The organism is Flintibacter porci, assembly GCF_041925195.1.
GTDB lineage: Bacteria > Bacillota > Clostridia > Oscillospirales > Oscillospiraceae > Lawsonibacter > Lawsonibacter porci.
This window is the reverse complement of record NZ_JBHEVB010000001.1, coordinates 171425-228332: the sequence shown is the minus strand read 5'-3', so window position 1 is coordinate 228332 and position 56908 is coordinate 171425. Positions and strand designations below refer to the sequence as shown.

General features: G+C 61.3%; 55 protein-coding genes (2 of these 55 cut by a window edge). 31 read left to right on the top strand and 24 right to left on the bottom strand.

Going from position 1 to position 56908, the window contains the following annotated elements:
- The 8 genes in view from recJ to ACEVJL_RS01020 are tightly spaced (at most 44 nt apart) and all read left to right on the top strand, a layout consistent with a single transcriptional unit that may run on beyond the window.
- Positions 1 to 1417: the 3' portion of a single-stranded-DNA-specific exonuclease RecJ gene (gene recJ, locus ACEVJL_RS01055; RefSeq protein ID WP_302668425.1), read on the top strand. Its footprint begins 647 nt before the window's first position; 1417 of the gene's 2064 nt are visible here — the last part of the coding sequence; the start codon falls outside the window, past its left edge; it ends in the stop codon at positions 1415 to 1417.
- Between the two features lie 44 nt (positions 1418 to 1461).
- Positions 1462 to 3699 carry a RelA/SpoT family protein gene (locus tag ACEVJL_RS01050; protein ID WP_374736612.1) on the top strand — a complete coding sequence of 746 codons (2238 nt, stop codon included), beginning with the start codon at positions 1462 to 1464 and terminating at the stop codon, positions 3697 to 3699.
- Between the two features lie 17 nt (positions 3700 to 3716).
- Positions 3717 to 3932: a hypothetical protein gene (locus ACEVJL_RS01045; protein ID WP_008981195.1), complete on the top strand. Its 216-nt coding sequence runs from the start codon at positions 3717 to 3719 to the stop codon at positions 3930 to 3932.
- A gap of 42 nt (positions 3933 to 3974) precedes the next feature.
- Positions 3975 to 4418 (top strand): D-aminoacyl-tRNA deacylase, encoded by a 444-nt coding sequence (gene dtd / locus ACEVJL_RS01040; RefSeq protein WP_008981196.1) that lies wholly within the window; start codon positions 3975 to 3977, stop codon positions 4416 to 4418.
- A 13-nt stretch (positions 4419 to 4431) separates the two neighbouring features.
- Positions 4432 to 5049: an MBL fold metallo-hydrolase gene (locus tag ACEVJL_RS01035; protein WP_110442181.1), complete on the top strand. Its 618-nt coding sequence runs from the start codon at positions 4432 to 4434 to the stop codon at positions 5047 to 5049.
- On the top strand, positions 5046 to 6554 hold the full coding sequence (gene hemZ / locus ACEVJL_RS01030) for a coproporphyrinogen dehydrogenase HemZ (RefSeq protein ID WP_374736611.1): 1509 nt from the start codon (positions 5046 to 5048) through the stop codon (positions 6552 to 6554). The genes ACEVJL_RS01035 and hemZ overlap by 4 nt, the downstream gene beginning before the upstream one ends.
- Before the next feature lie 16 nt (positions 6555 to 6570).
- Positions 6571 to 7506, top strand: a complete 936-nt coding sequence (locus ACEVJL_RS01025; RefSeq protein WP_374736610.1) for a uridine kinase family protein — start codon at positions 6571 to 6573, stop codon at positions 7504 to 7506.
- Positions 7507 to 7544: 38 nt separating this feature from the next.
- Complete coding sequence (locus ACEVJL_RS01020) at positions 7545 to 9416, top strand: glycoside hydrolase family 13 protein (protein ID WP_374736609.1); 1872 nt, start codon at positions 7545 to 7547, stop codon at positions 9414 to 9416.
- A gap of 33 nt (positions 9417 to 9449) precedes the next feature.
- Here the strand turns inward: ACEVJL_RS01020 and ACEVJL_RS01015 are convergent, their stop codons facing one another.
- Both ACEVJL_RS01015 and lexA read right to left on the bottom strand, forming a co-directional pair.
- A complete protein-coding gene (locus ACEVJL_RS01015; protein ID WP_374736608.1) occupies positions 9450 to 10247 on the bottom strand; it encodes a YlmH family RNA-binding protein in 798 nt (265 codons plus the stop codon).
- 1 nt (position 10248) lies between these two features.
- Complete coding sequence (gene lexA, locus ACEVJL_RS01010; RefSeq protein WP_235397741.1) at positions 10249 to 10866, bottom strand: transcriptional repressor LexA; 618 nt, start codon at positions 10864 to 10866, stop codon at positions 10249 to 10251.
- A gap of 235 nt (positions 10867 to 11101) precedes the next feature.
- Here lexA and ACEVJL_RS01005 point away from each other — a divergent pair, with 235 nt between their 5' ends.
- From ACEVJL_RS01005 to ACEVJL_RS00995, 3 genes are read left to right on the top strand one after another with little or no spacing between them, the layout of a single operon-like run.
- A complete protein-coding gene (locus ACEVJL_RS01005) occupies positions 11102 to 11560 on the top strand; it encodes a MarR family winged helix-turn-helix transcriptional regulator (RefSeq protein WP_374736607.1) in 459 nt (152 codons plus the stop codon).
- Between the two features lie 31 nt (positions 11561 to 11591).
- A complete protein-coding gene (locus ACEVJL_RS01000; protein ID WP_374736606.1) occupies positions 11592 to 13331 on the top strand; it encodes an ABC transporter ATP-binding protein in 1740 nt (579 codons plus the stop codon).
- On the top strand, positions 13331 to 15487 hold the full coding sequence (locus tag ACEVJL_RS00995; protein WP_374736605.1) for an ABC transporter ATP-binding protein: 2157 nt from the start codon (positions 13331 to 13333) through the stop codon (positions 15485 to 15487). Before ACEVJL_RS01000 ends, ACEVJL_RS00995 begins: the two co-directional genes overlap by 1 nt.
- A 287-nt stretch (positions 15488 to 15774) precedes the next feature.
- Here ACEVJL_RS00995 and ACEVJL_RS00990 read toward each other — a convergent pair whose 3' ends face one another.
- Positions 15775 to 16335, bottom strand: a complete 561-nt coding sequence (locus tag ACEVJL_RS00990; protein ID WP_374736604.1) for a manganese efflux pump MntP — start codon at positions 16333 to 16335, stop codon at positions 15775 to 15777.
- Between the two features lie 215 nt (positions 16336 to 16550).
- The gene (locus tag ACEVJL_RS00985) at positions 16551 to 16907 is read right to left on the bottom strand and encodes a cyclic-di-AMP receptor (protein WP_374736603.1); all 357 of its coding nucleotides are present in this window, start codon (positions 16905 to 16907) and stop codon (positions 16551 to 16553) included.
- Positions 16908 to 17147: 240 nt separating this feature from the next.
- On the opposite strand from ACEVJL_RS00985, the gene ACEVJL_RS00980 reads away from it, so the two are divergent.
- The 3 genes from ACEVJL_RS00980 (at position 17148) to ACEVJL_RS00970 (ending at position 19054) form a co-directional block, all read left to right on the top strand.
- Positions 17148 to 17636 (top strand): RNA polymerase sigma factor, encoded by a 489-nt coding sequence (locus tag ACEVJL_RS00980; RefSeq protein WP_374736602.1) that lies wholly within the window; start codon positions 17148 to 17150, stop codon positions 17634 to 17636.
- Positions 17637 to 17644: 8 nt separating this feature from the next.
- A complete protein-coding gene (locus tag ACEVJL_RS00975; RefSeq protein ID WP_374736601.1) occupies positions 17645 to 18496 on the top strand; it encodes a DUF3298 domain-containing protein in 852 nt (283 codons plus the stop codon).
- Between the two features lie 123 nt (positions 18497 to 18619).
- Positions 18620 to 19054, top strand: a complete 435-nt coding sequence (locus tag ACEVJL_RS00970) for a MarR family winged helix-turn-helix transcriptional regulator (RefSeq protein WP_020989801.1) — start codon at positions 18620 to 18622, stop codon at positions 19052 to 19054.
- A 39-nt stretch (positions 19055 to 19093) separates the two neighbouring features.
- On the opposite strand, the gene ACEVJL_RS00965 is transcribed toward ACEVJL_RS00970, so the two are convergent.
- From ACEVJL_RS00965 to ACEVJL_RS00935, 7 genes are all read right to left on the bottom strand, one after another.
- On the bottom strand, positions 19094 to 19297 hold the full coding sequence (locus tag ACEVJL_RS00965; RefSeq protein ID WP_374736600.1) for a hypothetical protein: 204 nt from the start codon (positions 19295 to 19297) through the stop codon (positions 19094 to 19096).
- Between the two features lie 47 nt (positions 19298 to 19344).
- Positions 19345 to 20064, bottom strand: a complete 720-nt coding sequence (locus ACEVJL_RS00960; RefSeq protein WP_374736599.1) for a hypothetical protein — start codon at positions 20062 to 20064, stop codon at positions 19345 to 19347.
- Positions 20065 to 20070: 6 nt separating this feature from the next.
- Entirely contained in the window at positions 20071 to 20661 is a 591-nt protein-coding gene (locus ACEVJL_RS00955) for a hypothetical protein (RefSeq protein WP_374736598.1), read from the bottom strand.
- A gap of 15 nt (positions 20662 to 20676) precedes the next feature.
- A complete protein-coding gene (locus ACEVJL_RS00950; RefSeq protein WP_151076432.1) occupies positions 20677 to 21564 on the bottom strand; it encodes an ABC transporter ATP-binding protein in 888 nt (295 codons plus the stop codon).
- Positions 21561 to 21941: a GntR family transcriptional regulator gene (locus ACEVJL_RS00945; protein WP_374736597.1), complete on the bottom strand. Its 381-nt coding sequence runs from the start codon at positions 21939 to 21941 to the stop codon at positions 21561 to 21563. The genes ACEVJL_RS00950 and ACEVJL_RS00945 overlap by 4 nt, the downstream gene beginning before the upstream one ends.
- 391 nt (positions 21942 to 22332) lie before the next feature.
- Positions 22333 to 22794 carry a methylated-DNA--[protein]-cysteine S-methyltransferase gene (locus ACEVJL_RS00940; protein ID WP_374736596.1) on the bottom strand — a complete coding sequence of 154 codons (462 nt, stop codon included), beginning with the start codon at positions 22792 to 22794 and terminating at the stop codon, positions 22333 to 22335.
- Complete coding sequence (locus tag ACEVJL_RS00935; protein WP_374736595.1) at positions 22794 to 23879, bottom strand: DUF3048 domain-containing protein; 1086 nt, start codon at positions 23877 to 23879, stop codon at positions 22794 to 22796. The genes ACEVJL_RS00940 and ACEVJL_RS00935 overlap by 1 nt, the downstream gene beginning before the upstream one ends.
- Positions 23880 to 24048: 169 nt before the next feature.
- Between ACEVJL_RS00935 and ACEVJL_RS00930 the strand changes: the two genes are divergently transcribed.
- Genes ACEVJL_RS00930 through ACEVJL_RS00915 form a run of 4 tightly spaced genes read left to right on the top strand, consistent with a single transcriptional unit; the run spans position 24049 to position 28219 of the window.
- The gene (locus ACEVJL_RS00930; RefSeq protein ID WP_425475189.1) at positions 24049 to 25023 is read left to right on the top strand and encodes an ABC transporter ATP-binding protein; all 975 of its coding nucleotides are present in this window, start codon (positions 24049 to 24051) and stop codon (positions 25021 to 25023) included.
- Positions 25020 to 25724: an ABC transporter permease gene (locus tag ACEVJL_RS00925; RefSeq protein ID WP_040649676.1), complete on the top strand. Its 705-nt coding sequence runs from the start codon at positions 25020 to 25022 to the stop codon at positions 25722 to 25724. The genes ACEVJL_RS00930 and ACEVJL_RS00925 overlap by 4 nt, the downstream gene beginning before the upstream one ends.
- A gap of 15 nt (positions 25725 to 25739) precedes the next feature.
- The gene (locus ACEVJL_RS00920; RefSeq protein WP_374736594.1) at positions 25740 to 27122 is read left to right on the top strand and encodes a DUF7088 domain-containing protein; all 1383 of its coding nucleotides are present in this window, start codon (positions 25740 to 25742) and stop codon (positions 27120 to 27122) included.
- Positions 27119 to 28219: a DUF4340 domain-containing protein gene (locus ACEVJL_RS00915; RefSeq protein ID WP_374736593.1), complete on the top strand. Its 1101-nt coding sequence runs from the start codon at positions 27119 to 27121 to the stop codon at positions 28217 to 28219. The genes ACEVJL_RS00920 and ACEVJL_RS00915 overlap by 4 nt, the downstream gene beginning before the upstream one ends.
- A 56-nt stretch (positions 28220 to 28275) precedes the next feature.
- Here the strand turns inward: ACEVJL_RS00915 and ftsH are convergent, their stop codons facing one another.
- The 6 genes from ftsH to ACEVJL_RS00885 form a co-directional block, all read right to left on the bottom strand.
- The gene (ftsH, locus tag ACEVJL_RS00910; RefSeq protein WP_374736592.1) at positions 28276 to 30156 is read right to left on the bottom strand and encodes an ATP-dependent zinc metalloprotease FtsH; all 1881 of its coding nucleotides are present in this window, start codon (positions 30154 to 30156) and stop codon (positions 28276 to 28278) included.
- A 94-nt stretch (positions 30157 to 30250) separates the two neighbouring features.
- A complete protein-coding gene (gene hpt / locus ACEVJL_RS00905; RefSeq protein WP_008981222.1) occupies positions 30251 to 30793 on the bottom strand; it encodes a hypoxanthine phosphoribosyltransferase in 543 nt (180 codons plus the stop codon).
- Positions 30794 to 30863: 70 nt separating this feature from the next.
- Complete coding sequence (gene tilS / locus ACEVJL_RS00900; protein WP_374736591.1) at positions 30864 to 32264, bottom strand: tRNA lysidine(34) synthetase TilS; 1401 nt, start codon at positions 32262 to 32264, stop codon at positions 30864 to 30866.
- A gap of 39 nt (positions 32265 to 32303) precedes the next feature.
- Positions 32304 to 33656, bottom strand: coding sequence for a replicative DNA helicase (gene dnaB, locus ACEVJL_RS00895; protein ID WP_008981224.1), 1353 nt, complete (start codon positions 33654 to 33656; stop codon positions 32304 to 32306).
- A gap of 61 nt (positions 33657 to 33717) precedes the next feature.
- Positions 33718 to 34164, bottom strand: a complete 447-nt coding sequence (rplI, locus tag ACEVJL_RS00890; RefSeq protein ID WP_008981225.1) for a 50S ribosomal protein L9 — start codon at positions 34162 to 34164, stop codon at positions 33718 to 33720.
- A gap of 75 nt (positions 34165 to 34239) precedes the next feature.
- A complete protein-coding gene (locus tag ACEVJL_RS00885; protein WP_235397713.1) occupies positions 34240 to 36222 on the bottom strand; it encodes a DHH family phosphoesterase in 1983 nt (660 codons plus the stop codon).
- 299 nt (positions 36223 to 36521) lie between these two features.
- On the opposite strand from ACEVJL_RS00885, the gene ACEVJL_RS00880 reads away from it, so the two are divergent.
- The 7 genes from ACEVJL_RS00880 (at position 36522) to murI (ending at position 43917) form a co-directional block, all read left to right on the top strand.
- Positions 36522 to 37589 (top strand): branched-chain amino acid aminotransferase, encoded by a 1068-nt coding sequence (locus tag ACEVJL_RS00880; protein WP_302668411.1) that lies wholly within the window; start codon positions 36522 to 36524, stop codon positions 37587 to 37589.
- A gap of 143 nt (positions 37590 to 37732) precedes the next feature.
- Complete coding sequence (locus tag ACEVJL_RS00875; protein WP_008981229.1) at positions 37733 to 38269, top strand: NUDIX domain-containing protein; 537 nt, start codon at positions 37733 to 37735, stop codon at positions 38267 to 38269.
- Between the two features lie 14 nt (positions 38270 to 38283).
- Positions 38284 to 38997: a response regulator gene (locus ACEVJL_RS00870; protein ID WP_302668410.1), complete on the top strand. Its 714-nt coding sequence runs from the start codon at positions 38284 to 38286 to the stop codon at positions 38995 to 38997.
- 41 nt (positions 38998 to 39038) lie between these two features.
- Positions 39039 to 40808, top strand: a complete 1770-nt coding sequence (locus tag ACEVJL_RS00865; protein WP_151076426.1) for an ATP-binding protein — start codon at positions 39039 to 39041, stop codon at positions 40806 to 40808.
- Positions 40801 to 42108, top strand: coding sequence for a hypothetical protein (locus tag ACEVJL_RS00860; protein WP_374736590.1), 1308 nt, complete (start codon positions 40801 to 40803; stop codon positions 42106 to 42108). The genes ACEVJL_RS00865 and ACEVJL_RS00860 overlap by 8 nt, the downstream gene beginning before the upstream one ends.
- Positions 42109 to 42112: 4 nt before the next feature.
- Positions 42113 to 42979 (top strand): two-component system regulatory protein YycI, encoded by an 867-nt coding sequence (locus tag ACEVJL_RS00855; protein WP_374736589.1) that lies wholly within the window; start codon positions 42113 to 42115, stop codon positions 42977 to 42979.
- Between the two features lie 101 nt (positions 42980 to 43080).
- Positions 43081 to 43917, top strand: coding sequence for a glutamate racemase (gene murI, locus ACEVJL_RS00850; protein WP_374736588.1), 837 nt, complete (start codon positions 43081 to 43083; stop codon positions 43915 to 43917).
- An 829-nt stretch (positions 43918 to 44746) separates the two neighbouring features.
- On the opposite strand, the gene groL is transcribed toward murI, so the two are convergent.
- From groL to ACEVJL_RS00825, 5 genes are all read right to left on the bottom strand, one after another.
- Positions 44747 to 46375 (bottom strand): chaperonin GroEL, encoded by a 1629-nt coding sequence (groL, locus tag ACEVJL_RS00845; RefSeq protein WP_235397702.1) that lies wholly within the window; start codon positions 46373 to 46375, stop codon positions 44747 to 44749.
- 207 nt (positions 46376 to 46582) lie between these two features.
- On the bottom strand, positions 46583 to 46867 hold the full coding sequence (locus ACEVJL_RS00840; protein ID WP_008981236.1) for a co-chaperone GroES: 285 nt from the start codon (positions 46865 to 46867) through the stop codon (positions 46583 to 46585).
- A 190-nt stretch (positions 46868 to 47057) separates the two neighbouring features.
- A complete protein-coding gene (locus ACEVJL_RS00835) occupies positions 47058 to 48245 on the bottom strand; it encodes an MFS transporter (RefSeq protein WP_374736587.1) in 1188 nt (395 codons plus the stop codon).
- Between the two features lie 17 nt (positions 48246 to 48262).
- The gene (locus tag ACEVJL_RS00830; RefSeq protein ID WP_302668404.1) at positions 48263 to 49174 is read right to left on the bottom strand and encodes a diacylglycerol/lipid kinase family protein; all 912 of its coding nucleotides are present in this window, start codon (positions 49172 to 49174) and stop codon (positions 48263 to 48265) included.
- A 34-nt stretch (positions 49175 to 49208) separates the two neighbouring features.
- The gene (locus ACEVJL_RS00825) at positions 49209 to 50330 is read right to left on the bottom strand and encodes a THUMP domain-containing class I SAM-dependent RNA methyltransferase (protein ID WP_235397695.1); all 1122 of its coding nucleotides are present in this window, start codon (positions 50328 to 50330) and stop codon (positions 49209 to 49211) included.
- A 251-nt stretch (positions 50331 to 50581) separates the two neighbouring features.
- Between ACEVJL_RS00825 and ACEVJL_RS00820 the strand changes: the two genes are divergently transcribed.
- From ACEVJL_RS00820 to ACEVJL_RS00810, 3 genes are all read left to right on the top strand, one after another.
- Positions 50582 to 51031 (top strand): NfeD family protein, encoded by a 450-nt coding sequence (locus tag ACEVJL_RS00820; protein ID WP_302668403.1) that lies wholly within the window; start codon positions 50582 to 50584, stop codon positions 51029 to 51031.
- Positions 51032 to 51055: 24 nt separating this feature from the next.
- Positions 51056 to 52009, top strand: a complete 954-nt coding sequence (locus ACEVJL_RS00815) for an SPFH domain-containing protein (RefSeq protein WP_020989806.1) — start codon at positions 51056 to 51058, stop codon at positions 52007 to 52009.
- 139 nt (positions 52010 to 52148) lie between these two features.
- Complete coding sequence (locus ACEVJL_RS00810) at positions 52149 to 52865, top strand: polysaccharide deacetylase family protein (RefSeq protein ID WP_374736586.1); 717 nt, start codon at positions 52149 to 52151, stop codon at positions 52863 to 52865.
- 39 nt (positions 52866 to 52904) lie between these two features.
- Here the strand turns inward: ACEVJL_RS00810 and ucpA are convergent, their stop codons facing one another.
- On the bottom strand, positions 52905 to 53684 hold the full coding sequence (gene ucpA / locus ACEVJL_RS00805; protein WP_110441899.1) for an SDR family oxidoreductase UcpA: 780 nt from the start codon (positions 53682 to 53684) through the stop codon (positions 52905 to 52907).
- Positions 53685 to 53741: 57 nt separating this feature from the next.
- Entirely contained in the window at positions 53742 to 54680 is a 939-nt protein-coding gene (locus ACEVJL_RS00800) for a LysR family transcriptional regulator (protein WP_008981244.1), read from the bottom strand.
- Positions 54681 to 54985: 305 nt separating this feature from the next.
- Here ACEVJL_RS00800 and ACEVJL_RS00795 point away from each other — a divergent pair, with 305 nt between their 5' ends.
- From ACEVJL_RS00795 to ACEVJL_RS00785, 3 genes are all read left to right on the top strand, one after another.
- Positions 54986 to 55924, top strand: a complete 939-nt coding sequence (locus ACEVJL_RS00795) for a D-2-hydroxyacid dehydrogenase (RefSeq protein ID WP_151076418.1) — start codon at positions 54986 to 54988, stop codon at positions 55922 to 55924.
- Between the two features lie 180 nt (positions 55925 to 56104).
- Positions 56105 to 56566, top strand: coding sequence for an RNA polymerase sigma factor (locus ACEVJL_RS00790; protein WP_374736585.1), 462 nt, complete (start codon positions 56105 to 56107; stop codon positions 56564 to 56566).
- Between the two features lies 1 nt (position 56567).
- Positions 56568 to 56908 carry the beginning of a DUF3298 and DUF4163 domain-containing protein gene (locus ACEVJL_RS00785; protein WP_374736584.1) on the top strand. The gene runs 532 nt beyond the window's last position, so only the first 341 of its 873 coding nucleotides appear in the window; its start codon is at positions 56568 to 56570; its stop codon lies off the right edge, out of view.

Genomic DNA, 56908 nt, shown 5'->3' with positions numbered 1-56908 from the left:
GTTTGAAGACTACGCCGATCTGGCCGCCGTAGGTACGGTGGCCGACGTGATGCCCATGACGGGGGAGAACCGTACCATTGTTCAGACCGGACTGGCCGCTCTGGCCCACCCCAAGCGGCTGGGCCTGGCCCAGCTCATCCAGGAGGCGGGACTGGGGGATCGGCCCCTCACCTCGGTGTCCATCGGCTATACCCTGGCCCCCCGCATCAACGCCGCCGGACGCATGGGCAAGGCGGCTCTGGCCGGGGAACTGCTGCTGACCCACTCCCCCCAGCGGGCTCAGGAGCTGGCCCAGGAGCTGTGCCAGCTCAACCGGGAGCGGCAGAATATTGAGGGAGAGATTTTTCAGGAGTGCATCCAGCGCCTGGACCACCAGCCTCAGCAGGGGGCCATTGTCCTGGCTGACCCGGAGTGGCATCAGGGGGTGGTGGGCATTGTGGCCTCCCGCTTGAGCGAGAAGTATACCTGCCCAACCTTCATGATCTGTCTGGACCAGGGGATGGGCAAGGGCTCCTGCCGCTCCTGGGGCGGGATCAACCTATTTGAGCTGCTCATGACCTGCGGCGACCTGCTGGAGAGCTTCGGCGGCCACGCTTTGGCGGCGGGCTTTATGGTGCGGGAGGAGAATATCCCCGCCCTGGCCCAGCGGCTCCGGCAGGGAGTGCTGGAGCAGCAGGCGGGGCAGGAGCCCCCTTCCGTGCTGGAGACCGACGGCATCGTCCAGCCTCAGCAGCTGGATGTGGCCTCGGTGGAGGCGCTGGACGCCCTGGAGCCCTGCGGGACCGGAAATCCCCGCCCGGTGCTGGTCATTACCGGCGCCCATGTCCAGTCCGCCGTCCAGGTGGGCCGCGGCCGGCACTTGAAGCTGCGGCTGGAGGCCCGGGGGAGCGTGCTGGACGCCATCTTCTTCTCCGCCGACGCCGCCCAGCTGGGCGTGACTCCCGGTTGCCGGGTGGACGTGGCATTTTATCCCCAGATCAATGAATTTCGCGGCGTGCGCTCGGTGCAGCTGCAGGTGGTGGATCTCCACCCTGCCCTCACCCGGGCGCAGATGGAGCGCTGCATTTACGATAAATACCGCCGGGGCGAGCTGCTTTCCCCCGACGAGGCCCAGTCCCTGCTGCCCGACCGGGCGGAGTTTGTCTGTCTGTGGCGCTATCTGGAGCACCAGAGCGGCCCGGGCGACTGCCTGGAGGACACCCTGGCCCGCATGACCCGCAGCGTGGCCCACTCCAGCGGCCGGCGGGAGCGGCCCAACCACACCCGCATCTGCCTGGAGGTGATGCAGGAGCGGGGACTGATCTCGCTGAAGGTCCAGTCGGGCCGAGTGCACATCACCCTGCACCGGCTGGAGCATAAAGTGGACCTGGAGGCTTCGGAGATCCTGCGGCGGCTGCGTGCCGCTTTGCAGGAGTAAAACCGCGGCCTGCCCCTGTTACTTTCGATTGTCGAGGTGATTCGATGGACCCCATTTTGGAACGCTATCAGGCGCTGGAAGATAAAGTCAGCGCATATACTCCGAATCTGGATACTCAGCGGCTGTTTGCCGCCTTTACCTATGCCGACGCCGAGCACCACGGCCAGCTACGCAAGAGCGGCGAGCCCTATATCATCCACCCCCTGGCCGTGGCCGATATTGTGGCCGACCTGGGGCTGGATGTGGACAGCGTCATCGCGGCCCTGCTCCACGACTGCATCGAGGATACCAACGCTACCCACGACGAGATCGCCAAAAAGTTCGGCGCGCCGGTGGCCGCGCTGGTGGAGGGCGTCACCAAGCTGACCCGGGTGCAGTATGTCTCCAAGGAAGAGGAGCAGATGGAGAACCTGCGCAAGATGCTCATGGCCATGGCCCAGGACATCCGGGTGATCCTCATCAAGATCTGCGACCGCCTTCACAACATGCGCACCATGGAGTACCAGTCTCCCAAGAAGCAGCGGGAGAAGAGCCTGGAGACCATGGAGATTTACGCCCCCCTGGCCCACCGCTTAGGTATGCAGAAGCTCAAATGGGAGCTGGAGGACCTGTCCCTTCGTTACCTGGACCCGGTGGGGTACAAGGAGATCGAGGAGGAGATGGCCAAGCGCTCGGCTGCCCACGAGGAGTTTCTGGCCTCCATCCAGCTGCGCATCCAGCAGCGGCTGGAGCAGGAGGGCATCCGCTGCAAGGTGTACGGCCGGGTGAAACACACCTACTCCATCTACCGCAAGATGTTTGCCCAGAACAAGACCCTGGACGAGATCTTCGATCTGTACGCTTTCCGGGTCATCGTGGACGACATCCCCGAGTGTTATAACGTGCTGGGCTGTATCCACGACATGTTCAAGCCGGTGCTGGGCCGCTTTAAGGACTACATCGGCACCCCCAAGCCCAACATGTACCAGTCCCTGCACACCACCGTCATCGGCCGGGGGGGCATCCCCTTTGAGGTGCAGATCCGCACCTGGCAGATGCACCAGACCGCTGAATACGGTATCGCCGCCCACTGGAAGTATAAGCAGGGCATGGCCAACAAGAAGCTGGGCTCTGAGCAGGACTTTGAGTGGGTGCGCAAGCTGCTGGAGAGCCAGCAGGACACCGACGCGGAGGAGTTTGTCCGCACCCTGAAGGTGGATATGTTCGCCGACGAGGTGTTCGTCTTCACCCCCAACGGCGACGTGAAGAGCCTGCCCGCCGGAGCCACCCCCATCGACTTTGCCTACAACATTCACTCCGCCGTGGGCAACGGCATGGTGGGCGCCAAGGTCAACGGCCGTATGGTGCCCTACGACACCCCACTGAAAAACGGCGACATCGTGGAGGTCATCACCTCCAAGAACGCCAAGGGTCCCAGCCGGGACTGGCTGAAGATCGCCAAGAGCAACGAGGCCCGCAACAAGATCCGCCAGTGGTTCAAGCGGGAGCGCCGGGAGGAGAACATCGCCACCGGCCGCGCCCTCTTTGAGGCGGAGCTCAAGCATATGAAGATCCCCATGACGGCCATCACCGCCGAGGACGTGCTGCCCCACATCCTGCACAAGGTGCGCTTCGGCACGCTGGATGAGCTGTATGCCTCCATTGGCTACGGCGGCACCACAGCGGTGAAGAGCGTGGCCCGCATCAAGGACGAGCTAGCCCGCCTGGGCCGTCTCCAGGCGGAAAAGGCGGCGGCTGCCGCCAAGACCACCGCTGAGAGCGTCATCGTCCCCGGTTCCACCGCCCAGACGCCCACTTCCGGCCAGGTCAAGCCCAAGCACTCCGACTCGGGCATCATCGTGGAGGGACTGGGTAACTGCCTGGTGAAGTTTGCCAAGTGCTGTACCCCCGTCCCCGGCGACCCGGTCATCGGCTTTATCACCCGGGGTTACGGTGTTTCTGTTCACCGCTCCGACTGCCCCAACGCCGCCCCGGAAAAGCGCAAGCCCGAGGAGGCCGACCGCTGGGTGAAGGTGTCCTGGGTGGAGAGCAGCCTGCCCAACTACAAGACCGCCCTGGAGCTGTCCTCCAAGGACCGGGACGGCCTGACCCTGGATGTGGCCATGGCCCTGTCGGCGGCCAAGGTGAAGGTAAACGCCCTCACCGCCCGGTCTCTGCCTGACGGCCACGCCAGCATCAATATCGTGGTGGAGGTCAAGGACAAAGAGGAATTGGCCACCGTCATCAACAAACTCAACAACATCCAGGGCGTGTATCATGTGGCCAGAGCGTCTGGCAAATGATGAGTTAGGAGGGTGTCATGGTGCTTGAGATTTTAGGCGTTTTGTTTGTCTGGAGCTGGCCTATTTGGTCGTTTGTATTTGTTTTCAGCCTGATTTCGGCCATCAAAAAGGCAGTCCAAGCGCCGGACGACATAGAGAAAAACCCCGCCCTGTGGCCCGGTGTGTGGGCTTCGGTATCTCTGAGTGTGATTTTGGGCGGAATGGTTTCTCTGATCATCCTGGCAACCAGATAAAATAGATAGAATATAGAATTCAGTTAAACGGAGTCGAATGTTATGCGAGCTGTTGTTACCCGGGTGTCCTCCGCCTCCGTCACCATTGACGGAACCGTGCGGGGCGCCATTGATCAGGGCTATCTGGTCCTGCTGGGGGTCGGTCCCCAGGATAATGAGGCCGTTTGCGATAAGCTGGCCGAGAAGATCTGCAATCTGCGGGTCTTTGAGGACGAAAACGGCAAAATGAACTTGAATCTGGAACAGGTGGGCGGGTCCTTGCTGGTCATCAGCCAGTTTACCCTCTACGCCGACACCAAGAGCCGCCGCCCCGGCTTTACCGGGGCCGCCAAGCCCGACGTGGCCATCCCCCTCTATGAGCGTTTTCTGGACCAGTGCCGCCAGAAGGGCTTCCGGGTGGAGCACGGGGAGTTTGGTGCGGATATGAAGGTGGCTTCGGTGAACGACGGCCCCGTCACCATTCTCTTCGATACGGAACAGGGATAAGGAGGAACGACCCATGAAGGTATCTGTCATGCAGGTGGGCCCCATCGGCACCAACTGCTATTTTCTCCAGGATGAGGAGAGCGGCCTGATGGCCATCATCGATCCCGGCGACGACTGGGAGCGCATCCTCCACCAGGTAAAGAAGGCGGAGGGCGAGGTGAAGTACATCCTCCTCACCCACGGCCACTACGACCACACCACCGCCGTGCCCGACCTGGTGAAGGCTCTGCCCGGCGTGCAGGTCTACATCCACCAGGCGGACGCCAATGGGGCGGGCTCCCAGCTCTTCCCCCTGGCCGCCCAGGTGAAGGACCTCAACAACTACGACGAGGGAGACACCCTCTCCCTGGGTTCTCTCACCATTGAGGTGCTCCATACCCCCGGCCACTCCAAGGGCTCCGTTACCCTGAAGGTAGGGGACGTGCTCTTTACCGGCGACACCCTGTTCTGCGGCTCCTGCGGCCGCACCGACCTGCGGGGGGGCAGCTACGAGGAGATCATGGCCTCCCTCAAGCGGCTGGGCGAGCTGGAGGGGGACTTCCACGTCTGTCCCGGCCACGACCGCACCTCCACCCTGGAGCGGGAGCGGAAGTATAATCCCTTCCTGCTGGAGGCCATGGGCGCGCGATGAAGCTGTATTGGAACCGGGGCGACTACGACTGGCAGCCGGAGCGGTATAAGTACTCGGTGGAGCAGATGATGCTCACCCTCTTCCCCGGAGAGCGGCCCGAGTACCCCGAAGAGCCCGCCGGAGCAGGGGAGGACTGGGCCCGTTTTGCCGTCACACCGGGAGAAAAGTGGGTCACCGTCATTGCCCAGGTGGCGCGGGAAGGGCGGCAGGCCCAGGGACGCGCCCGTTTCCCCAGGGAGAAACTGGACGAGCCCGCCGAAAAGGTGTATCATACTGTCCAGCACGGACTGAAGATGGCGTTTTACCGCGCGGGAGTGACCCTGCTGGGGCAGGAGCCCCCCTGGGGCGCCCTCACCGGGGTGCGCCCGGTGAAACTGCCCACCCGGGCGATGCTGGCGGGCGCCACACCCAGGCAGGCCCAGCGGGAGCTGGAGCGGGACTTCCGGGTCTCTCCGGTACGGGCCTCTCTGGCGGTAGACTGCGCCAAGGCCAGCCTGGCGGTGGACCGGGAGGTGCGGGATGACCAGGTGTCGGTGTACATCGGCGTCCCCTTCTGTCCCACCCGGTGCGCCTACTGTTCCTTTGTCTCCGCCGATGTGGGCCGCACCTTAAAGCTGGTGGAGCCCTATCTGGAGGGCGTTTTGCGGGAGATCGCCGTCACCGGCGAGAGCCTGCGCCGGGCGGGCAAGACCGTCCACTCCCTGTATGTGGGGGGAGGAACCCCCACCACCCTGTCCGCTTCCCAGCTCTCCCAGCTGCTGGAGGCCGTTCACCGAGACCTGCCGGTGGAGCACTGCGTAGAATATACCGTGGAGGCCGGCCGCCCCGACACCATCGACCGGGAGAAGCTGCTGGCTCTCCGGGAGGCGGGCATCGGCCGCATCTCCATCAATCCCCAGACCCTGGAGGATCCGGTGCTCCAGGCCATCGGCCGCCGCCACAGCGCCCAGGATATCCTGGACGCCTACGCCTTGGCCCGGGAGGTGGGCTTTGATTCCATCAACATGGACCTCATCGCCGGGCTGCCCCGGGACAGCTTCGAGGGCTTCTGCCGCTCTCTCAATGGAGTGCTGGCCCTGGAGCCGGAGAACATCACCGTCCATACCCTGGCCCTGAAAAAAGGCTCCCGGCTCATGGAGCAGGGCGGCGCCCTGCCCAGCGGCGAGGAGACCGCCCGCATGCTGGACTACTCCCTGGAGCGTCTGAGCGGCAAGGGCTATCTCCCCTACTACCTGTACCGTCAAAAGTATATGTCCGGCTCCCTGGAGAACGTGGGCTGGTGCCTGAGCGGCCAGGAGAGCGTATACAATATCGTCATGATGGAGGAGCTGCAGACGGTGGTCTCCATCGGAGGAGGCGGCGTCACCAAGCTGGTGGACCGCGCCGCCGGTACCATTGTCCGTCAGCCCAACCCCAAATATCCCCACGACTATCTGGCCGCCCTGGACCGGGTCCTGGCCCAGAAGGAGGAACTGGCGGCCTGTTTCCTTCCTACTCATAACTGAAAGGAGCGTTCCCACCATGGCTTACCAGCTGCAGGAAATCAACCGCCGGATCCAGAGCGATGTGAAGGAATTTTTAGCCGAGTGCGACGAGAATTACAGCCAGCGGGTCTCGCTGGCGGCGGATAAGATCCTGTCCAACATCGAGCGCAGCCCCATTGTGCTGCTCTCCGGCCCTTCCGGCTCGGGCAAGACCACCACCGCCATGAAGATCGCGGAGGAGCTGCAGCGGCGGGGAGTCAACACCCACGCCGTGGCGATGGATAACTACTTTACCACCATCAACCCCCGCACCGCGCCCCGCACCCCCGAGGGGGACATCGACTATGAATCCCCCCAGTGCCTGGACATGGAGCTGCTCTCCCGCCACTTTACCGCCCTGTCCAACGGGGAGGAGATCATGATCCCCAAGTATGAGTTCGTCCGCCAGATGCGCAACGACAGCCGGGGCACGCCCCTGAAGCTGGGCAAAAATGAGATCGCCATCTTCGAGGGCATCCACGCCCTCAACGACCAGATCGCCGGACGCCATCCCCAGGCCACCAAGCTGTACATTTCCGCCCGCTCCAATGTGAACGAGGGATCTGTGCTGCGCTTTAAGGGTACCTGGATGCGCCTGACCCGCCGGGCGGTGCGTGATTACAACTTCCGGGGCACCGATGTGGAGGATACCCTGGACATGTGGGCCAATGTGCGCCGGGGCGAGAAGCTGTATATCTCCCCCTTTAAAAACAAGGCGGACATCATCTTCGACTCCTCTCTGCCCTACGAGGTGTCGGTGATGAAGAATTATGCGCTGCCTCTGCTGCGGGCCGTGCCGGAGGAGAACGACCGCCGCAGTGAGCTGCTGGAGCTCATTGACGCCTTCCGCTACTTCCAGCCCATCGACCCCGAGCTGGTGGCCAAAGACTCCCTGCTGCGGGAGTTTATCGGCGGAGGGAGCTACTCCTACTAAGCATTTTCCCTATCCCAAGTTTGTTTGGAGGTCCAAATATGCCAGACCGTTCCGTATACAATTCCAGAGATCCCCGCTGCAAAACCCCGTACGGCGCCGTTCCCTCGGGCACCAAGGTGCAGCTCACCCTGCGCCCCCTGCGCGCGGAAGGGTTTTCACGGGCGACCATGTCCGCCCGCTTTGAGTTCCGGGACGACGCCACCGTCACCTTGAATATGCCCTGGTCGGGGCTAGACGGAGCCCGGGATCTGTTTACCTGTACCCTGGACACCGGGGACTATGTGGGACTGGTCTGGTACTCCTTTGGTCTGGAGCGGCTGGACGGAAAGGGGCGGAAGATGTTCGGTCCCTACCAGCTCACCGTCTACGACGGGGGAGAGGTGGTGCCCGAGTGGTTTGGCGAGGGGACGACCTACCAGATCTTCCCCGACCGCTTCCGCCGCACCCGGGTGCCCGATCCCCAGGGGATGGTGGGAGGACGGTGGGTCCACACCGCCTGGCAGGAGGAGCCGGAGTTCCGCCCGGACAAAAACGGAGAGATCCGCAACCGGGACTTTTTCGGCGGCGACCTGAAGGGCGTCATGGAGAAGCTGGACTATCTCCGGGGCCTGGGGGTGGAGACCCTGTACTTCTGCCCCATCTTCGAGGCGGCGGAGAACCACCGCTACGGTACTGCCGATTACAGCAGCATTGACCCCATGCTGGGTACCGAGGAGGACTTTACCCAGCTGTGCCAGATGGCCCACCAGCGGGGCATGCGGGTGATGCTGGACGGCGTGTTCAACCACACCGGCTATGTCAGCCGCTACTTTAACGGTGACGGCTTCTATCCCACCCCCGGAGCCTGCCAGAGTGAGGATTCCCCCTACCGCTCCTGGTTTAATTTTATTCACTGGCCGGACCAGTATGAGAGCTGGTGGGGCATCTATTCCCTTCCCGCAGTGAACGAGCACGACCCCTCCTACCGGGAGTTTATCTTCGGCGGGAAAGACAGCGTGGTGCGCCGGTGGCTGCGGGCGGGCGCGGACGGCTGGCGGCTGGACGTGGCCGACGAGCTGCCCGACGACTTTGTCCGGGGCATCCACGAGGCCGCCCGGGCGGAGAAGCCCGACGCGGTGATCATCGGCGAGGTGTGGGAGGACGGCTCCACCAAGGTGGCCTACGGCGTGCGCCGGCGGCACATCATGGGCCGGCACTGCGACGGCCTGATGAACTACCCCTTCCGCAACGCGGTGCTGTCCTATTTAAAGGGCGGCGACGCGGCGGACTTTGTCAACGCCATGGAGACGCTGCGGGAAAACTACCCCCGCTTTGCCTACTACTCCGCCATGAACTCTCTGGGCACCCACGACACGGCCCGCATCCTCACCCTGCTGGGGGCAGAGGAGGGCTGTGAGCACCAGAGCAAGGAGTGGCGCTCCAACTACCGTCTGGGACCTGACCAGCGCCGCCGGGCCAAGGAGCTGCTGAAGCTGGGCGCGGCCCTGATGTTTGCCTTCCCCGGCTCCCCCACCGTGTACTACGGCGACGAGGCGGGCATGGAGGGCTTTGAGGACCCCTTCAACCGCCGCACCTTCCCCTGGGGAAGGGAGGACTCGGAGCTGATGGGCTGGTTCTCCCGCCTGGGCCACATGCGCAAGCAGAGCCCTGCCCTGCGCCAGGGAGATATCCACTACCGGGTGGGCAAGGGGCCGGTGCTGGCCTTCACCCGCACCCAGGGAGAGGAGACCATCCTGGCCGCCTTCAACACCGGTAGCGAGGAGGCCACCCTGCGCCTGCGGGAACACGAGGGCGTGCAGCTGCTGCTGGGCTCCGCCCGGTTCCACATCGGCCCCGAGGGACATCTGCTCACCTTGCAGCCCCGTACCGGCAGCCTGCTGCAGATCGTACCCATGGAGGAAGAAGAATAAAAAAATCCTGCTGTCTTAGACAGCAGGATTTTTTTATATATATCGCTCTAAAATCAGCATGATCCGGCCCTTTTTGGACTGGCCCAGCACTTCTTTGACCACGCACTTGCCCAGTCCCCGGCAGGAGAGCACGTCCCCCTGCTCTACGGTGCGGTCGCTTTTCATACACTCCCGGTGGTTTACCGATACCCGCCCGGCGCTCACCAGCTGAGCAGCCTTGGAACGGGAGGTGGAAAACCCGGAAGCCAGCACCGCGTCCAGCCGCAGGGCGGCCACCGTGTCCCGGATGGTCTTCACCTGGGGCGGCTTGGGGGTGAGCTCCGAGAGGGAAATCTCCCGCAGCTTGGCCTTCCACCGCCCGGCGGACTCCCACTGGCTCAAAAGGATGGGTAGGGCGTCCCGCAGGGCCAGGACCTGGCAGCGGTTTCCCTCCACCAAGATGTCCCCCAACTTCTCCCGGGTGATGCCAAGGCCCATGAGGGAGCCCAGAATGTCCCGGTGGGACAGCTCTGCCCCGTTGGGAAAGGTGGCCTCCAAAGCGGCCAGAGGTCCCTCCGGGTCGGCGATGGCGTCCTCTTCCTCCTGCCAGTCGGGGAGAAAGAGACACACGGTGCGCTCAGCATCGGGGTAGCCGCCGAAAAACACGTGCCGGGGGTGCCCCCAGGCGGAAAGTAAATCGGTCACGGACGCCCGCTCTCCCGGGGAGAGAAAGGGAGTATGGGCGGGGATGCCCCGGTTTTGGGACAGCTCCAGCTTGTCCAGTACCCGGGAGAGAAGTACCCGCTCCTCGCCGCTGCGGGCGCAGCGGTCCAACAGTTCGGTCTTGTTCATCTCAGTAGCGCCGCACCACCGCTACTACCTGGCCCAGGATCTGGGCCTTGGTGCCGTCGATGGGCTGATAGTCGTCGTTGGCCGGCATGAGCCACACCTTGCCGTCCCGGCGGCGCAGGGTTTTCACCGTAGCCTCGTCCTCGAAGAGGGCCACCACGATCTGGCCCGACTGGGCCTCGCTCTGCCGGTGGACCACCACCAGGTCGCCGGGGAGAATGCCCGCCCCCAGCATGGACTCGCCCCGCACCCGCAGGGCAAAGTGCTCACCGGACAGACCCTCGGTATCAAAGGTGAGGTAGTCCTCGATGCACTCCTCGGCCAGGATGGGGGAGCCGGCGGCCACGTTGCCCACCACGGGGATCTGGTTGGCGTGGGGATCGGTCTCCTCCGCCACCGGGCGGGGGGACACGCCGGGCAGGGAGATGGCCCGGGTCTTGCCCTCGGCCTTGACGATGACCCCCGCCTCCTCCAGCCCCTTGAGGTGGAAGTGGACCGTGGAGGGGGACTTGAGGCCCACAGCGGCGCCGATCTCCCGCACCGAGGGGGGATAGCCGTGCTCTGCCGTGAAATCCAAGATATAATCGTAAATTTTTTGCTGTTTCGGGGTCAGCGTTTTCATAGCCAAGCTCCTTCCCGGACACACTGGGCGGCGTGGTTTTATTTTGCAAATATTGTACCATATCCCCCTTTGGAAGTCAAACGGATGTTCCAAATAAATGCAATTTGCGGCATTTGTGAACAAATTTTGAATCTGCCTGCTCCCGCTTTGACATTTTCGTCCTCAGTGCTAAAATGTTCAACATGTTAATGATTAAGCTGTTAACGAAAAACGTCGAAGGAAGGGAGGAAACTGCGTGGCAAACCTTGGCATTGATCTGGGGGTGCTGGAGCATAAACTGCACCAGGCCCACCGCAATGCGGTGCAGGCGGAGCTGAATGCTGCCGGCTTGCAGGAGGTAGGTCACCCGCTGCTGTTGTGCATTTTGCGCAGTGCGGGAGACCGCTGCCCGGACGGACAGGTCCAGGCCCAGCGGGAGCTGTCCACTCTGCTGGATATTTCTCCCGCGTCGGTAGCCACCTCGCTGAAATCCCTGGAGAAAAAGGGATATATCCACCGGGAACCTGAGCCCGGCGACGCCCGGCGCAACCGGGTGAAGCTGACTGACAAGGGCCAGAAAGCGGTGGATGACTGCTTTGCCTGCCTGCAGCGGGTGAACCGGCGGATGTACGCCGGCTTTACCACCCAGGAGCAGACCCAGCTGCACGGCTTTTATCTCCGTGCACTGGAGAACCTGCGTCTGGACCAACCATGACCCCTTGTAGGGAAAGAAAGGAAGATCGGACTTGCTTCAACTGTTTTTGACCCACCTCCAGGGCTACAAGCGGCAGGCCGTCAAGGCCCCCATCCTGATCGTTCTGGAGGTCATCTGCGAGCTGCTGCTCCCCCTGGTGATGTCGGAGATCGTGGACACCGCCATCCCCACCGGCGATGTGGGCTACATCTTTAAAATGGGCCTGGTGATGCTGGCTCTGGCGGGTGTAGCCATGTTCTGCGGTGTATTTGCCTCCAAATATGCCGCCTTTGCCAGCCAGGGGTTCGGTGCAAACCTGCGCCAGTGCCTCTTTGACAAGGTGCAGGAGTTCTCCTTTGCCGACATCGACCGCTTCTCCTCCGCCTCCCTCATCACCCGTATGACCAACGACGTCAACGCCATGACCATGATGCTGGCCATGGGCCTTCGGATGCTGGTGCGTGCCCCGGTGATGCTGGTGGCCGCTTTGTGTATCAGCTTTACCCTCAACGCCAAGCTGGCGCTGGTACTGGTGGTGGTCATCCCTCTGATGCTTATTGCGGTGGGTGGACTGATGTTTATCTGTACCCGCCTGTTTGAGACCATGCAGAAGAAGATCGACAACCTGAACAACACCCTCCAGGAGAACCTGGTGGCCATCCGGGTGGTCAAGATCTTCGTGCGGGCCGACTACGAGCGGAAAAAATTCAAAAAGTCCAACGATGAGCTGATGGACGCCGCCCTGGCCGTTGGCCTGCGCATCATCGCTATCCTGCCCATCATGATGCTGGCCATGAACGGCGCCACCGTAGCGGTGCTGTACTTCGGCGGCCGGATGGTTATGAACGCCACCTTTGATCTGGGCCAGCTGCAGGCCTTCATCAACTACATCGTCCAGATCCTCATGAGCGTGATGATGGTGGCCATGTCCCTGCTGCAGCTCTCCCGTGCCCAGGCCTGTGCCCACCGTATTAACGAGGTTTTGAGCACTGAGCCCTCCGTGGAGGATAAGCCCGAGGCCGAAAAGCAGGTCCTGCCCGCCCCCAAGGGCGAGGTGGAGTTCCGGGATGTGTCCTTCAAGTATGTGGCCACCGGCACCGGCGACGATGTGCTCTCCCACATCAGCTTTGACGTAAAGCCCGGCCAGTTTGTGGCCATCGTGGGCGGCACCGGCACCGGAAAGTCCTCTCTCGTGAACCTCATTCCCCGCTTCTACGACGTCACAGGCGGCGCGGTGCTGCTGGACGGTGTGGACGTGCGGGACTACCCCCTGGAGGAGCTGCGCAGCCGCATCGGCATGGTGCTCCAGACCAACGTGCTGTTCACCGGCACCATTCGGGAGAACCTGAAGTGGGGCAAGGAGGACGCCACCGAGGAGGAGATCATCCAGGCGGCCAAGGACGCCCAGGCCTACGACTTCATCATGGCGCTGCCCGACGGCTTTGACACCATGCTCACCCAGGGCGGCACCAACGTCTCCGGCGGCCAGAAGCAGCGGCTGTGCATCGCCCGGGCCATGCTCCGCAAGCCCGTGGTGCTCATCCTGGACGACTCTACCTCCGCCGTGGACTCCGCCACCGAGGCGGCCATCCGGGAGTCCTTCGCCAAGAACCTGAAGGACACCACCGTCATCATCATTGCCCAGCGGATCTCCTCGGTGCAGTACGCCGACGAGATCCTCATCCTGGAGGATGACCACATCGCCGCCCACGGCACCCATGACGAGCTGCTCAAGAGCAGCCCCATTTATCAGGAAATCTATCAATCTCAGCAGGAAGGGGTGGGTGAATAATGCCGGGACCCAATCATGCCCCCAAAGGGGGATATCAGAAGCCCAAGAACATGGGCAAAACCATTGGCCGTCTGCTGGGTTACCTCACCCGCAGCAAGCTGCCCCTGCTGGCGGTGGTGGGCTGCCTGTTGGTGTCGGTATGCACCAACCTGGGCGGCTCCTATATGATGCGGGGCATCATCAACGATTTTATCTGGTCGGGCTGTACCGACTTTGCCGGACTGGCCCAGTCCATCGCGGTGCTGGTGGGGATTTACCTGCTTGGCGGCTTGGCCACCTATGGCCAGGCCGCAGTCATGGTTCGTCTGGCCCAGCGGGGCGTCAACCGCCTGCGTAAGGACCTGTTTGATAAGCTCCAGGATCTGCCCCTGAGCTACTTTGACCAGCACCCCCACGGCGAGCTCATGAGCCGTTTCACCAACGACGCGGATAACGTACAGCTGGCCCTGGAGCAGAGTGTCGTCTCCCTGTGCTCCAGCTGCCTGATGTTTGTGGGCCTGGTGTGCCTGATGCTTTTCATCAACTGGAAGCTGTTTATCGTTACCGCTTTGCTGCTGGTGCTGACCATCCAGCTCTTTAAGAAGCTGGGCGGCCGCAGCCGCAAGTTCTATCAGCAGCAGCAGGCGGCTCTGGGCGATGTGAACGGCAACATCCAGGAGATGATCGAGGGCCTGAAGGTGGTCAAGGCCTTTACCCGCGAGGAGAAGGCCAAGGAGGAGTTTAAAAAGCTCAACGAGACCTACCGGGACGCGGCCCAGAAGGCCAACTACTACTCCACCATGATCATGCCTGTCTCGGGCAACCTCATGAATATCAGCTACGCCCTCACCGCTGCCTTCGGCGGACTGCTGTCCGTCCTCCAGGGATTTGACCTGGGCGGCCTGGTGGTCTACCTCAACTACTCCAAGCAGGTGGGCCAACCCCTCAACCAGATCTCCCAGCAGATGACCACCCTCCTGTCCGCCCTGGCGGGCGCCGAGCGGATCTTTGAGGTCATGGATACCCAGCCCGAGGTGGATCAGGGCTCTGTCACCCTGGTGGGTGCCGAGAAGGACGCCAACGGCACCCTGCGGGAGTACACCGGCTCCGGCCGGCCCCACACCTGGGCCTGGAAGACCCCCCGCAATGCAGGAATGTCTCTGGTGCCTGTGCTCATCGGCCCGGGGGACACCCCCATTGAACTGGGTCAGGCGGTGCGGGAGCAGAAGGGCCTGCGGCTGCTGGCTCCCCACCAGGATTCCACCGATGGGATCTGGGTGCGGGTGGAGCCTGACGGCACGCTGACCCCCATCACCGACCCTGCGGCCCTGGCCAATCACGGCTGGGCCTGGAAGTATCCCGACCGAGAGGGCAAAAACACCCTGCACATCATCCGCGGCACCGTGCGCAATGTACCCGGGGAGGACTTCTATCTCACCGAGCTCAAGGGCGCGGTCCGCTTCAACCACGTGGACTTCTCCTATGTCCCCGGCAAGCGGATTTTGAAGGACGTGTCGGTGTACGCCAACCCCGGCCAGAAGATCGCCTTTGTAGGCTCCACCGGCGCGGGCAAGACCACCATCACCAACCTCATCAACCGCTTCTACGAGATCGAGGGCGGTCTCATCACCTACGACGGCATCGACGTCAAGTCCATCCGCAAGGACGACCTGCGCCGCTCTCTGGGTGCGGTGCTCCAGGATACCCACCTGTTTACGGGTACTATCATGGATAATATCCGCTATGGCCGCCTGGACGCCACCGACGAGGAGTGCATCGCCGCCGCCAAGAGCGCAAACGCCCACTCCTTCATCCGCCGTCTGCCCGACGGCTACAACACCATGGTCACTGGCGACGGCGCCAACCTGAGCCAGGGCCAGCGGCAACTGCTTGCCATTGCCCGGGCCGCCGTGGCCGATCCCCCGGTGATGATCCTGGACGAGGCCACCTCCTCCATCGATACCCGCACCGAGCGGCATATCGAGCAGGGCATGGACGCCCTGATGGAGGGCCGCACCGTCTTTGTTATCGCCCACCGCCTGTCCACCGTGCGCAACTCCAACTGCATCGTAGTCATCGAGCACGGCGAGATTCAGGAGAAGGGCGACCACCAGCAGCTGCTGGACCAGAAGGGCCGCTACTACCAGCTGTATACCGGCCAGTTCCAGCTGAGTTAAAATTCGAAGAAATGGTGAAACCATTTCTTCGAGAAAGATGCACACCAGGCGGGCCTCGATTCCTTACGGAAAAGTCGGCCCACCTGGTGTGAGAGGAGTTCTTTCCGATGCACATCCCCCAGGGGACCCTCTCTTGCCCTTTCAGGGCAATTCACCTTGTGTCGCCGGAAAGAACAGGATTTCATTTTATTCCGCCGCCCGCGGGCGGCGGAACTCCTTGCAGGAGGGCTTTTAAGAAGCCGACAGAAGAAAGTAAAAAAGACCGCCGAGAGGCGGTCTTTTTTTGCTTACATCAGTCCCAGGTGCTCCACCAGGATTTTGCAGCCCATAAGGATCAGCACCAGTCCTCCGGCCAGTTCGGCCCGGGACTTGCCCCGCTCGCCCACAATGCCGCCCGCCTTCACGCCGATGGCGGAGAGGACAAAGGTGGTCACGCCGATGAGGGTGATGGCCCAGAGAATGTCCACCTGGAGAAAGGCAAAGGTGATGCCCACGGTGAGGGCGTCGATGCTGGTGGCCACTGCCAGGGGCAGCATGGCCTTGGGGGCAAAGGAGGCCCCCACCTCTTCCTCCTCCTGGCTGCGGGACTCCCGCACCATGTTCAGACCAATGAGGCCCAGCAGCAGGAAGGCGATCCAGTGGTCCACGCTGGAGATAAAGCTCTGGAACCGGGACCCCAGCAGCCAGCCCAGGAAGGGCATCAGGGCCTGAAAGCCGCCAAACCAGATTCCGGCGGTGAGGGCGTGGCCCAGACGTACCCGCCCGGCCGACAGACCCTTGCACACCGACACGGCGAAGGCGTCCATGGACAGGCCCACTGCAATGACAAAAAGCTCCCAAATGCTCATAATAACTCCTCCCCGCCGGCAAAAAAACGAGACCTATCCGTTCTCACGGATAAGTCTCGTCATGTAAAACAAAGCCAGAGGTACTGAAACCCCAGTATGTTGACCTTGCTACGCGGGAAACCCGCGCCGACTACTCCCTTATGTGTAGGGGGATGGTACCATGGTTTTGGGGGATTAGTCAAGACAAACTGTGTCGAAGCGGGAAATTCTTCTCCTTAGAATTTTTCCAGCTTCTCCAGATCCATGACAAATACGGTCACACCGCCCAGCTCCACATTGACGGGCACGGAGGGCATGGCGGCGGCATACTGGCTGCCGGTGGGCATGGCCACGTTGGAGTAGATGGTCTGCTTGCGCTTGCCGGCGCACTGCTTCAAAATCTCCAGGGCGCGGTCCAGCTGATCGGCGGGCACGCCCAGCATGATGGTGATGTTCTTTTTCTTCCAGAAACCGCCGGTAGAGCTGAGCATGGTGACAAAGAAGCCATTTTTATTCAGCTGGCTGACGGTAGCGTCGTAATCGTCCTCCTGGACCACGGCCATAATAAGCTTGCTGTGGGTGTTCGTATCCATCACTAGGACCTCGCTCTCGTGAAGATGTAACCGCCCTGAGGTAGATTCACAGGCGGCGGGATGGTATCCTTACACCATATGATACAACATCCGCCGGGAAAAGAAAAGCGGGAATTGCCGCACAGCTGCCCCGGCGAAAAAATGATTCCATTTTGTAACCTTTTTGCCCGCCGGACCATCTTAAAGGATGATCAGCTGATTCATCAAACCAAACCCAAGGAAAGGAGCCCACCCCCGCCTATGGTCACCCAGTTCATTGACAAAGAAATCTTCTGCGCCCATATTCTGGAGCATGAGAGCGCCATGTACCGTGCCGCCCGGTCCATCCTGAACAACCCGGAGGACGTGGAGGACGCGGTGCAGGAGGCCATCTGCGCCGCCTTTGCCCACCGGGGAGACCTGCGGGACCCACAGCGCTTCAAGCCGTGGCTGCTGCGGATCGTAGTCAACACCTGCTATGAGCTCTACCGCAAGCAGAAGAAGGTCATCGACCTGGGCCAGGTGGAGGGCGTGCTGGAGGCCCCCAACGCCGACCCCACCGAGGCCATCTCCCTGTGGCAGGCGGTGCTGGCGCTGCCGGAGTCGCTGCGCACGGCGGTCACCTTGTTTTATTACGAGGACTGCACCGTGGCTCAGATCGCCCAGATCCTGAATATCTCTCAGGGGGCGGTGAAGCTGCGGCTCAACCGGGGGCGGGCGCGTCTGCGGACGATTTTGAACGAGGATTGAGGTACATTATGGATCATTTTGACGAGCAACTGAAACAGCGGGCCCTCCAGGAACCCTTCCAGACACCCCCGTCCTACCGGCGCAGGGTGGAGGAGACCTGTGCCGCCCTGGAGGAGGACTCCCCCGTCCAGCCCCGGTCGCACGGGCGGCGGAGGGGAACGTGGCGGGCGTGGTCGGCCGCGGCGGTGGTGACTCTGCTTGTGGCCCTGCCCAACGTGTCCGGCTCGGCGGCCAAGGCCATGGAGCAGGTGCCGGTACTGGGCAGTCTGGTACGGGTGGTCACTCTGCGCAACTACTTTTATGACGACGGCCACAGCAGCGCCGATGTATCTGTTCCCCAGGTGGACGGAGCGGGCCAGGCCGGGGACGATGTGAATCAGGCGGTGCAGGAGAATATCTATCAGCTGCTGGATGAGTTTTATGCCGACGTGGACCAGATCGCCCAGGGGGGCGGCTACCAGGGGCTGAGTGTGTCCTACAGCGTGGTTACCGACACTGAGCACTGGTTTACCCTGCGGGTAAACGCAGTGCGCACCCAGGGCAGCAGCGATGAGATGCTGCGCTATTACCACATTAATAAGGATACCAATCAGGTGGTCACCCTATCCAGCCTGTTCCCTGAGGGCAGCGACTATGTGACGATGCTGTCCCAGCAGGTAAAGAGCTGGCTGGAGGGTCGGGAGGATGCCTTCTTCTACCAGGAATTTACCTCCATTGACCCCGAGCAGAGCTTTTATTGGGGCGAGGACGGCTCTCTGGTGCTGGTCTTTGACGAGGGCAGCGTGCTGCCCGCCTCCTCTGGGAATCCGGAGGTGACCATCCCCGCCCAGGTGGTGCAGCAGCTGATGGAAGGGACGTAACAAGGGGGAAGATACAGGGCGCAGGGGATGGGATATAGCTGGCGTTAATTTTCCGGCGCCGCCTTGACAAGCGGGGGAGGGACTGTTATAGTCGAATTACCCCGCCAAAGGAGGTTTTGTTCGATGGCCTGGGATTTTTTTGCCCATACCCGCACCCTGGAGCTGCTGTACCATAAAATGCAGGCTCCCGTGCTGGAAGAATATCATCTCACCCAAATCGAGCTGGATGTGCTGCTCTTTCTCTCCCACCACCCTCAGCAGGACACCGCCAAGGATATTGTAGAAATTCGCCGCCTGACGAAATCCCACGTCTCCGCCGCGGTGGAAGGACTGGTTCAGCGGCAGTATCTCCAGCGGCTGCGCCGCCCGGACAATAAAAAGCTCATTCATCTGGTGCTGCTGCCCGACGCCATGCCCGCGGTCCAGGCGGGTCAGGCCCGGCAGAGAGAGTTTTTCCAGACCCTCAAGAAGGGCTTTGAGCCCCAGGAGGTCCAGGTGCTCAACGCCATGCTCAAGCGCATGGGGGACAACGCCAAAGAGGCCTATGCACAACTATAAAAATCCGGCCCGTCTCTCCGTTGAGACGGGCCGGATTTTTTATGATTCCGATTTGTCCGAACTGATGGAACGGGTCTGAGTCCCAAAGTAAAAGGCAATGACCACGGAAAAAATGGTCAAAAAGCTCTGTACGTCCACCTGGCCGGTGGCCGTCATGTGGCCGAACACGCCGGTGAGCATCAGGGTGACCAGGCTTTTCACGTCCAGCAGCTGAGACAGGAGCCTGCGAACAAAGGCGCCCATGGGAATCCCTCCTTCCCGTCCATCCTATGCCGGGAGCGGGGGAGTGGTTATTCCGGCACCGGGGCGCGCAGCAGATACCACACCGCCCATCCAAAGGCCAGCACCAGGGCCGCGCCGCTGCCAATGCCCAGCAGGGTCAGGTCGGGCAGCCGGTCCAGGTAGGAATACAGAATCTGAGGGACAAAGCACACCGACATCCACAGCGCCCACAGCGCCCACATGCCCTTTTTGCCGAAGCGGTGGAGAATAGTGCCGCACAGCACCCCCGCGGCCATGGTGGCCAGAGGGATGACAAACCAGCCCCACAGGGGCATGACGAAGAGCTCCACAAACAGGGCGTTGGGAGAGATATTGTCCAAAGCCACCCATCCATCCCTGCCGTAATAGACGCCGTTGCAGCCGGTGATGGCCTGCCACAGAGAGGGAGCAAGCGACAGCTCCATCCAGGCCAGCAGGGCGGACAGAGCCATACAGAACAGGGCCACTATCGCTGCCATCCCCAAGGACAGAGCCAGGGAGCGGCGGCGGGTGCACCCAAAGCGCACCAGGACGGAGAACTGGAGCATAGAGTAGCTCAGACTGTAAATGAGGATGAGAAAGGCGCTGACAATGGGCAGGATCATGCCGGAGAGCATCAGGGAGGTGCCGTCAAAGAAGAAGGCCAGCACCACCGCTGTGACAATATGGGCCACCAGGAAGAAGCCTGCCAGCACGCCGGCGCACAGGGCAAAGTCATCCCAGGAGCTGCGCAGTAATTTGAAATACATTCCCATTCACCTCACAACATACCGGCGGATGGACCGCCACAGGAGAAGTTCGCCCAGAATCAGAATGGCCAGCAAAACAACCACGGCAATGGGCAGAAACAGGGGGGTAAAGCCCAGGTCAAAGAAACCCATTCCCGCCAAGCCAAGCACCACCACTCCGGCGATAGCCACCAGAATGGCCAGACAGAAAAGGGGATAGAGGGGGCCGTACTGGCCGGAGACCAGCAGCAGGAGGTGGAGGCGTTGATTGGGGACCCAGTTGCCCATTTGAGGGATGAGGGGCATCAGCAGGGTCAGTCCCCAGCCGATGAGAGCGTAGACCACCAGGATCAGCTGCATGCCCTGAAAGTAGGTGCGCCGGGTCCCGCCCATGGCAATGGCCAGGTTCAGGGTGGCGGTGGTCAGAGACACGCTGTACATAAAGAGAAACAGCAAAATGACCAGGGGCATGAAGTAGAAGTAGGTGGCGAAGATGCCCTCTTTCCCCTGGGGAGTTCCGGAAACCACTGCCAGTACTACCACAACAGCCTCAAATGCCGCCATGGCGGATATATTGGGCCAGAGAAAGGGCCAGAAGTATTGCAGACACTTTTTCATGGGAGCATCCCCTCCTTATCCCTCGTCTCCGTGGCCGCACAGAGCTACAAACACATTTTGCAGGTTCATGGGGGCGATATCCACATCGAACTGCGCCGCCTGGGCCAGCTGGGCCGCGCCGCCCCGCACGCCGCAGCTCTTGTGGCGGCCGGTCTCCCGGGTGGTGAGCACCTCCAGGCCCTGGCAGGCCCGGTCCACCTCCTCCTGGTGGCCGGAGATGTAGCGGAACTCATTGACCAGCTCGTCGGTCTCGGCGTTCTCAATGATCTTCCCCTCGTCCAGGATGATGACCCGCTCAAAGACGGAGGCGGCCTCCTCGATGATGTGGGTGGAGACAATAAAGGTGCGGTTTGTCTTGGCGTAGTCCTCCAGGAGAAGCTGGTAGAACCGCTCCCGCATCACCACATCCAGCCCGGCCACCGGTTCGTCCAGAATGGTGATGTCCGCTCCGCTGGCCAGAGCCAGCAGGATGGTGACCATGGACATCTGCCCCTTGGACAGCTGGGAAATTTTCTTCTTGGGGTTGAGCTTGAACTCCTGGAGCAGCCGCTGGGCGTACTCCTGGTCCCAGTTGGGGTAGAAGATGGAGGCGGTATTCAGGTAATACTTGATCTTCAGGTTGTTGGGGCCGGTAAACAGGGTGGGCTGGAGCTCCCGGGAGAAGCAGATGTGGTTGAGCGCGTCCTGGTTTTCCCACACGGACTTGCCGTTGTAGGTCACCTCGCCGCTGTCCATGGTGTTCTGGGCGGTGAGGATGGACAGCAGGGTGGTTTTGCCCGCTCCGTTGCGGCCGATAAGGCCGTAGATCTTGCCCGGCTGGATGTCCAGATCCAGGTCCTGGAGCACCTGGTTGTCGCCATAGGACTTGCACACGCCCTTGGCAGATAAAACGCCAGTATTCATGGTTGTTCTCCTTCCCCGATGGCCTTGCGCACCATCGCCAGCAGCTCCTCCCCGGTGAGACCCAGGGAGCGTCCTTCGTCGATCATGGGCTGGATATAGCCCTGGCAGAATGCCGCTTTTCGTTTTTTCCGCACTTTTTCCACGCCTCCCGGAGATACAAACATGCCGATCCCCCGGCGCTTATACAAAATTCCGTCGGCCACCAGCAGGTTGATGCCCTTGGCAGCGGTGGCGGGATTGATGTTGTAGCAGCGGGAGAGCTCGTTGGTGGAGGGGACCTGCTCCTCCTCCCGGTACACCCCGCGGAGGATGTCGTCCTCCAGCAGTTGGGCAATTTGCAGATAGATCAGGGTCTGGTCGCCCAGCGCGCCCCGCATGAGATCGCCTCCTTCAGATTTCGAAAAAGTGTCAAAGCCACTTTTTCGAGAGAGATTGCACGAAAGATTTGCCTCGATTTCTTATGAAATTGTCGGAAAATCTTTCGCGAGAAGTGTCATTTCCGACGCACATGTCGCCGGAAATGACGGGATTTCATTTTATTCCGCCGCCATCTCCGCGCTAAGAGCCGCCGCTTTGCGGCGGTTGCGCTCCGAAACGCGCCTGCGGGCGCAGTCCGGGCGGCGGAACTCCTTGCAGGAGGGCTTTTCATAAGCACTCCTTGTTCGTTGGTTCATTACTTGTGTAATTAACCATATCACCAACATGGCATCCTGTCAATAGAAAAACCCCGGCAGAAGAAATTTTTTCTCCCGCCGGGCTGTGTGGTATTTAGAAGTGGTGTCCCTCCAGAGTCAGGAGGGCCTTTTTCAGCTCCAGTCCGCCGCCGTAGCCGGTGAGGGAGCCGTCGGCTCCCACCACCCGGTGGCAGGGGATGAAGATGGGGATGGGGTTATTGTGGTTGGCCATGCCCACCGCCCGGAACCCGCGGGGGCAGTCCACCGCCAGGGCGATGTCCCGGTAGGAGCGGATCTCCCCCCAGGGGATGGCCTCCAGAGCCTGCCACACCCGGCGCTGAAAGGGGGTGCCCTGGGGGTTCAAAGGCAGGTCAAAGGTTTTCCGCTGGCCGCCCAGGTATTCCAACAGCTGCCGCTCCCCTTCCAGCAGCAGGGGAGTAGGGTGGGAGGCCAGCCGGGGCGTGGGGTAGGAGGGGAGGTACAGGTGGGTAATAAAGTCTCCCTCGCTGGCCAGAGCCATGAGGCCCAGAGGAGTGGAAAATTGATAAAAGTCCATCAGGCTACCTCCACAGGGGTGGATTTACCCACCAGATTCACGTAGCTTTTGCCCACGCCCAGTTTGAGAGGCTGGCCGTCGGCGGTGTAGTAGGTGAGGGGGCTGGAGTTCTTCTCCTTGGACCAGGTGATTTCCTGCACCGTGCCGTCGCAGAAGAACAGACCCTCGCCGGTGCCGGTGGTGCGGATGGCCTGCCGCCCCGCGTCATCCCCCTCCAGATTGGATACGCTGGTGCGCAGCACCAGTACATTCTTTACCCCTACCTGCTCCCCGGTGTTGCCGTCCACATAGGGCTGTCCGTATTCCGACACCAGGTAGAGGCCGCTGTCGGGGTTGTAAGTAAATACCCCGGTCTTATAAGTAGAGAAGGTGATGGTCACACTCTGAGCGCTGTCCCCCTGGGCCTTCTGGCCCTCCTCTAGGAAGGTCTGGGGGTAGGTGTAGCCGTCCTTGTGCTCCAGGCGCAGCCAGGAGTAGGAGGGGAGCAGCTCCTGGATGGTCTCCCCCGAGGTGAGCACGCTGTGCTCCAGTCCCATGTTTTTCCGCCGCTGCTGGTCCCGCCAGAACAGGGTGCCCTCGTAGGGGCCGTTGACGCAGTCGAAGGCGGCCACACCCCAGTTATCAATGGCGGTGTAGGCTCCGGGACTGCCTCCCGCGTGGAGGAAGATGGCGTCATGGCCCAGGGCCAGGGAGACGTAGTAGTCCCGGGCGGAGCGCACCGAGCCGATGTCTCCCACGCCCTCTACCGACTGAAACACCCCCAGCATCCGGGTGATGCCCCCCTCGGCCAGAGCCTCATAGATGATGTCCGCCTGGGACACCCCCAGCTGGGGCAGAGCCTTTTTCAGGTTGTTGAGCATGATGGCCACCGGCCGGTTTTGGCTGATGTCCTGCTCGCAGCCCTCCCCGGTGAGGGGATTGACATAGGGGAGAACGGGCTCCGGGTCGGGCTCCACTGGAGCCAGCACCGACGTGTCGGGGGGCTCCGAGGAGGAGGCGGGAGGCGCCTGCTTGGGACCGCAGGCGGTCAGGGTGAACACAAGCGCGCCGCTTACCAGAAGGGAGAACATTCGTTTGCTGCACATAGGACATTCCTCCTTTGCGTCCATTATACCTTGCTGTCCTTTGGGGCACAAGCCACATTCTTCCTGTTTTCCCAGGTGCTTTCACAAAATGTTTACCACTCTTTCAGGAAAGTTTCAGGTCTATGGGGTAACATGGTTGCGATTCAACAACAGCAAGGAGGTCTGTGTTTTGATCGAAGTGCGTGATCTGGTCAAACAGTACGGAAATCGCCTGGCGGTGGATCACCTCAGCTTTACCGTGCCGGACGGCCAGATTTTTGGCTTTCTGGGGCCAAACGGCGCGGGCAAATCCACTACCATGAACCTGATGACCGGCTATCTGGGTCCCACCTCCGGGGAGATCCTGGTGGATGGGTTCAGTGTGACCAAGGAGCCGGAGAAGGCCAAGCGGTGTATCGGCTATCTGCCCGAGCTGCCCCCCCTCTATATGGATATGACGGTGGACGAGTATTTACGCTTCGCCGCCCAGCTGAAAAAGGTGCCTAAGAGTGAGCGGGAGGCTCAGGTGGACCGGGTGGCCGAGATGACCGGGGTGGACCAGGTGCTGGGCCGCCTCATCCGCAACCTGTCCAAGGGCTACCGCCAGCGTGTAGGCTTAGCCCAGGCGCTGCTGGGCTTCCCCAAGGTGCTCATTCTGGATGAGCCCACCGTGGGCCTGGACCCCAAGCAGATTTTGGAGATGCGTACCCTCATCCGCCAGCTGGCCCAGGAGCATACCGTCATCCTCAGCTCCCACATCCTATCTGAGGTGCAGGAGGTGTGCGACCACCTGCTCATCATCCACCACGGCAAGAAGGTAGCCGCCGGCGAACCGGCTGAGCTGGAGCGCTCCCTGTCCGGCAACCCCGCCCTGGAAGTGGTGGTCCGGGGAGAAGGGGAGTTGGTTCAGTCCCAGCTGGCCCTGCTGCCCGGAATTACCGCCCTGACCCAGCATGACTGCCTGGAGGCAGACTGCTGCGCCTTCCGTCTGGAGAGCGCCGCCGGGGCCGACCTGCGGGAGGCCGTGTTCCAGACCTGTGCCCGCCAGGGGCTCCCACTGCTGGAGCTGCGCCGGGACACCCTGACCCTGGAAGATATCTTCCTAAAACTCACCTCGGATGATGTGGAGGAGGAGCAAGGGAAAGAAAAGGAGGCAGCCCAATGACAGCCATCTATAAGCGGGAGCTGAGCTCCTATTTCAATTCCATGATTGGCTATGTCTTTGTGGCGGTGCTGATCTTCTTTACCGGCATCTATTTTATGGCCTACAACCTCTATAACGGCCTGCCCCAGTTTTCCTATACCCTGTACAGCCTCATGAGCATCCTGCTCATCACCATCCCCATTCTGACCATGAAGTCCATGGCGGAGGAGCGCCACAGCCGCACCGACCAGCTGCTGCTCACTTCCCCCGTCACCCTCACCGGAGTGGTGCTGGGCAAGTACTTTGCCATGGTTACGGTGTTTCTCATCCCCGTGGCCCTGATGGCCTTCTGCCCGCTGATCATCGCCATGAACGGGGAGGCCCGGCTGCTGTCCGACTATGCGGCGCTCTTTGCTTTTTTCCTCATGGGCTGCGTATTTCTAGCCATTGGCATGTTCCTCTCCTCTCTCACCGAGAGCCAGATCATCTCCGCGGTGAGCACCTTTGCCGTGCTGCTCATTCTGTACCTGTGGGACGATCTCACCGGGTTTCTGCCCTCTGCCCTGGGTGACCTGCTGTCTGCCTTCTCCTTCACTCAGACCTTCTATAACTTTGTGCAGTACAGCATGTTTGACCTGGGTGGCGTGGTGCTCTACCTGTCTTTGGCGGGGCTGTTCGTATTCCTCACCATTCAGGGGCTTCAGAAGCGCCGCTGGTCTTAACGGGAGGTGGAAAGAATGAAAAACAAAGCAAAAATTTCCCGCTCCCTGCGCCAGGGAGGCTATCTGGCGGGCGTGACCGCCGGTGTCCTGGCGGTGGTAGTTCTGGTGAACCTGATGATGGGGCAGCTGCCCTCCAACTGGAAGGAATTTGACCTGACCGACAACAGCCTCTATGAGATCACCGACACGTCCAAGGACTTCCTGTCCGGCCTCAGCCAGGACGTCCAGATCGTGGTGCTGGCGGAGGATGGAACCACCGACGCCCGCATTGAAAAGTTCCTGGACCGGTATGTGGCCCTGTCCTCCCACCTGTCTCTGAGCTACGTGGACCCGGTGGCCCACCCTCAGCAGGCCAGCCAGTATGACGCGGACAGCGACAGCGTGGTAGTGCTGTGCGAGGAGACCGGCAAGTCCCGGGACATTCCCTTCTCTGATATTATCACATCCACCTATACCAGCTACTTCTCCATGACCGAGAGCACCTTCGATGCCGAGGGCCAGCTCACCTCTGCGGTGGACTATGTCACCAGCGACGCCAACCACACGGTCTATACCGTCACCGGCCACGGGGAGGAAGATCTGTCCGACCCCATTGTCTCCGCCATTGAAAAGGCCAACCTGAATCTGGAGAGCGTCAGCCCCGCCCTGGAGGGCGGCGTGCCGGAGGACTGTGACGTGCTGGTGGTCAACGCCCCCTCCACCGACCTGTCCGAGAGTGAGCGCACCCTGCTGGAGGAGTATCTGACCGGCGGCGGCCACATGGTATTCCTGCCCGGCGATACCCTCACCTCCCTGCCCAACTGGGAGGGTTTGCTGGAGAGCAGAGGCTTGAAGCTGGTGGACGGCTACATCGCCGATCCGGGCAGCTACTATCCTCAGCGGGGCTCCGCCTTTGCCATCTGCGGTGTGCTGTCCACTTACAGCCCCGTTACCGACGGCTGTGACAGCGACTCTCTGACCCTGTTTACCAACTCCCGTGGCTTTGAGGCGCTGGATCCCGGCACCGACGAGGACTGGACCATCACCACCTTCCTGTCCACCACCGGCCAGGGTTTGGCGGTGACCGAGGACGACCAGCAGACCCAGGGAACCTACATTCTGGGTGCAGTGGCCGATGGCTCTGACGGCGGACGGCTCACCGTGTTCGGCAGTTCCTCTCTGCTCAACGGCCAGATCATCTCCCAGAATCCCAGCCTGGTCAACCAGACCCTGTTTATGAATGCCCTCACCGCCACCTTTGACGATGCCAGCACCATGTCCATCCCCTCCAAGAGCCTGGAGACCACCTACAACACCATCCAGAACCCCGGGCTTTGGAGCACAACCTACCTGATCATCCTGCCGGTGGGTATCCTGGTGTGCGGATTCGTGTTCTGGATGAAACGGAGGAAACTATGACCAAGCAAAGCAAGACCCTCATTGCCCTGGCGGCCGTGGTGGTAGTGTGCGCGGCTGGCTACGTTGGGCTGCGCACCTGGAACCAGAGCCAGAGTGAGGTGGACGAAACCGTCTACATCACCCAGCTCAGCGATCCCACCGCCCTGACCTTTACCAATCAGTACGGCACCTACTCCTTCACCAAGGGGGAGGAGGGCTGGACCCGGGACGACGACAGCGACTTCCCCACCGATCAGGATGCCCTGGACGACCTGGCGGGCCAGGCGGGCAAGCTGGCTGCGGTGCGGACCATCTCCGACCCGGAGGACCTAGCCTCCTACGGCCTGGATGCCCCCACCATGGAGGTAAATCTCACCGATGAGGATGGGACCCAGGTGAAGCTGCTCATCGGCAGCACCGCGGACAGCGGCGACTACTACGCCAAGGTGGATGGGAGCGACACCGTCTACACCATTGCCAGCACCCTGCCCACCGCCCTGGATATCCAGGTAGACGAGCTCATCGCCCTGGCCGAATTCCCCAGCATCAGCGAGGACAACATCCAGTCTGTTACCTGGACCAGCGGGGAGAGTACCGTCACCCTGGTGAAGGAAGAGACCGAGAGTGAGCCTGCCGAGGACTCCAGCTCTGACTCCAGCGCGGATACCAGTTCCGATTCCAGCGAGGAGGAGACCACCATCGTCTGGAAAGTGGATGGCCAGACCGTGTCTGAGGACAACACTACCTTCATCAGTCTCATGGCTCAGCTGTCTGAGTTGGCCTTCTCCGACTGCTATGACTACCACAAACAGGCCCAGACCCGCACCGACTGTGGCCTGGATACCCCCGTTGGGGTGCTCACCGTGGTGTACACCGACGGCGACGAGGAAAAGACCATGACTCTCACTCTGGGCGCCCTGGCCGAGGGCGGCGACAGCTATTATGCCATGCTGGATGACGACCCCATCATCTACCTCATTCCCTCCAACGAGATCGGTTCCCTGTTTTCCATGACCGTGGATAATCTCACGGCGGTGGAGGAGACCGAGGAGGAGACCGACGCGGAGAGCGGCACGGAAACCGAGACGGACACTCAGAGCGACATGACAACCGATTAAAATCGATTAAATATGAAAACGCCAGACCGGAATGTCCGGTCTGGCGTTTCATTTTATCAGGATTCCGTGGGGATGAGACCCTCAAAGACCTCGTCGTCGGGGTCGGTAAAGACCTTCTGGAAGGTCTCGCCGCTCATTACCTCATGAGCCAGCAGATACTGGGCGGTAAGCTCCAGCTGGCTGCGGTGCCGGGAGAGGATGTCCTCACAGCGGCGGTAGGCGGTGTCCACAATGGACTTGACCTCCTCGTCGATAAGGCCGGCAACTTCCTCGGAGTAGCTGCGGGACTGGGCCATAGTGCGTCCAATGAACACCTCGTTGCTCTCGCTGGTGTAGGCGATGGTGCCCAGCTTCTCGCTCATGCCGTACTTGGTGACCATGTTCCGGGCGATGGAGGAGGCCTTCTGGATGTCGCTGGAGGCGCCGGTGGAGATATCCCCCAGCACCAGCTGCTCGGCCACCCGGCCGCCCAGGCACACGGCAATGTGCTCCTCCAGCTCCCGGCGGGACATGTAGGAGCGGTCCTCCTGGGGCAGGGAGATGGTCATGCCGCCCGCCCCGCCACGGGGAATGATGGTGATTTGGTGCACCGGGTCCTGGGTCTCCAGCTCGTGAATGACCACAGCGTGACCGGCCTCATGGTAGGCGGTAAGACGCTTGGCGTGGGGCGTGACCACCCGGCTCTTCTTCTCCGGGCCGGCGATCACCTTCATCATGGCCTCGTGGAGGTCGGCCATAGAGATGAACCGCTGTCCGCCTCGGGCAGCCAGCAGGGCCGCCTCGTTTAAGAGGTTTTCCAGGTCGGCGCCGGTAAATCCGGCGGTGGCCTTGGCGATGTCGCTGAGGGACACATCCTCAGCCAGAGGTTTTTTGCGGGCGTGGACCTTCAGGATCTCCTCCCGGCCCTTGATGTCGGGCAGACCCACATAGATCTGCCGGTCAAACCGGCCGGGACGCAGCAGGGCGGGATCCAGGATATCCTGGCGGTTGGTGGCCGCCATGACGATAACGCCCTCGTTGCTGGAAAAGCCGTCCATCTCCACCAGCAGCTGGTTCAGAGTCTGCTCCCGCTCGTCGTGGCCGCCGCCCAGGCCTGCGCCGCGCTGACGGCCCACTGCGTCAATCTCGTCGATGAACACGATGGCCGGGGCTTCCTTCTTGGCCTGGTCAAAGAGGTCGCGGACACGGCTGGCGCCCACGCCTACATACAGCTCCACAAAGTCGGAGCCCGAGATAGACAGGAAGTGGACTCCGGCCTCGCCCGCCACCGCCTTGGCGATGAGGGTCTTACCGGTGCCCGGAGGGCCAACCAGCAGCACGCCCTTGGGGATGCGTGCACCCAGGGCGGTGAAGCGCTGGGGGTCCCGGAGGAACTCCACGATCTCCTGCAGCTCCTCCTTCTCCTCGTCGGCGCCCGCCACATCGTTGAAGGTGACCTTCTTGCCCTGGTCGGCCAGGGTGCGGGTGCGGGCGTGGCCGAAGCGGTTGGGACCGGGGCCGCCGCCACCGCCGCTGGCGGCGCTTTGACGCAGAAAGAGCATGTAGGCAAGCCCCGCCATCACCAGGATGACCAGCAGGTAGGGCAGATACTGATACCACCAGGAGCCCTGCACGCCCATGGGATAGTCATAGTCCTCAATGATTCCCTCGGAGCGCTGCTGGTCGATGAGCTCATGCAGGTCGTTGTAAAAGACATAGAAATTGGACAGCTCGTAGGTAACGGTGGAGGTGTCGTCGCCCTCTCCACGTACCGTCATGGTGAGCACGTTGTCCTTTACGGAGAAGTTTTTCACCTTCTCCTGCTCAAACAGGGTGCGGATCTGGCTGTAGGAGGGATCGTCGGCCCGGTTCATCTGCTGCAGGGTGTTCACCGCAAAGAGGGTGAGCAGCAAAAGCAGCAGGTACAGGGCCAGATCCCTTGGGCTAAAGCGCTTCAAGGGACTCACTTCCTTTCCGGCGGATGGGGCTGGCGGTCCGCCAACCGGCACACCCCATGGGGCTGGATTCCGCCGCTGCGAATTTCAAAGGGGCTCAGCCCCCGTAGACTTCGGGTTTCAGGATGCCGATATAGGGCAGATTGCGGTAGTGCTCGGCGTAGTCCAGGCCGTAGCCCACCACGAAGGCGTCGGGGATGGTAAAGCCGGAGTAGTGGACCTCCACAGGCTTGACCCGGCGCTCGGGCTTGTCCAGCAGGGTGCACAGACGGATGGAGGCAGGCTTGCGCTGCTCCAGCAGCTTGAGCAGGTAGCTCAGGGTGTTGCCCGAGTCCAGAATGTCCTCCACCACCAGGATGTGCTTGCCGGAGATATCCCCGGACAGGTCCTTGGTGATCTGAACCTGGCCGGTGGAGGAGGTGCCGCTTCCGTAGGAGGAGACGGACATAAAGTCGATGGTGCAGGGCAGGTCGATGCGGCGGCACAGGTCGGCCATGAACACGAAGGAGCCCCGCAGCACGCTGATCAGGACGATCTCCTTGCCGGCGTAGTCTCGGGTAATCTCCTGGGCGATCTGGTCCACACGCTCCTCCAGCTGCTGCTGGGAAAACAGGACTTCCTGGATGTCTTTCTCTAACATAGTTTTCTTCCTTCCTCACAATACAGTAGAGTAGCATATTCCCCTGGGGAAAGGGGGCGGAATCTGACGCCTAATGGGCCAGATAGTCCGGGGTAACAAAGGTGATGTGCCAGCTGAGCTGTCCCTTCTGGGGCACGAAGTCCCGGTGGGGGCCCAGCAGGGCCACAGCGGCGGCGGTGCCGCCTGCGTCCACCACAGGGACGGCGTCCCGGCAGCAGGCGGGGATCTTTTGGTCGATCATCCACTTTTTAACGCTTTTTTCGTGCCGCCCGGGTGGGGCCAGCACATCCCCGGTGCGCCGGGGGCGCAGGGTGGGCATGGGAGCCGCTTCCTGGGCCAGCCAGCAGTCCAGGGGGGACTGCCGCTCTCCCTGGTAGGTGCCGGGGAGACAGCGCACGGTCCAGTCTCCGGCCCGGGTCTCTCCCGCCAGGTTCAGATCCCTGGGGGACAGGGGAGTGGGGGCAGAGCGGGAGAGCACCAGCTCTCCGTAGCGGCGCCGGGCGGTGAGTCCGCCGGGCAGATCCAGCCGGGCGGAGGGATCGCTCCCCCGGCAAAGGTTCAGCAGCCCCTCCAAATGGGGGGCCGCGCAGTTGTCATTGCCTGCCGTCATGGAGCCGATGAGCATCCGGGCGCCCCGAATGGCCACGCTCTGGGGCTGGTCAGCAAGGGCAGCGGCAGGGAGAATCAGGTCCTCCCCCTCCCACCGGGCGCTCTCCACCGCCTGGGCGGCCAGGGAAGAGAGGTAGTCCTCATCTTCCCGCAGGTGGGCGCAGGTCTGGCTGATGCGGGAGAGAAACCCGGGAAACAGGTCCTCCAGGACCGGCAGCACCTGGTGGCGCAGCCGGTTGCGGGCGTAGGCGTCGTCCCGGTTGGTGGCGTCCTCACGCCAAGGGAGACCGCGGTAGCGCAGGTAGTTCTCGATCTCCTCCCGGGAGGTGGTGAGCAGGGGACGGATGAGATTGCCCCGCTTGGGGGGCATCCCGGCCAGGCCACGCAGACCGCTGCCCCGTCCTAAGTGGAGCAGCACCGTCTCGGCGTTGTCACTGGCGTTATGGGCGGTGGCGATGAGATTCGCCCCCACCTCTTGAGCGGCAGTTTGGAGAAAGGCGTAGCGCATCTGCCGGGCGGTCTCCTCCAGGCCTTGGCGCAGCCGGGCCGCTTCTCCGGCCACGTCGCCGCCGCCGGTGATGAGCCTCACCCCGGGCAGTTCCTTCCCGGAACCTTCCGGGGTGTAGAGCCGCTCGGCGGGACAGCACAGCCGGACAAATTCTTCCACAAATTTGGCGTCCTGTGTGGATTCTGCACCCCGCAGGCGGTGATCATAATGGGCGGCCACCAGGGTGAAGTCCAGCTCCCGCCGCAGGCAGTAGAGCCGATGAAGCAGGTATACCGAGTCCGCCCCTCCGGACACAGCACACAGCACCGTGCTGCCGGGGGGGATGAGGCGGTGTTCCTGGATCAGTTGTTCCATACGGTCGCTCATAACCACTCCAAAAGGGAAAAATTAGGCTTACTCCTCGTGCTGCCACTCCATGTTGCTGAAGGTGGTGAACTCGGGCAGCCATTGCAGCTCCACGGTGCGGGTCTCGCCGTGGCGGTTTTTGGCGATGATACACTCGGCCAAATTGGGGTTGGGGGTGTCCTTGTCGTAATAGCCCTCCCGGTAGAGGAACATGACGATGTCGGCGTCCTGCTCGATGGCGCCCGACTCACGCAGGTCGGAGAGCATGGGCCGCTTGTCGCTGCGGCTCTCGTTGGCACGGGAGAGCTGGCTGAGGCAGAGAACGGGGACGTTCAATTCCTTGGCCATGATCTTCAGAGCGCGGGAGATGTCGGAGACCACCTGCTGGCGGTTTTCTCCGGAATACTGCTTTCCGCCGGCGGACTGCATCAGCTGGAGGTAATCGATGATGACCAATCCCAGGTTGTCCACCCGACGGCACTTGGCGTTGATGTCGGCCACGCTGACCGAGGAGTCATCGTCAATGAGGATCATGGAGCGGTTGAGAGAGTCGGCGGCCACCGCCACCTTCTCCCAGTCCTCCTCGGTGAGCTTACCGGTGACCAGCTTTTTGTTGTCTACAAAGCACTCGCTGGAGATGAGGCGGAGAGCCAACTGCTCCCGGCTCATTTCCAAGGAGAAAAAGGCCACGTTCTTTCCCGACCGCTTGCCCGCCTCCAGCAGGATGTTCAAAGCCATGGAGGTCTTGCCCATACCGGGACGGGCGGCCAGGAGAATGAGGTCGGATTTATTGAGGCCCGAGATGGCCCGGTCCAAATCGGTAAGGCCGGTGGACAGGCCGGGGATGGCGCTGTCGCTCTCGGCCAGCTCGGTGAGACGGTCGTATACATCCAGCAGCACCGACGAGATGGGGGTCAGACCCCGGGCGGCCCGGCCCTGGCGGATGGCGTAGATGCGCTGCTCGGCGGCCTCCAGGATGTCCTGGCCGGTGTCGGTGCCCTGCTGAATGAGGGCGGTGAGCTCGCCTGCCGTCTCTGCCACCCGGCGCAGCAGGGTCTTGTCCTTGATGATGCCGATGTATTCCTTTACATTGGCGGCGGTAGGGGTGGTGTCCATGAGCTGGAGCAGATACCCCCGGGAGTTATTTTCGTCATAGACCCCGTTTTGCTTCATGTTCTCCAGCACCGTCACCGGGTCGATGGTGAGGGAGTAGTTGAACATGGAGTAGATGGTCTCGTAGATGTCCCGGTTCTGCCGTAGGTAGAAGTCGTCGGGGCGCAGCTGGTCAATAACCTCGGGGACGCAGCGGGGGTCGATGAGCATGGAGCCCAACACTGCCTGCTCCGCCTCCACACTGTGGGGCAGCTGCTTTAATAACAGTTGTTCATCGTCCAGCGCCATGTCATCGGCCTCCTTTCTGTGGTGTTTCGTTTCAATGGGTTATCGCGGCGGGAGAGGGCAATCAGGCCTCCACCACCATCACGTTGACGGTGCCCACGATCTCATAGCCCAGCTTGGCCTTGATCTTGTAGCCGCCGCAGGCCTTGATGGGCTCGTCCAGCACCAGCTTGGTCTTGGCAATGTTCAGGCCGTGCTGCTGAGCCAGGCACTCAGAGATCTCCTTGGCGGTGACGGCGCCGAACAGACGTCCGCCCTCGCCGGCCTTGGCGGCCACCTTCACGGTGAGGCTCTCCAGCTTCTTGGACAGAGCCTCGGCCTCCGCCTTCTCGGCAGCCTGCTGGGCCTTGCGGGCCTTCTCCTGCTGCTTCATGGTGTTCAGGTTCTCGGCGGTGGCGATGACCGCCAGCTTCTTGGGAAGCAGGAAGTTGCGGGCGTAACCGTCGGATACGTCCACCAGCTGGCCCTTCTTGCCCTGGCCCTTCACGTCCTGCTGCAAAATCACTTTCATGGTAAATTTCCTCGCTTTCTTGATTTTAAACCAAATGGGTATGGAATCAGCCGAAACCGGCTGGGGTTGGTGGGGTCAGCCCTCCAGGTACTGGTCGATGGCGTGAGACAACTCGGTGGCCACCTGAGAGAGAGACTTACCGGAAATCTGGCCGCCGGCCGCCGCGGCATTGCCGCCGCCGCCCAGCTTCTCCAGAATGACCTGTACGTTGGTATCTCCCATGGAGCGGGCAGAGATAATGACCCGCTCGCCGTCGGGGTAGAGGACAAAGGAGGTGTCAATGCCGATGATGTTCAAAAGCTCGTCAGCGGCCTGAGCGGCCACGATACGGCCCACGGTGTGGTCCACCACGGCAATGGCGATCTTCTCCCGGTAGAGTTTGGCGTTTTGAATGATAGCGTACTTGGCGATGGTGCCCTCCAGGTCGTTCTGGAAGAGCTTTTTTACCTCCGCGGTGTCGGCGCCCGCCCGGCGCAGGAAGGCGGCGGCCTCAAAGGTGCGCCCGCCGGTGCGCATGGTGAAGTTCTTGGTGTCCAGCACGATACCGGCCAGCAGGGCCTCGGCCTCCGCCCGGGTGAGATCGGTGGGGTCGGCGATGTACTGCAATAGCTCGGTGACCAGCTCACTGGCGGAGGAGGCATAGGGCTCGTGGTAGTTGAGGGCGGCACCCTCAATATAGGTGGCGGCCCGGCGGTGGTGGTCGATGACGGCCACCCGGTTGCAGGACTGCACCAGGTCCAGGGACTGAACCTGCTCAGGGCGGTTGGTGTCCACCACCACCACCAGAGAGCGGTTGTCCGCCAGCAGGAGCGCCTCCTGGGCGGAGAGGAAGCAGTCCTGATACTCCTCCAGATGGGCCAGCTTGTCCATCAGCACCTTGGCCGGGGGAGAGCCTGCCTCCCGGATGATGTGGGCGGGAACGCCTTTCTTCCGGGCGATGGCGCACACGCCGGCGGCGGCACCCATGCAGTCGTTATCGGGGGACTTGTGGCCCATGATAAACACCTGGGAGGAGTCGGCCACCAGGGCGGACAGGGCGTTGGCCATGACCCGGCTTTTTACCTTGGTGCGCTTTTCCGTCTCCTTGGAGCGGCCGCCGTAGAACTCGAAGGTGAACTGGTTGCGTACCACCGCCTGGTCGCCGCCACGGGACAGAGCCATCTCAATGGACAGGTTGGCAAACTGCATCAGCTCCTGGAAGGAGCCGCCGTCCTTGCCCACGCCGATGGAGAAGGTGGCGGCGATGCCGCTGGGGTTGGAAACCTGGCGAATGGTGTCCAGAATGTCAAACTTCTTTTCGATAAACCGGGCCAGATACTGCTCCTCAAAGATGTAGTAGTACCGGTCCCGCTCCACCCGGCGGAGCATGCCGTGGGTGTCGGCCACCCAGGCGTCCAGACGGGCGTTGATCTCGGAGTAGATGGCGGAGCGCTCGTTCTCCGTCAGGTTTTTCATCAGGTCCTCGTAGTTGTCCAGCAGCAGCACCGCCATCACCGGGCGGGAGGCCAGATACTTGTCCCGGGTCTCACACAGCTCGGTGATGTCCACCCAGTAGGTGGTGGCCAGGAAGCCGCCGCCCTTGTCGCCGGTGCGCACCAGGTGGCCGTAGACCACAAACCGGCGGCCGCAGAAGCTCACATGGTCGGGACACTCGTTTTTGCCCTCCAGCAGCCACCGGGTGTCAAAGCCGGGGACGACGGAGGAGAGCTTGGCGTCGAAGAGGTGCTCCCGGTCGCCGGTGAGACGCAGGAAGCGGTCGTTGGTCCAGATGATATCGTCGCTCTCCGGACGGAAGATCACCATGGGCAGGGGGGAGTTGACCATGGTATCCTTTGTGGCCACATCCACGTTGCCGGTGATATTTTCAATGTACTTGGTGATCTCCCGGCGGCGCTTGTGGCCGCTGGTGCGGGTGTACAGCCCCAGGATCAGCACCACCACAGCTTCCAGCACCGCCAGAGGAATGGAAAACAGGGCGGAGGCCAGGGCAAACAGGATCAGGATCACAAAATACAGCTGCACACTGGGCTGGAGAAGCTTGGATATTTTTCGGTTCAAGAGAGAAAGCCTCCCTTCTGCAAGAATCACAAAATCAGAACTAAATTATATCAGATTGCCGGAGGAATTACAACCAAAACCAACGTGGAAACTGCCGGTGGGAGCAGTGCGGGGAGAAATGGAAGCGGGAGCACGGCAAAAAAATCCTGCCCCCCTGGAAATTGAGCCATTGCAAGGGGGAAAAAAGGCTGGTATAATAGGAAAACAAGCGTGGTCCCCGCCTACTGAGGCCCCACAGGGCCAAATGACGTCACGTGAACCAAAGCCTGTTAAAAATGAACCTTAGGAGGCTAATGTATATGGAAGAGATCAAGATCACTCGCGCCCAGACGCTCAAGGAGAAGCCCGACCCCTCCACCCTGGTGTTCGGCAAGGCTATGACCGACCATATGTTCATCGTGGACTATGATGCCGGTCAGGGCTGGCATGATCCCCGCATCGTGCCCTATGGCCCTCTGGCCATTGACCCCGCCGCCAAGGTGCTCCACTATGCTCAGGAGATCTTTGAGGGCCTGAAGGCTTACCGCACCGCTGACGGCTCCATCCAGCTGTTCCGCCCCCTGGACAACGTGCGCCGCATGAACAACTCCGCCGCCCGTATGTCCCTGCCCCAGATCCCCGAGGAGCTGGCCCTGGCGGGTATTACCGAGCTGGTAAAGCTGGAGCAGGACTGGGTGCCCTCCGCGAAGGATACCTCCCTGTACATCCGCCCCTTCATGGTGGGCCTGGACGCCGCTCTGGGCGTACATAGCTCTCACCACTGCCAGTACATCGTCATCGTCTGCCCCGTGGGTGCCTACTATCCCGAGGGCCTGGACCCCGTGAAGATCTACGTGGAGGACCAGGACGTCCGCGCCGTCAAGGGCGGCACCGGTATGGCCAAGACCGGCGGCAACTACGCTGCCTCCCTGCGGGCCGGCGACCGGGCTGAGGCCAACGGTTACAGCCAGGTGCTGTGGCTGGACGGCGTGCACCGCAAGTACATTGAGGAGGTCGGTTCCATGAACGTCATGTTCAAGGTGGCCGGCAAGATCCTCACCCCCGACCTGAACGGCTCCGTGCTGGACGGCATCACCCGCCGTTCCTGCATCCAGCTGCTGAAGGACTGGGGCTACGAGGTGGAGGAGCGCCGCATCTCCGCCGAGGAGCTCTTCGAGGCCGCCGAGAACGGCACCCTGGAAGAGGCTTGGGGCACCGGCACCGCCGCCGTTGTCTCCCCCATCGGCGAGCTGGCCATGGGCGACAAGAAGGTCACCGTCTCGGGCAACCAGATCGGCGAGGTCACCCAGCGCCTGTACGACGCCCTCACCGACATCCAGTGGGGCCGCGCTCAGGATCCCCACGACTGGATCATGAAGCTGTGCTAATTTTTTAAGAAATCATTTCCAAAAGCCGCCCGCGTGTCCGCGGGCGGCTTTTGCTTTACCCTGGACAGGAACGGTGGTATAATACTACTATCTATGTCCCTGCCCAAGCGGGGAGCGGGATACGTAAGGGAGGAAGCGATCACATGGATTTGACCGAGCGTACGGTAGAGAGTAAGACCCTGTTTGATGGGGTCATCGTAACCTTAAAAGTAGATCAGGCCCAGCTGCCCGACGGCAAGGTGGCTACCCGGGAAGTGGTGGAGCACCCCGGCGGCGTGGCCATCCTGGCCCTGGATGAGGAGAACAACGTCACCCTGGTGCAGCAGTACCGCTACCCCTTCCACCAGGTGCTGCTGGAGCTGCCCGCGGGCAAGCTGGACGCCGGGGAGGACCACCGCCCCGCCGCCATCCGGGAGCTGAGCGAGGAGACCGGCCTGGAGGCCGGAGAGCTGACCTACCTGGGCTGCCTGCTGGCCTCTCCGGGTTTTTGTACTGAGCGGCTTCACATGTACCTGGCCCGGGACCTGCGCAAGAAGGAGAGCCACCCGGATGAGGATGAATTTTTGAATGTGATCACCATGCCCTTCCAGCAACTGCTGGAGCAGGTGATGGACGGCACGGTGGAGGACGCCAAGACGGTGGCCACTGTGCTCAAGACCAAGGTCCTGCTGGGCCTTTGAGAGGGGGCGGCACTGTGGGAAAGACCGTGCTCATTGTAGAGGACGAGCAGAATATCGTGGACATCCTGTCCTTTAACCTGGAGCGGGAGGGATACGACACCCTGGAGGCCTACGACGGCAACACCGGCTTGCAGCTGGCCCTGGAGCAGAACCCCGACCTGGTGCTGCTGGATCTGATGCTGCCGGGGATGGACGGCTTTGAGGTGTGCCGCCGCATCCGGGAGACGGGCAGTGCGGTGCCCATCCTGATGCTCACCGCCCGGGAGGAGGAGGCCGACAAGGTGCTGGGCCTGGAGCTGGGGGCAGACGACTATATCACAAAGCCCTTCGGCATGCGGGAACTGCTGGCCCGGGTCAAGGCCAACATCCGCCGCTCCGCCATGGTGCCTGCCCAGGGGGAGCAGGCTCAGCCTGCCTCGGGCAAGCGACTGGAGCTGGGCCGGGTGGTGGTGGACCAGGAGAAGGCCACCGTTTATAAGGACGGCAATCCCCTGGAGCTCACTCAGCGGGAGTACGATCTCATCTGCTACCTGGCCTCCCAGCCGGGAAAGGTGTTCTCCCGGGAGGCGCTGATGGAGCATGTGTGGAACTATGAGGGCTACGTGGGCGACGTGCGGGCCGTGGATGTGGCGGTGCGACGTCTGCGCGAGAAGATCGAGGACGATCCCGCCTCGCCTAAGTTCATCGTGACCAAGCGGGGTATGGGCTACCTGTTCGGCGGGGAATGACCGCGGAATCTTAGAAAGGAAGAAAAAGGGGGGAGTGTGCCGTGCTGCGCAGCCTGCACATGAAGCTGGTGATGATCATGGTGCTGCTCATCCTGTCGCTGATGACAGTGGTGGGCGCCTTTCTCATCAACTCCGTCATGGCATTCTATCTGGAGGACTTCTATACCCAGATGTCCAATGTGTTCGCCCGGGAGTCCCTGACCCGGGATCTGACCACGGCCACCCAGGGGGAGGAAGACGGAGCCCAGGCCATCCTTGACATCCTGGAGACCTACTCCGGCGAACTGGGCCTGAACGGTTACAGCCGCACCCTGTTTATCCTGGACGGGGAGACCGGGGAGTACCTGGCCGGCAATAACGACGATGCGGGTAAGAACCTGTCCTATGATTCGGCCAATCTCACCCACGCACTGGCCACCGGGGAGGACTCCAGCAGTCCCAATATGGCCGCCGACTATATGGACGTGGCCATCACCCTGGACCGGGGCGGCTCCTCCTATGTGATCTATATTCTGGACAACAAGACCACGGTGAACAGCCTCATCAGCCAGATGTTTGTGCTGATTTTGGAGTCCCTGGTCTTTGGTCTGGTCATCTCCATCCTGTTGTCCTTCCTGCTGTCCAAGACCATGATCATCCCCATCCAGCGCCTCACCGAGGGCGCTATGCGGGTGGCCCACGGAGACTTCTCCCGAAAGATCCAGGTGGCCTCCCGGGATGAGATCGGCGTGCTCACCGACACCTTTAACGACATGGCCGGACAGCTTCAGGACACCCTGCGCCAGGTGGAAAATGAGCGCAACAAGCTGGATACCCTGTTTTTGCACATGACCGACGGCGTGGTGGCCTTTTCCCGCAACGGAGAGGTCATCCACTCCAATCCTGCCGCCGAGGAGATGCTGGGCCGTACCATTACTGCCGAGGCTACCTATGAGGAGCTCTTCGGTGATCTGCTTTCTCTGGAACAGGTGCTCCAGGCTCCTGACTATCTGGAGGAGGAGCGCTGGGAGGGAGAACGCTTCCTGCAGCTGCTGCTGGCTCCCTTTGACCGGGACCGCCAGGGCGGCGTGCTGGTGGTGCTCCACGATGTGACCCAGCAGCGGAAAACACAGGATATGCAGCGGGAATTTGTGGCCAATGTCTCCCACGAGCTGCGAACCCCCCTCACCAACATCCGCAGCTACGCCGAGACCCTCTCGGACAGCGCCGGAGAGCTGCCTCCCGCCACAGAAAAGAAGTTTTTGGGGGTCATCCTCAACGAGAGCGACCGCATGACCCATATCGTGCAGGACCTGCTCACCCTGTCCCGGTTCGACTCGGGAAAGGACGAACTGCATTTGGTGCGCTTCCCCTTCGATGTGGCGGTACAGGATCTGTACAACGCCGTGTACATGGAGGCCCAGCGCCACGACCACAAGATGAAGCTGCGTCTGGAGCCCGATCTGCCCGCCGTTGTGGCCGACCGGGAGCGTGTGCTCCAGGTGATGATGAACATCGTCTCCAATTCCATCAAGTATACGCCCAACGGAGGACATATCCTGGTCTCCGCCGGACGGGAGGGAGACCGGGTGTGGATGCAGGTGGACGACGACGGCATCGGCATTCCTCCAAAGGACCGACCCCGTATTTTCGAGCGCTTCTACCGGGTAGATAAGGCCCGCTCCCGCCAGTCGGGAGGAACCGGCCTGGGACTGTCCATTGCCAAGGAGATCGTGGACCGCCATGAGGGCGTGCTGGAGCTGGTGGACCGGGAAGGTCCTGGCCTGTCCATGCGCATGGAACTGAAGATCGAGGGTCCCAGCCATGTTTAAGAAGAATAAAAAGTTGGTAGAACGGGTGAAGAGCCTGCTGATTGTGCTGCTGAGCTGCTCGGCGGTCTATCTCGCGGTGCGCACCCAGCTGCCCGTGGCCCTCAGCGGGCTGCTTCCTTCGGAGAGCAGAGAGAGCGGCGGACAGACCACTCAGGAGAGCCGCACCCTGGCCGCCCAGCCTCTGCGTATGGCGGTGACCATCCGGGGTGGAGAGGAGACACTGCGCTACGGGGTGCAGTATGACCAGAAGGCACAGGACGCCCTGTTTCAGCAGGTGTACAGCCTGCTGGTGGAGGCCCTGAGCAGTGCCGGCACTCCGGAGATTGTGGATCAGCAGGCGTGGCGGCAGGCCCTGAACACCGCGCCGGGGCTGTACTTTGACTGGCAGGACGACCTGCCGTTTTTCGTGCTGAACGGGTGGCTTTCGGTAAACAATGAGCAGCTCAGCGGTGCGCTGCGCCGCCTGGTACTGACCTCTCAGGATGGTCAGGCGCTCATCTATTACAGCGCTCAGAATGGAACGTACTACCGGGCGGTATGCAGCATGGTGGATGTCAACCGCCTGAGCGAGGCGGTGTCCGGCGTTAAGGATAACGGAGCCCACTTTGCCTTTGAGCAGGAGGAGTACAGCGCCCTGGCGCCCGATACGCTGCTGCTGGGGGAGAACATTGCCCCCAAGGTCTACCAGGCGGCCAATCCTCTGGAGCAGGAGAGCGCCCAGGCGCTGGTGCGGCAGAAGCTGGACTTCTCCGCCGACTCCAGCGTATCCTATATCACCTCCGATGAGCAGGTCATCCGAAACGGAAACGATACCTTGCGCCTGGCCTCGGACGGCACAGTGACCTTTACTGCCGCCGATGACGGCGCAATCCGCTATCCGGTGGCCGGTTCGGGGGTGTACTGGGCGGTGGAGAGCTGCCGCCAGCTGGCCACAGACACCCTGGGAGAACTGGGCGGTCAGGCCCGGATCTATCTGATGTCGGTGGAGGAGACCGGAGCGGAGAGCTGGCAGATCGAATTTGGGTATCTGCTCAATGGAGTCCCGGTGCGTCTGGGGGAGGAGGGCTATGCGGCCAGCTTCCAGGTCAGCGGCGGCCGGGTGAACAGCTTTACCCTGCATTTCCGCAGCTACACAGACAGCGGGACCACCTCGGTGGTGCTGCCTCAGCTCCAGGCCATGGCGGCCATGGAGACCAAGGGCCACGAGGGCGAGGAGCTGCTGCTGTTGTATCTGGACAGCGGGGCACAGCAGGTGAGCGCCTCCTGGGCGGCGGCCAGCCAGTGGAAGACGGGAGGATGAGAGCATGGAATGGTCAAAAATCAAAACCATCATCCTGATCATCCTGGCCGGGACCAATTTGCTGCTGCTCTCCTTTGTCCTGCGCCAGGATCTGCAGAAGCGTACCGTACAGCTCCAGGCCCGTCAGGAGGCGGTAGCCTTTCTGGAGAAAAACGGGGTGACCGTGGAGGAGAATATCATTCCCAAAGAGGATACGCTCCAGCCCCAGCAGGTGGAGCGGGACCGGGAGAGCGAACCTAAGCTGGCCCAGGCCCTTCTGGGCGGCCAGGTAGAGGAGCGCCTTCTGGGCGGTGAAGTATACCGCTACCACAACCAGCGGGGCTATATCCAGTTCCATGCCGACGGCACGTTTCAAGGCGAGTTTGTCAGCGGTGCCTTTCCCCTGGACGGGGCAGATCCCCGGAGCTACTCGGTGGAGATCCTAAAAAAGCTGAACTTCCAGGGTGAGATCCTGGAGGTGACCGGGGAAGAAGACGGCGCGGCGGAGACTACGGTCCTGCTGCGGCAGAGCTGGAACGGGAGTCCTCTGTTTGACCGGCAGGTGACTTTGACCTACCGGGGCGGAGACCTGGTGTCCATGTCCGGCGGGCGGCGCCTGATGGGAACGCCACAGCCTGACGAGAGCCGCCAGACTCTGGAGGTGCCTACCGCGCTTATCCGTTTTTACCACGGATTGACCGCCATGGGTGATGTATGCAGCCGCATCGACAGCATTACCCAGGGATATGTGGCCACTAACTACTCCCCCGGTTCTACGTCGCTGGTACCGGTGTGGCAGGTGGCCACCGACACGGGGACCTACCTGCTGGATATGCTCACCGGAGAGATGAGCCGGGTGGAAACTGCCGCGTCCCAGGAAAATGGAGCGTGAGGGCAGGATAGATTTGGGGAACTTTTCCCTTGTTTTTTTGTAGGCAGCTGTGTATGATATTGCGTACACCAAGCCACAAACAGGAAAATGCAGGTGATGCTATGTCCAATCAAAATCGTCCCATCGGGATCATAGACTCGGGCATCGGCGGGTTCAGTGTAGCCCGCCGGGTGCGCAGGCAGCTGCCCAACGAGAATATCCTCTACTTCGGAGACGGGGGAAATAACCCCTATGGCAACCATACTGCGGAGGAGATTTTGAGTCTGACCCGGTATATGCTGGACTTTATGCGCCAGCGGCAGGTAAAGGCGCTGCTGGTGGCCTGTAATACCATTTCCTGTCTGATCGACGAGTACCGCAGGGAGATGGATTGTCCGGTGCTCAGTGTGGTGCAGGCAGGTGCAGAGTCGGCAGCCCATCGGCCGGAGAAGCGGGTGGGCGTGATCTCCACCTGCTTTACCGCTTCCACCGGCTGCTATCCCGCGCTGATCGCTCAGCTGGCGCCGGAGAAGAAGGTATTCAGCCGTGGATATAAAAATCTGGCCGCTATGGTGGAGCATGGGGCCAGTCAGCAAGAGATTGACGAGGAGTTGCGGGAGAATCTGGACGGACTGGTGCATCAGGACCAGGTGGAGTGCTGCTTATTGGCCTGCACCCACTACCCTCTGGTGGAGGAAAATATCCGCCGCCTCTATCCTCAGCTGCAGCTGGTGGATCCGGCAGACCGCATGGCCAGGGAGCTGGAGCGGTGCCTGAAGGAGACGCGGCAGATCAGCCGGCGCAGCGAGCCAGGTACGCTGGAGATTTATACCACCGCCGATCCCCAGGACTATATCCGGGCAGCCCGGCGGGCTGGTTTGGAGGGTGTGATCACCGCCCAGTCCTGGCCGGCTATGAAACTGGAGAAGAAACAGAAAAAGAAGGAAAAGGACGCCTGAGAAGGCGTCCTTTTCTTACTTAAAAAACCCACGGCATAAGCCGTGGGCTTTTTTGATAGGTTTTAATTGTCACGCTGCAGCGGCTGCGCCACGCACGGCTTCTCTCCGTCTCGGGCTTGAAACAGTGACGCTTTGCGTCCCTTCGGTTTCGCGCCCTCGCTCCGGTCCATCCGTGCTGCTCCGCACGCCTACGCGCTTCTTTTTGTCACGCTGCGGATTGGGCGCGCGGCCGGGACGATTACTCCGCCGTCTTCGCCGCCAAACAGAAGTCCACTTGGCCTTCTTGGTTTGCTGGCATCCGCTCTGTCGTTATCTCCGCTGTGCGCCTATCCTCGCGCTTCTTAATACATACCACCCATGTCAGGGGCAGCAGGAGCGGCAGGTGCGGGAGGCTTCGTCGTCGCGGACGCCATATCCCTCGCCCCGCCGCAGGCGGCAGGGCTCGCTCATTCTGTCGCTCCTCCTCTCCCCGGCAAACCCGCGTTGCTGGGCTTTGCCGGGGGCCCGGTGTCGGCTTCGCCGACAAGCCCTCGCCCCTATAAAAGAAGCCCACGGCATAAGCCGTAGGCTTCTTGATGGATTAAATTAATACATACCACCCATATCAGGGGCAGCAGGAGCGGCAGGTGCGGGAGGCTTCGTCGTCGCGGACGACATATCCCTCGCCCCGCCGCAGGCGGCAGGGCTCGCTCATTCTGTCGCTCCTCCTCTCCCCGGCAAACCCGCGTTGCTGGGCTTTGCCGGGGGCCCGGTGTCGGCTTCGCCGACAAGCCCTCGCCCCTATAAAAGAAGCCCACGGCATAAGCCGTAGGCTTCTTGATGGATTAAATTAATACATACCACCCATATCAGGGGCAGCAGGAGCGGCAGGTGCGGGGGGCTCGGGCTTGTCGGCGACCAGGGCCTCGGTGGTCAGCAGGGTGCTGGCGATGGAGGCGGCGTTCTCCAGAGCGGAGCGGTTCACCTTGGTGGGATCCACGATGCCGGCGGGGATCATGTCGCAGTAAACCTCGTTGTAGGCATCGAAGCCGTAGCCGGTCTTGCCGGACTCACGGATCTTCTCCAGAACCACGGAGCCGTCGATACCGGCGTTGGCAGCGATCTGCTTGACAGGAGCAGTCAGAGCGCGGGCAATGATCTGCACGCCGGTCTTCTCATCGCCCTCGACCTCAGCCATCAGCTTCTCAACAGCGGGGATGGCATTCAGGTAAGCGGTACCGCCGCCGGCCACGATGCCCTCTTCCACAGCGGCGCGAGTGGCGTTCAGAGCGTCCTCGATGCGCAGCTTCTTCTCCTTCATCTCTACCTCGGTGGCAGCGCCGACCTTGATGACAGCCACACCGCCGGCCAGCTTGGCCAGGCGCTCCTGCAGCTTCTCACGGTCGTAATCGGAGGTGGTCACCTCGATCTGGCTCTTGATCTGGCCGATGCGGGCCTTGATCTCCTCGGAGTTACCAGCGCCGTTGACAATGGTGGTGTTCTCCTTGGTGACCTTGACCTGGCGAGCCTGGCCCAGCTGACCCAGCTGAGCTTCCTTCAGCTCCAGACCCACGTCGGAGGAGATCACAGTGCCGCCGGTCAGGATGGCGATATCCTGCAGCATCTCCTTGCGGCGGTCGCCGAAGCCGGGGGCCTTGACGCAGACCACGTTCAGGGTGCCGCGCAGACGGTTGACGATCAGGGTGGACAGAGCGTCGCCCTCCACGTCCTCAGCAATGATCAGCAGCTTCTTGCCGGACTGGACAACCTGCTCCAGCAGGGGCAGCAGCTCCTGAATGTTGGAGATCTTCTTATCGGTGATGAGGATGAGGGCGTCGTCCAGGTTGGCCTCCATCTTCTCAGTGTCGGTGACCATGTAGGGGGTGATGTAGCCACGGTCAAACTGCATGCCTTCCACGACCTCGGAGTAGGTCTCAGCGGTCTTGGACTCCTCGATGGTGATAACGCCGTCGTGGCCCACCTTCTCCATGGCCTCGGCGATCAGCTTGCCGATGTTCTCGTCGCCGGAGGAGACAGCGCCGACGCGGGCGATGTCAGCAGAGCCGTTGACCTTCTGGCTGTTGGCCTTGATGGCCTCGATGGCGGTGGTGGTGGCCTTGGCAATGCCCTTCTTCATGATCATGGGATTGGCGCCGGCGGCCAGGTTCTTCAGGCCCTCGCGGATGATGGCCTGAGCCAGCAGGGTAGCGGTGGTGGTACCGTCGCCAGCCACGTCGTTGGTCTTGGTGGAGACTTCCTTCACCAGCTGAGCGCCCATGTTCTCAAAGGGATCGGGCAGCTCGATCTCCTTGGCGATGGTCACGCCGTCGTTGGTGATCAGGGGAGCGCCGAACTTCTTATCCAGCACTACATTGCGGCCCTTGGGACCCAGGGTGATCTTCACGGTGTCAGCCAGCTGATTGACGCCCTTCTCCAGAGCCTTGCGGGCCTCTTCGCCGTAGCAAATAATCTTAGCCATAACGCATTACCTCCAAGATAATTCCGCCTTGCGGAATTGAAATTAAAATGAGTCCGGAGCAGGACATGTGCCTGCGCAGGACCCCTTAACCCCTGGCCGCCGCGGCCAGGGCCGCCTTTCCTATGGAAAGGCGAGGGGGGTATCGAAAGCGGGTTCCTTGGGAACCGCTTTCGTATCTATGGGGACAACGTCCCCCATGGACGAGTTTTACTCGACAATAGCCAGAATATCGTTCTGACGCACGATGGTGACCTCGTCGCCGTCCAGCTTCACCTGGGTGCCGGCATACTTGCTGGTGATGACCTTGTCGCCCACCTTCACGTTCATGACGACTTCCTTGCCGTCCACCATGCCGCCGGGGCCGACAGCCAGAACCTCAGCCACTTCAGGCTTCTCCTTGGCGGCGCCGGTGAGGATGATGCCGCCCTTGGTGGTCTCCTCGGCCTCTACCAGCTTGACAACAACGCGGTCAGCCAAAGGTTTCAGTTTCATAACGGGTTCCTCCTTATATGATGGTTACTTAATAAACAAACTCCAATGAGATTTAGCACTCCAAACATCTAAGTGCTAACCACGTGTATTATAGTAATCGTTTCCTGATCAAAAATCAACCCCCTTTTTCAAAAAAGAGGGCTGTTTCAAAAAATATTTACGATGTGTTCACAAACTGACAAAAAGAGTGCTAATTTTGTCGGGCGAGTGTTTTCCGCAGCACAGCCAGACCGGCAAGCAGCAGCAGGGGAAAGACCGCCGCGGCCAGCAGACCGCATTGCAGGCGGTCGCCCCAGGCGGAGGAGACCAGTCCCACCAGGCCGGGACCGGCGGAGCACCCCAGGTCTCCGGCCAGGGCCAGCAGGGCAAACAGGGCGGTGCCGCTGCGGGGAAAACAGGCTGCCGCCAGACTAAAGGTGCCCGGCCACATGCAGCCCACCGCCATGCCGCACAGGGCGCACCCCACCAGCGCCAGAGCGGGCCAGGGGGAGAGGGAGACCAGCAGGTATCCGGCAATACACAGGATGGTACTGGCCGTCATAAAGCCGGTGGGGGAGGGGCGGTTGCGGCTGTATGCGGCGTATACCAGCCGGGACAGGCCCATCAGCAGGGCAAAGGACAGAGGTCCGGCCAGATCGCCCACCGTTTTGGACACGCCCAGCGCAGACTCTGCAAAGGCGCTGGCCCACTGGGAGATGGAAAGCTCACTGGCTCCCGCGCAGGCCATCAGAAGCAGAAACAGCCAAAACCGGGGCGTGCGGAACAGCTGCCCCAGGGAGAGGCCGGACTCGCCCTCCGGCGTGAGAGTGGCCAGGGGGACCTGGGTAAACACCAGGGCGTTGACCAGGGGGAGCAGAGCCCAGAGCATGGCCAGAATACGCCAGTTCTGGGTGCCAAAGCAGACAAAAAACAGGGTGGACAGGGCGATGGTGGCCACGCTGCCCCAGCAGTAGAAGGAGTGGAGCAGGCCCATCACGGCCGACTTGCGGCGGGTGGGGCAGGCCTCGGCAATGGGGCTGACCAGCACCTCCAGCAGGCCGCCGCCCAGGGCGTAGACCACCACAGCCGTCGTCAGACCGGCCAGAGGGGGGATGCGGCCAGGCAGCATAGCCAGCAGAACAAGGCCCAGTGCAGCAAACAGATGGGCGGCCACCATGCATACCCGCCAGCCGATCTTATCCACAAACCGGGCGGACAGGCCGTCCACGCACAGCTGCACCAGAAAATTGACAGTGATGAGCAGGGCGATCTGATCCAGAGAGAGGGAGAACTCCCGCTGGAAGGTGAGAAAGAGCAGGGGGGCAAAGAGGTTGATGACCGACTGGACGATGTACCCGGCAAAACAGGCACCCAAAGTCGCTTGATAGCTGTGTCGCATAAAGATAGCCCCCCTATTTAAAGGTGGGGGGCGTAGCTTGCCCCGTTGGGATAGAAGAAGTGGATCTTCTTTTCGGAGAGGCGCACGGTAAAGGAGGTGCTCTCCAGCACCTCCCCATCCACCACCGCCACCAGGGGTTCCTTGCTGGACCAGGTGAGCTCCCGGCCGTGGAAATCCTCAATGAGCTGGGGGTAATCCTTGTAGTGGCCCTTGGCGTACTGGCCCACCAGACGGATAAAGGTGAGCAGGCTCACCTTGCCTACCAGCAGCATATCAAGCACCCCGTCGTCGGGCATCGCGTCGGCCACCGGCATAAAGCCGCCGCCGTAGTACCGGCCATTGCATACGCAGACGATGGCGGTGGGGCCGCTGTAATGGACCGGACCCATCTGCACCTCCATGGGACGGCAGATACCTTTTAAAAAGATGTTTTCAATCAAAGAGAGAATGTAGGCTCCCTTGCCGGTGACAAAGGGCAGGTCCTTATACCGGTGGACCCCGGCGGCGATGCGGGCGTCTACACCCCCGCACACCACATCCAGCCCCAGCTTGCCGTTGCAGTCCATCAGGTCCAGCGTGGTCTGGGGACCGGCGGCCAGAGCCTCCAGGTCGTAGAACAGGTCCCGGTAATTGGGGCCGAATACCTTTAAAAAGTCGTTTCCGGTGCCTTTGGGCACACAGGTAATGGCAGCGTTGTCAAAGCCTGCCGCCCCGTTGACCACCTCGTTGAGGGTGCCGTCTCCGCCGCAGGCCCAGATGCGCACCGGCTCGCCGGTCTGGGCGGCCTGCCGGGCCAGCTTTTCCGCGTGGCCCTCTCCTTCGGTAAAGACCCGCTCGTGGGGGAAGGAGACCTGGTCCAGCTGGTTCAGCAGAGCCTGGGTGGTGCCTTTTCGCCCGGCCACAGGGTTGATAATAAACAGATGGCGCAAAAAATCACCTCAAACGGCCCAAAAGGGCCGAAACTTATTTGATGCCGTACATAAACAGGTCGCACTTGAGCATGCCGTTGTAGAGCTTGCGCTTTTTGTCCGCCTGCTTGCCGAAGGTGCGCTCGAACTCCGTGTGGGAGGACAGCAGATACAGCTTCCACCCGTCGGGGAACTTGGCCCAGGCCTTGCCGAAGGCCCGGTAGAGTTCCTCGGCCTCCTTGCGCTCCATGATGCGCTCGCCGTAGGGAGGGTTGGTGACGACTCGGCCGTAGAGCCCGCCCCAGTGGAAGGTGCGGGCGTCGTCCACGTCAAAGTGTACCACGTCGTCCACCTCGGCCAGCTCTGCGTTGTGCCGGGCCAGCTCCACCGCGTCCGGGTCCAGATCGCCGCCCCAGATCTCGTAGTCCCCGTCAAACTCCTGGTCCATAGCCTGATCGGCGGCCTCCAGCCACAGCTTCTTGTCTACAAAGGCCCACTTCTGGGCAGAGAAGGTGCGGTTGAGGCCGGGGGCACGGTTTTTGGCGATGAGGGCGGCCTCGATGGGGATGGTGCCGCTGCCGCAGAAGGGGTCGCACAGGGGGTCACGGCCCTTGTAACGGGAGAGCATCACCATGGCGGCAGCCAGGGTCTCGCGGAGAGGTGCCACCACGCCGTGAGCCCGGTAGCCCCGCTTGTGCAGTCCCGCGCCGCTGGTGTCCAGCATGAGGGTGGCGGTGTCCTTCATAATGGAGAACTGGATCTGGTAGAGGGCTCCAGTCTCCGGCAGGGTGTTGAGCCCGTACTTTTCCCCCAGCCGGGCGGCCACCGCCTTCTTCACAATGGCCTGGCAGGCGGGCACGGCGTGGAGGGCAGAGTTGAGGCAGTGGCCCTTGACGGGGAACTGTCCCTCCCGGGGGATAAAGCGCTCCCAGGGCAGGGCCTTGGTGCCCTCAAACAGGGCGTCGAAATTGTCCGCCGGGAAAGAGCCCAGCACCAGCAGCACCCGCTCTCCGGTGCGCAGGTTCAGGTTGAGCCGGGCAATGTCCAGTGCCGAGCCCCGGCACAGTACCCGGCCGTTCTCTGCCTGGACTCCCTCCAGATTCAATCGGCGCATCTCGTCGGCGCACAGGCCCTCCAGCCCAAACAGGGTGGGCACGGCAAAGGTCAAATCATTCACAGTAAAACCTCCCGGACCGGGCGCTGTACCCGGCCATTTTTCCAATAAAAAAACAGTTCCCAGCCTGCGAAAAACAGAGAAAAAAGGAGCTGTATGGACGCTTATCACATATAGTATATCGGACTGTGGAAAAATTCGCAATTCCTTTTCCAAACTGGAAGGGTTTGCTATGGAGTTTTCACAAAAAATATGGTATGGTATGGGCAACGGGAGGTAAGAGTATACAGAGTCTCGCGAGAAAGGAGTGTGCTATGGAAGCGATCATATGGCTGGGCGTGATGATTGCCTTTGCCGTGGGCGAGGCGGTCACCGTAGGGCTGACCAGCATTTGGTTTGCGGTAGGCGCCCTGGGCGCGCTGATCACCGCTGGGCTGGGGCTGGGATTCTGGCCGCAGATCACTGTGTTCATCGTTTTGTCGGGCATTACCCTGGCTCTGGTGCGTCCGCTGGCCAAAAAGCTGCTCCGGCCGGGCTACTCCGCCACCAATGCCGACCGAGTCATTGGAACGGTGGGCGTGGTCACCCAGGCGGTGAATAATCTGGCTGGTGAGGGGCTGGTAAATCTGGCCGGCCAGGTGTGGAGCGCCCGGAGCAAAACAGAAGAGGTCATCCCCGCTGGACAGGAGGTGCGTGTGCTCCATATCCAGGGGGTCAAGGTCATCGTGGAGCCGGTAGCGGCAGACCAGACCAAGGCAGTATAAACATCGGGAACAAGGAGGAAACATATGGGCTTTATGGACATCATTACAAAATTGATCCCTGTCATCGTCATTATCCTGATCCTGCTCATCCTGGCATCCAACATCCGAGTGGTACAGCAGTCCCGGGCCTACGTCATCGAGCGTCTGGGCGCGTTCCAGACCGTGTGGGGTGTGGGCCTGCACTTCAAGATCCCCTTTATTGAGCGGGTGGTCAAAAACGTGTCCCTGAAGGAGCAGGTGGTGGACTTCCCGCCCCAGCCCGTCATCACCAAGGATAACGTCACCATGCAGATCGACACCGTCATCTACTTCCAGATCACCGACCCCAAGCTCTACACCTACGGCGTGGAGCAGCCCATGAGCGCCATCGAGAACCTGACCGCCACCACCCTGCGTAACATCATCGGCGATCTGGAGCTGGACCAGTCTCTCACCAGCCGCGACCACATCAACGCCCAGATGCGGGCCATCCTGGACGAGGCCACCGACAACTGGGGCATCAAGGTCAACCGCGTGGAGCTGAAGAACATCATGCCTCCCCGGGATATCCAGGAGTCCATGGAGAAGCAGATGCGCGCCGAGCGTGAACGCCGTGAGTCTATCCTCCAGGCCGAGGGCCAGAAGCAGTCCCAGATCCTGGTGGCCGAAGGTGAAAAGCAGTCTGCCATCCTGAAGGCCGACGCCGCCAAACAGGCCGCCATCCTCCAGGCTGAGGGTGCCAAGCAGGCCAAGATCCTGGAGGCCGAAGCAGAAGCAGAGGCCATCCTGAAGGTGCAGCAGGCCACCGCCGACGCCATCCGGCTCATCAACGAGGCCGCCCCCGGCGAGGGCGTCTTGAAGATCAAGGCTCTGGAGGCCTTCACCGCCGCCGCCAACGGCAAGGCCACCAAGATCATCATTCCCAGCGAGATCCAGGGTCTGGCCGGTCTGGCCGCAGGCGCCAAGACCATCTTCGATACCGAGGACCCGAAAGCGTAAATCCTTTGATCCGATCCCGGGGAGGGTGCTCCCCGGGACTTTTTATGCCCAAAATAGGAAAATTAGCAATCATTGCACCGAAAAAAACAAAGAAAAGCTCATATACTTCTTGTTAGAGAAAACAAAAGGAGGGAGCGGCGTGGGGCGAGGAAAGGGACCGGGCGTGGGGCTGGGCCTTTTGATGATGTGTTTTGTGCTGGCGCTGAACCCGGTGGGGGAACCGGTTCAAAGCGCGGGGGGAGAGGCTGAGGTGGAGGTGCCGGTGGTGGCCCTCACCTTTGACGACGGACCCCGGGCGGATACCACCGGCTGGCTGCTGGAGCAGCTGGAGCTGCGGGAGGTGCCCGCCACCTTTTTTATGGTGGGCAGCCGGATTCCCGGCAACGAGGACCTGATCCGTCAGATGAAGGAGCAGGGGTGCCAGATCGGGGTACACACCTATGACCATGTGGATGTGACCGGGCTGAGCCAGACTGATTTTGACCTGCAGATCGGCAAGACCCGCACCCTTCTGCGGGAGATCTTGGGGGAGGGAAACTACTGGCTGCGGCCGCCCTACGGCTTTGTGGACCAGGGGGTACGGACCTGGTCGGACGGGCCAATTATTTTGTGGTCGGTGGACCCGGAGGACTGGAAGGACCATGATGTGGAGCGCATCGTAGCCAGCGTGGTGGAGCGGGTGGAGGACGGCGACGTGATTTTGATGCATGACATCTATCAGTCCTCCGCAGAGGCGGCCATCCGCATCGTAGACGCTCTGGAGGAGAAGGGATTCTGCTTTGTCACGGTGGAGCAGCTCATGGCACGCCAGGGGATTGCACCGGAGGCGGGAGTAATCTTCCCGGAGCGGCCATAAAAAATCCCCGGCCTGGTGGCCGGGGAAGGAAATATGGCTTTACACGCCCATGGTACTGGTCTCGGGGAGGGTGGAGCCGCCGTCAATGACGAACTGGGCGCCGGTGAGGTAGCTGGCCTCGTCGCTGGCCAGGAAGGCGGCCAGCTCGCCCACCTCAGTGGGATCGGCCAGGCGGCCCAGAGGAATGGCAGAGGCAATGCCGTCGATGACGCTCTGGGGGTTGTCCGGGCAGGACTGCTGGGCCATACCCTTCACCATGGGGGTGAGCACATAGCCCGGGCAGATGGCGTTGACGTTGATGGTGGGGGCAAACTCCCGGGCCAGGGCCTTGGTGAGACCCACCAGGGCGGCCTTGCTCATGGCATAGGCGGCCTCGCCGGGGTCGGCCACCATGTCGCCGGTGACGGAGGACATGATGACGATCTTGCCCCATTTGCGCTCCAGCATGCCGGGAATCACCGCCTTGCAGGTGTTCCAGGCGCCCTTCACGTTGATGTCCAGGTGGGCGTCCCGGTCCTCATCGCTCTGGGTAAGGAAGTCTCCCAACTTGCAGATGCCGGCGTTGGACACCAGAATATCGATGGGACCAAAGGCGGCCTGGGCGGCCTCCACTCCGGCCTTTACACTGGCGGGGTCGGACACGTCCATACGCACTGCCATGGCGTTCTCGCCCAGCTGGGCGGCCAGCTCCTCTACGGCGGCGCCCCGGGCGGCCAGAATCACTTTGGCTCCATGCTTGAGGAAGGTGCGGGCGATGCCCTCGCCGATGCCCTTGGAGGCGCCGGTAATGAGGGCGGTCTTTCCGGTCAGCTTACCCATGGTAAAACAGCTCCTTTTAGATTCCATATCGTATAATATATTAAAAATAATACAAAATCAGCCCTGGAGAGCCTGCTGTGTCAGCTCAATGAACCGCTCTCCAAAGTGGGACAGGTACCGGTCCCGGCGGTAGCCCACCACCAGGCGGCTGATGGTAGAGGGGTCTGTGAGAGGGAAGAAGTCCAGCTTGTCGGTGGAGGAGCGGGCGGCGGTGACATGGATGGTCTTGACAAACAGCTCCGGGCAAATGGTGATGCCCACCCCTGCCTCGGCCATGGCCAGCGTGGTGATGGTGTTCTCCGTCTCCAAAATCAGCTTGGGCTTGAAGAAGTGGCGGCTGAAGTACTGGTCCACGATGCTGCGGGTGCGGTTTCCCCGCTTGATGAGAATGAAGGGCATGTGCTGGAATGCGTCAATGTCCGCCCCGTCGGCAAACTGTTTGCGCATCTCCTCCGCCCGGTCGCCGAAGATCTGGTCGGTAAAGCTGCGGGGCACCACCAGCATCAGATCCTCCTGGGTCAGGGGGACCACCTCCACACCCTCCATCATGATGGGCTGGAAGCAAACGATCAGATCCACACGGCCGTGAGCCAGCTCGTCCTCCAGGTGGGTGGAGTTGCCCTCAAAGAGGGAGAATTCCACCATGGGAAACTCGGCCTGGAATTTGGGCAGCACCTCAGGCAGCAGAGCCAGACCGCAGGTGTGGGAGATGCCCAGACGGAGCACGCCCATGTAGTGGCGGTTGATGTCACCCACCTTGGCCAGGTACTGGCTGTGCAGGTCTAGGATCTGGGTGGCAGTCTCCACCAGCAGATCCCCCGCGTAGGTCAGGGACAGCTTGGGCGAGCGGGTAAAGAGCTTGACATCCAGCTCCCGCTCCATGTTGCTGATGTGGTTGCTTAACGATTGCTGGGAGATATACAGCCGCTCGGCCGCCCTGGTAATGTTCAATTCCTCTGCCACAAGCAGGAAATACTTCAAATGGAGAAAATTCAACCGGTCTCCCCCTTCCAAATTCCAGATATATGAAGGAGTTCCTTCATTTTTTCGTTGGGATAGCACTATTATATCACAGCCAAAAAGCTGTGGCAACCATCGATAAAAATCTGCTGTTCGGAATGATAATTTTATGGTTTAATAGTATCAAAAGATAGGGCAAAAGAGAGAAGAATCCCTGCCTTAGCTTTTAAAAACATTCGAAAATGGAATGCAAAAGTGTAATTACAAGCCATGTGCGCATAGGGCAATCCCTGTCAAAATAACTGGAAAGACCAAACATTGAGAAAGGAAGATTGTTTGCCATGAAATGTCTGATCATTGACGCCGTCCACAGCTCCATCGCCGAGGAGTTCAGCAAGTACATGCAGGTGGACACCCACATGCTGCCCACCCAGGAGGAGCTGGCCAAGCTGATCCCCGACTATGATGTGCTCATCATGCGTGTTGACCCCGCCATCAACAAGGAGATCCTGGACGCCGCCAAGAATCTGAAGGTCATCGGCGTTTGCTCCGTTGGCCTGAACCACATCGACATGGATACCGCCAAGGCTAAGGGCATCCAGGTCTTCAACGCTCCCGGCATGAACGCCAACGCCGTGGCCGAGCTGACCTTCTCCAAGATGCTGGACCTGTCCCGCCACACCATCCCCGCCAACTATGACGTAAAGGTCAACAAGAACTGGGATAAGTATAAGTTCGTGGGCCGTGAGCTGCGCGGCAAGACCCTGGGCATCCTGGGCTTCGGCCGCATCGGCCAGCGCGTGGGTGAGCTGGGCCGCGCCTTCAAGATGAACATCGTGGCTTACGATCCCTACCTGCCCGCTCACGTGTTTGAGGAGCAGCAGGCCACCAGCATGAGCATCGACGAGGTGCTGAAGACGGCTGACTATGTCACCATCCACATGCCTCTGACCCCCGAGACCAAGGACCTGTTCAACGCCAAGTCCATCGCTGAGATGAAGAACGACGCTGTGGTTCTGAACATGGCCCGCGGCGGTATCGTCAACGAGAAGGATATGTACGAGGCTCTGAAGGCCGGCAAGATCGGCGGCTATGCCTCCGACGTTATGGAGAATGAGCTGGCTGCCGGCGGCCTGACCGAGGGCGCTTCCTTCGACTCCCCCCTGTTCGAGTGCGATAACTTCATCGTCACTCCTCACCTGGGCGCCCAGTCAACCGACGCTTCCCGCGACATTGCTGAGCTGATCATTGGCAAGGTCAAGGAGGCCCTGAGCCTGTAAGGCATCTTCGTAAGAGCTGCGAAGGAAATTTGATAAGAGAGCGGAGCGTGCGCTGTGGAATCTCCACAGCGCACGCTTTTTTAAAAAAGAACGTCCCCGGGCAAACTTTCCGGTCGGGCGGTGCGTCTTATGAATGAGTGAAAGGAGGGGGAGACTACGGGGCAGGATGTACGGGAGCGCTTGGTAGGCTATATCCGGGAAAATCAAACTTATTTTTATCGCTTGGCCTATCAATACGTAGGAGACCGGGATCTGGTCATGGATCTGGTACAGGATGACGTGGTCAAAGCCCTGCAGCACTGGGAGAGCCTGCGGGAGCCGGAGGCGGTGCGCAGCTGGTTTTACCGTATTCTGGTGCGGGAGTGCCTGTCCTTCCTGCGGCAGAACCGGCGGGTCATTTATCTGGCTGAGCCGCCCGAGCAGATTCAGAGCAGCCAGGAGAGCGCGCTGGAGGACCGGGAGGCTCTGCAGCAGGCCATCGACCGGCTCTCTCCCAAACTCAAGACCGTGGTGCTGCTGCGCTTTTACGAGGAGATGCAGCTGAGCGAAATCGCGGAGATCACCGGGACCAATCTCAGCACAGTGAAAAGCCGCCTGTACAAGGGGCTGAAGAAATTGCGGGAGAGCTTGCAGGAGGGATGATATGACAGAAAAACAGGACCGTTTTTCCCATGCCATGGAACAGTGCCGTCAGGCCTACCGGGATATTCCCACCCCACCGGAATTGGAGGGAGCAGTGGAGGACGCCATCCAGGCTGGCTGCCGGCCCAGGCTGCCCCGCCGGGGACTGAAGCGGGCGGCTGCGGCCGCGGCCGGACTGTGCGCCTGCTTTGTGGTGCTCACCTCCCCGGCGGTGGCTGCGGCGGTGGACGATGTGCCGGTACTGGGCCAGCTGTGCCGGATCCTCACCGGGCAGGCCTATGAGAGCCGGGAGGAGACCAGCTACGTGCAGGTCCAGCTGCCCCAGATCGAAAACACCGGGGA

Coding starts and splice junctions, on each gene's coding strand:
- ACEVJL_RS01050 (WP_374736612.1), top strand. CDS start 1,462: ATGGACCCCATTTTGGAACGCTATCAGGCGCTGGAAGATAAAGTCAGC.
- ACEVJL_RS01045 (WP_008981195.1), top strand. CDS start 3,717: ATGGTGCTTGAGATTTTAGGCGTTTTGTTTGTCTGGAGCTGGCCTATT.
- dtd (WP_008981196.1), top strand. CDS start 3,975: ATGCGAGCTGTTGTTACCCGGGTGTCCTCCGCCTCCGTCACCATTGAC.
- ACEVJL_RS01035 (WP_110442181.1), top strand. CDS start 4,432: ATGAAGGTATCTGTCATGCAGGTGGGCCCCATCGGCACCAACTGCTAT.
- hemZ (WP_374736611.1), top strand. CDS start 5,046: ATGAAGCTGTATTGGAACCGGGGCGACTACGACTGGCAGCCGGAGCGG.
- ACEVJL_RS01025 (WP_374736610.1), top strand. CDS start 6,571: ATGGCTTACCAGCTGCAGGAAATCAACCGCCGGATCCAGAGCGATGTG.
- ACEVJL_RS01020 (WP_374736609.1), top strand. CDS start 7,545: ATGCCAGACCGTTCCGTATACAATTCCAGAGATCCCCGCTGCAAAACC.
- ACEVJL_RS01015 (WP_374736608.1), bottom strand. CDS start 10,247: ATGAACAAGACCGAACTGTTGGACCGCTGCGCCCGCAGCGGCGAGGAG.
- lexA (WP_235397741.1), bottom strand. CDS start 10,866: ATGAAAACGCTGACCCCGAAACAGCAAAAAATTTACGATTATATCTTG.
- ACEVJL_RS00995 (WP_374736605.1), top strand. CDS start 13,331: ATGCCGGGACCCAATCATGCCCCCAAAGGGGGATATCAGAAGCCCAAG.
- ACEVJL_RS00990 (WP_374736604.1), bottom strand. CDS start 16,335: ATGAGCATTTGGGAGCTTTTTGTCATTGCAGTGGGCCTGTCCATGGAC.
- ACEVJL_RS00985 (WP_374736603.1), bottom strand. CDS start 16,907: ATGGATACGAACACCCACAGCAAGCTTATTATGGCCGTGGTCCAGGAG.
- ACEVJL_RS00980 (WP_374736602.1), top strand. CDS start 17,148: ATGGTCACCCAGTTCATTGACAAAGAAATCTTCTGCGCCCATATTCTG.
- ACEVJL_RS00975 (WP_374736601.1), top strand. CDS start 17,645: ATGGATCATTTTGACGAGCAACTGAAACAGCGGGCCCTCCAGGAACCC.
- ACEVJL_RS00970 (WP_020989801.1), top strand. CDS start 18,620: ATGGCCTGGGATTTTTTTGCCCATACCCGCACCCTGGAGCTGCTGTAC.
- ACEVJL_RS00965 (WP_374736600.1), bottom strand. CDS start 19,297: ATGGGCGCCTTTGTTCGCAGGCTCCTGTCTCAGCTGCTGGACGTGAAA.
- ACEVJL_RS00960 (WP_374736599.1), bottom strand. CDS start 20,064: ATGTATTTCAAATTACTGCGCAGCTCCTGGGATGACTTTGCCCTGTGC.
- ACEVJL_RS00955 (WP_374736598.1), bottom strand. CDS start 20,661: ATGAAAAAGTGTCTGCAATACTTCTGGCCCTTTCTCTGGCCCAATATA.
- ACEVJL_RS00950 (WP_151076432.1), bottom strand. CDS start 21,564: ATGAATACTGGCGTTTTATCTGCCAAGGGCGTGTGCAAGTCCTATGGC.
- ACEVJL_RS00945 (WP_374736597.1), bottom strand. CDS start 21,941: ATGCGGGGCGCGCTGGGCGACCAGACCCTGATCTATCTGCAAATTGCC.
- ACEVJL_RS00940 (WP_374736596.1), bottom strand. CDS start 22,794: ATGGACTTTTATCAATTTTCCACTCCTCTGGGCCTCATGGCTCTGGCC.
- ACEVJL_RS00935 (WP_374736595.1), bottom strand. CDS start 23,879: ATGTGCAGCAAACGAATGTTCTCCCTTCTGGTAAGCGGCGCGCTTGTG.
- ACEVJL_RS00925 (WP_040649676.1), top strand. CDS start 25,020: ATGACAGCCATCTATAAGCGGGAGCTGAGCTCCTATTTCAATTCCATG.
- ACEVJL_RS00920 (WP_374736594.1), top strand. CDS start 25,740: ATGAAAAACAAAGCAAAAATTTCCCGCTCCCTGCGCCAGGGAGGCTAT.
- ACEVJL_RS00915 (WP_374736593.1), top strand. CDS start 27,119: ATGACCAAGCAAAGCAAGACCCTCATTGCCCTGGCGGCCGTGGTGGTA.
- hpt (WP_008981222.1), bottom strand. CDS start 30,793: ATGTTAGAGAAAGACATCCAGGAAGTCCTGTTTTCCCAGCAGCAGCTG.
- tilS (WP_374736591.1), bottom strand. CDS start 32,264: ATGGAACAACTGATCCAGGAACACCGCCTCATCCCCCCCGGCAGCACG.
- dnaB (WP_008981224.1), bottom strand. CDS start 33,656: ATGGCGCTGGACGATGAACAACTGTTATTAAAGCAGCTGCCCCACAGT.
- rplI (WP_008981225.1), bottom strand. CDS start 34,164: ATGAAAGTGATTTTGCAGCAGGACGTGAAGGGCCAGGGCAAGAAGGGC.
- ACEVJL_RS00880 (WP_302668411.1), top strand. CDS start 36,522: ATGGAAGAGATCAAGATCACTCGCGCCCAGACGCTCAAGGAGAAGCCC.
- ACEVJL_RS00875 (WP_008981229.1), top strand. CDS start 37,733: ATGGATTTGACCGAGCGTACGGTAGAGAGTAAGACCCTGTTTGATGGG.
- ACEVJL_RS00860 (WP_374736590.1), top strand. CDS start 40,801: ATGTTTAAGAAGAATAAAAAGTTGGTAGAACGGGTGAAGAGCCTGCTG.
- ACEVJL_RS00855 (WP_374736589.1), top strand. CDS start 42,113: ATGGAATGGTCAAAAATCAAAACCATCATCCTGATCATCCTGGCCGGG.
- murI (WP_374736588.1), top strand. CDS start 43,081: ATGTCCAATCAAAATCGTCCCATCGGGATCATAGACTCGGGCATCGGC.
- groL (WP_235397702.1), bottom strand. CDS start 46,375: ATGGCTAAGATTATTTGCTACGGCGAAGAGGCCCGCAAGGCTCTGGAG.
- ACEVJL_RS00840 (WP_008981236.1), bottom strand. CDS start 46,867: ATGAAACTGAAACCTTTGGCTGACCGCGTTGTTGTCAAGCTGGTAGAG.
- ACEVJL_RS00835 (WP_374736587.1), bottom strand. CDS start 48,245: ATGCGACACAGCTATCAAGCGACTTTGGGTGCCTGTTTTGCCGGGTAC.
- ACEVJL_RS00820 (WP_302668403.1), top strand. CDS start 50,582: ATGGAAGCGATCATATGGCTGGGCGTGATGATTGCCTTTGCCGTGGGC.
- ACEVJL_RS00815 (WP_020989806.1), top strand. CDS start 51,056: ATGGGCTTTATGGACATCATTACAAAATTGATCCCTGTCATCGTCATT.
- ucpA (WP_110441899.1), bottom strand. CDS start 53,684: ATGGGTAAGCTGACCGGAAAGACCGCCCTCATTACCGGCGCCTCCAAG.
- ACEVJL_RS00795 (WP_151076418.1), top strand. CDS start 54,986: ATGAAATGTCTGATCATTGACGCCGTCCACAGCTCCATCGCCGAGGAG.